We start from the raw sequence: 56,139 nt of genomic DNA on the forward strand, positions 1-56,139 counted from the left end.
TTCGATCTTCCACATCGATGCTATTTGCTTCTTCCGGTGTACTTATAATATGAACGAACATTGTCGCCTCGCATTCCGGGCAATCAAACTCTAAATAATCGGTCACACCCTCTAGATAGTCGCCTCCAACAGATTCACAAATGTTCTTTCCGCATCGAGGACAAAAGTTTATTTGTCCATACCTCCACTGAAATTCTGTGCAGATAGGAATCAAAACAAATGGCTGATAATTTCCATTTGGTGCGATGATATCTTTCTGGGCCAGTGCTTTAGCTTCCAACTCTGTCATATCCGTAGTTGTATCAGCAGTTATCATCGCAGCTTCAGTTTGCGTTAAAATCCTATATAATTTTGGTATTTCGGACATTATGAAACCTCCTCATGTATTTCGATTATTCAGTTTTGATACTTCATGCAATCCTTCTAATTCTTCATCCCATTCTACCAAAGCCTTAACCCCGTCATGCATACCCCAAGCATTTTTACATCTTCTACACCCAACTTTGCGAACTTCAGAACTGAATTACATGCTCGTTCTTGTCGGTTCGACGGATGCAATACAATTGCCTGAAATGAACACGTATATCCTTATGTCCCTTGTGTCCCGATAAAATGCCCATGCTTCAGAATCATTTCCCGTTACCATCTCCACCTTGCCGTTAATGACGCTTGTCAACACATAAACAATGTCGTGTTTTACCATTTGTTACGAACACCCCTATTCATCTAGATACTTCGCGAAGCTTCGCGGCAACTTCTTTGCCAAGCTCTGTAATCCTGTATTGATCGGCTCTGTAAGATGTCTTCCTGTCCTGGCTCCCCTGCCCACGGTGATCGGAAGCTTGTGCCATTCATCAAGTTCCAAAGCTCGCTACTAACTCGTCCATACGAACGCTCCCTGGAACAATTTTATTCATCGAATTACTTCGCCTAGTTTCAGACATCCATCTTCTTCCCACGTAACAATAACTACATCTTCGCCATTTTGACGTATGGACCCCGCATCAGCGTAATCGTCATAAATTAAGGCTTCTCCAAGATCAGGAGAATATGCGTCATCTGACGACTCACTTCGCAAAAATTCACCGGTTTTTTCAACCGAATTACGTATTTCATAGAGCGCCTTCCTTTGCGACAAATTTATTCAATATGTTGTACTGCCGTCGATGAATCTTCTTTGTATCGTTTTACTTGCCTATAAAATCAAGTTTTTATTGTCTGAATTCCTTGTTGACGATCTTTGCTATATCTTTATATATCTCCTCAACTGATCTTAATCCATCAACAATCGCTTTAGCCGGTGCAGAGTAATTTGTAGATACATTTTTATAATTGCTACGTACTCTCGTGAGTAAGCCCAAATCTGATTCATATCTGTCATTTTCACCATGCTTTCCTTTTCTTTTCATGCTCTCTTCTGCTGGAATGTCGATTATAATGTCTAGATCAGGCTTCCGCATATACTTCTGTAATTCCATGATCCAACGTCCATCTCGCCCGTTAGCAAGCCCATAAGCGACTTGACAGAGGCTATACCTATCCAGGATTAAGAATTCATATTTCTCATTCTCTAGCTCAGTAAACCAGTCCTGCTGAGCCTGCTTATCCGCAGCCATAATCAATTCAATCGTCTCTGCAGATACTTCCCATTCTTTACGTAACCACTTCATAATCAGCTCACCAGTTGGTGTTTCGTAGCGGTGGAACTCGCTCGACATTACTTTAAATCCTTCGCTACGTAATCTCTCAGTAAGCAATTTTGATTGGGTGTGCTTTCCGCTTTTGTCTAATCCACCAATGCTGATGATCTTCATTTTATTATTGTTCAATTCTTCTTCTCACGCGCCTTCTTTAGTCTTAGTCCGGCCGCCTGCCGTTGTTCGTCGCTCATAGTCCTGGTGCTTTCATTCCGGAAAGAAACTCTGCCAAAATCAATTTCCTCATAATAATGGGCGCCGTCCTCATTGATTCTTACCGGTTCAATTCCAGCTTTTTTTAACTTTGATATTACTCTTGGCTGTAGGGTGTACAAGTTCCATTTCATTTTCTCGTCGTCACACTGAATTACGGTTTCTCTTTCATTAGCCACGTAACTCATACTCATTCACCTTTTTTCTCGATAATTTGGACTTCTAGCTTCCTTCGCCCGAACTTTACCGCCTTACTCTCGCTGCTCATAAACACATCTAATCTGCCCTCTTTGATTGCTCCTCCTCGGTCGGTACAAGTGTATGTATTATTAAAATAAGGTATGTAAATCTGCGTCCCAAACGGCATGCTTTTAGGACACGCTATGGTAACACCTTCCTTGGTTGTTTGACCACTTGCTGTAACACCGTAGTATTTGTCGCCAGGGCTCTTGCCCGTTGATTCTCGATTATTTGTATAAGCAGTAACTTCGAAATTCATATATTTGTCTTTATGTTTTACTTCTTTTGTTACTGTGTTCTTATCTTCAATCTCTATACTTTTAACATCAAATTCTGTAGCTGCGGGGATCGGTTCTAAAGATGGCGCCGGAGTGCTTTGAATCTCCAAATGCACTAGATTTCTTATTGGCTTTAGTGGCATTTCAATTGTCGGTTGAGTTGTCTCTTTCGGATCTTTGACATTTTCATTGGCCTCACATCCAGTTAAAAAAATTAGCACAGCCATGAAAATGAAAGACAGCGTCTTATTCTCGCTCATAACATTCCCTTCTTAATACTGTAATTTATCTATATAAAAATCGCTCCTCGCCTTACAGATTCAGTTTGGACAAGGAGCGATTCGACTAATGAAATGTTCGTTTTATTGATTTAAGGCATTCACAAAATCTAAAGCTTCTTTAAGTTTTTCTGTATCATCCGATTTTAGAAAATTAACCACTCCGAGCAGTTCTTTCATTTTAGGCGCCACGATATCACTCTTGACCTCGTTGGCAATATCCTTCAAGGCATTTTTCAGTTCATTATGATAGTCTTCAGCAGTTTTCTCATCTTCATCTTTCAAACTGTCGATCATGTCTTCGGAAAATCGCTTAGCTTTCTCTTCCAACACTTCAATTTCTTTCTTACGGATATCTTCAAAGGAATCACCTTCGTCAAGTTGTCCTTCAATTGCCTCTTTAAACACCCTTACATATGTATCAATTCCATACAACTCTTTTTCTGGCAACACTTTAAAGCGTCCACCGGCGATACCAATATAACTAGATTCTCTAAAGTACATATAAGTTTGTGATTCATGAAACTTCGTAGCAATCTCTTTGCCATTTTTGTTTTCTAGGTTTTTATTTAATTCATTTCCTTCTTTATCTAAAGCTGTAACTTCATTGTGTAGGCAACAAATTAGATCTGCTTGCGACTGGAATACTTTACGGCAAGTAGTATTCATCATTAGCTCGATTGAGTTATATTTCACGCCATTGACGAGTTCTGTTGTTTTTTCTTTTGTCCAAGCTAAAAAAATCAAACCGTAGCCTGCAGCCCTTAATGTATCAATTGGGCGTTTAAGCTCGTCATATAGATTATTCCATACATTATCTTTATAAATCTTCGATTCTGATAATTCTTGAATTGATGTGAAATTATTTCCGGGATACTTGTTATTCGCATTAACGATGATATAAGCAGAAGCGCAATCAATCATTCTGTCAACAGTGTCGAATCCTACCACTTTAGAAATACGAGAAACCTTTGATTCCTGTACTAGCCCAGTTACTATTTCTTGTTTGAAATAAATCCACCTGTCTGAATCCATCTCAATATCGGTCTTTATTTTTATCTTACCATTTTTAATTTTTTCTTCTTCTTTTTTATATTCCACCAAATCGATTTTCGATTTCAGTTTCCACGTTTTATACCCAGGTTCCCAAGCTACAAGCAGTCCTGCTTCTGGTTCGTTAGGGAAAAAGTATTCAATGATTTCCTTCCACCAACGAGTCTTGCCTGATTTATAATTTCCAGCCGTTAATAAGATATAGGATTGTAAGTCTACCTTTGGAATATTCGCCGTAACGAGATTTCGAAAAGACAATTAGTTATTCTCCTTTGTTTTTTCTATTTCTAGACTTTAGTTTAATGTTTTACTTCTAATCAGAATGGCAAATCATCATCTGAAAAATCAATGGGATGAGCGTTATCGTCGAATGGATCTTTCTTATTTTCCGTCTTAAGAGGATCTTCTTGGGTTGTCGAGACTGATTTTACAAGTTCTGCTTCTGTTAAATATTCACGAATTAATGACCCTGCAACATAACCTGTAATTTCCAGTCCCTTCTTTGCTCCATTCGTAACTTTTTCATAACTAACTTGCTTATTAGATTCATCTACATCCGCAAAGGGATCGTTGTCATCTAATTTTTCTTTAATTGGAAGCCAAGTAAATGTAGCTCGATTATTATCTTGACCTGTAACTTCAATAAAGTCGAACTCGTCAAGCGATTCAAACGCATCGGCGAGCGGTTTCTTGCCTTCTGAAGCCTCTTGTTGATATACAATCAAATGTACATTTTTGGGTTCAGAACTTGTTTTACCGTATGTAAGAAATACTCCATTTACATTTGTCATTCCTTTTTCTTTATCGGCGTATGTGCTTCTGATACCGATTTGCATTTTAAAATTATTTACTTCTACAAAATCGGGCGATTTTAAATCGCAGATGTATGGGATATCTACTTTATTTACCTGAATTGCTCGGAGCTCATCTCCAATTTTGACTTTTCCATCAATAATGGGATTAATATAGCTAGGGATTCTTGAAACTCCTTTAATTTCATTATCTCTTTCATCAGTGAACTCATATGGATTGTGTTTTCCTTTAACCTCGATCCAAGCATCTGTATAGATGAGCTCTTTAAATTTATCAATTTTATCCCACTCAGAATCAATGTAATGATATGTATCGTCAGGATACTTTGCTTTGTCAAACCGATCTTCCCACGAAAGTTTAACTGACTTCTTTTTTGAACTACTGTAAGGATAAACAAACGGCATTTCTCTACCCGATAACTTTACCTTGAGATCGTTACTCTCAGCAGTCTCAATAATGAATTCAAGAATTTTCTTAATCTTTCCATTATCATCAGTCTCTTCTCGATAATACGGAACATCAACCCAATTATCTGTACCGTTCTCTTGGTTTCTTACCGGCTTTACTTTTCCAACAAAGTGACAACTACTAGTAAATTCTTTACCTCCATGATCTTTATTAGTTTTTACTATCGATTTATCGGTCATTTAAAAATATCATTCTCCTTTTATATTAATTTCTTTTACTTTATATGTGCATTTCACTATAAAATTCTTCTTTTATTGCTGCTCTCTTCTCCTTTCTCAGAGTATCTATATAATCACCATATGGTGTTATTTTAGTGGGCCCTGGGGGACTCGAACCCCCGACCAATCGGTTATGAGCCGACCGCTCTAACCAACTGAGCTAAGGGCCCTTACAATTCCAATATTATATCCTTTTGTTTTTATTGTCAACATTTATTTTTATCTTCTTACCCGGGAGTTAATGAAACTCACATTTTATCCGCTCTTTGAGTTTTAAACCCTTCGTATCTAGGCAAATATAAGCAATGTAATATTGACTCAATTAAATTTAAAGTAAAGACGCCCAGTTTCGCATCTATTTCTATGTCAATTCGATCAACATTGTTTTTAATCCAATCTCCTACTGTTGAACTTGAAAGTGAGTAGAACTCCATTGCCGGATCTAAAATAATTGACTTCGCGAGATTACTCTGTGAACTCTCCGGATTATAGTGCTGACTATAAAATCTAGCCTTGCTATTGCTTCCTGCTTTCCCTATTTTTAAATAATCTCCATTAAAGCTAAAAGTATAAACATACATCTTGCCTTGTTTAAAGGTACATTTATGCGGTCTTCCTCTGTTTACTATAGCTATCTGTTCATCGGTTGGATATATATTGACCTCGTTCAACATCTTATATAAAAGCTGCTTAACATCTTTGTTCATATCCACGAACGATCACTTCCTATAAAAGATTCGTTTTATTAGATTTACTCAACCAAATGCCATTTCTGATTTATATATCCATATTTAAATTCATCAGTGGGATACCATGACTTTCCATCATCTATAGAATCAACAAGTTGATCCCCTTTCTTTTTAAATAAGATCCCGTAATCATCTCGTACTGTATGACCTATTTCCATCATTCTGAACGCCTCAAATATGCTCACTTCTTATCTCCCATTCCTCATAAAAGGCTAATTTTAACTAGATATGTTTTTAACACTGAAAGTACTGAAATATTTTAATTCCAAACCAACTACTTTCAATTCGTCGGCATATACTTCAGATTTATTACCTTCAACAACAATACTAAATTCTATGTTTGAACCATCGAATTCTAAGCGTGTGACTTTATATTTTTTCTCAAGTATCTTTCTGATTTTTGGCTTTAATACACACCCTAAACAATGCGTTTCCCCTTTTACGGTTTTCCACCCGCTTTTTTTTGCCCATTTCAGACAGGATTTCTTATTATAAAATTGTGAAACGCCCCAATCCGTACTTGCCCAACAACCACACGAATCGCAATTCATGTCATATAAAGCTACTACTTTCATTGTCACCGCCCTTTCTCATAAAAGACTCATTTTATTTGCTCAATAATTGCTTCCATTTCATTAATGTTATGTTCTAAAATACTTTTCAGTTTATCTAATGATTCATTCTTTGCTTCATTAATATCCTTACTCTTTAGCTCTATTTTATCTAAATCGAGATATCTCGAACTTAGCAGCCACATGTCAGAACCATAATGAATATGTCTGTGAACCATAATATCAGCCTTATTAATAACTGCGGTCCAAGATCTAGGCTCTGTGTCCTTTCTTTTTCTTTGACTATAAGATGTAGTGTCTTTCCATGTAATCATATGTTTCTCCTCCTTATCCGATAAAAGAATTGTTTTATCGTGTTTCTCCTGTATAAGGTTATTACTGCTCAGCTTAACATAATTTAGGAGATCTAGTTAGCACAGAGTTTAATTGTTTGTTTTTAGTAATAACGATTGGTAATACACATTCTTCTACTAAATCAACCATAAACCTATTTGTTTCTGAATCACTCTCCAAACTTTTATTTGTAATGATAAAATTGTTAAGCTCATCTTCTAATCTCTTTCCCCAATTGATACAATTATGCAAATGCGTTTTCCCATTGCTACCATATTCATTATTATCAATTGACGTAATCGTTTTATCGTTCCAGTATCCATAAGGTGTGATATATGGGAAAAGCCATCCGTCATTTTTATTTTTTTCATACCAATTGTTGAGATATTTTAATAAAAGGACAACATCAATCCCTAACTCTTTTTTCGTTATCAATGTTAATCTTTTTAACTTTAAATTATCTAAACTAATTTCAAGTACGTTCTCATACTCCCTCATAAAAGAATGGTAGTCTGACTCATACGTAGAAATAAAATCATCAATTTCGAAAATTAATTCTTCTACCTGTTCTTCGGCATCATCATATGAAAGGCTGTTTATTCTATCAACAATTTCATTTCGATCTTCTTCTTGATCATTTATTATTTTGTCCCAGAAGGTCATTGAACGTTTATTTACACTTTTCTTCCTCATCTTCACATTTTTCATTAGCTAATCACTTCCCATAAAAGTATTATTTCATCTAAATTAACTTATAGAAAGATCTCTAAATAACATTTTAATCAACTCATAATATAATGCGAAAGCAGCCGAAAGAACAGCAAATCCCAATCCCCAAAATAATACTATTGCAACAAAATACCAATATGACAACTTCAAGTTCATGCGTTTGGGCGAAGCTACATATACCATTCCACCAATAATCAATAGTGTTATGGTGATCAAAAAAGTAGATAATAATAATAGCGCAGCAACGCCCCACAATTCTAATTTCAACAATTTACCAATGGCGAAGTTGGAGTAAAAATAAACTCCAGAGACACCAAAAATGGTAAAGATCCCACTAATGATCCCTAGTTTTGTGCTTGCGGGACCATCTTTAAATTCTTTCCAAAGTTCAGTCGCAAAGTTAATCTTTCCTTCACTCACTCTTAGCGCCATCCATTTCCCATAAAATATTTGTTTTATTGTCTTTTGTACATTAAGACGCTCGAAGCCTTATTATCATAATAGAACTTCATATTTCGAGAGTCATCTTTAGACAGCGGTATAAGATGTATTTCAGCCCTGTGTTCATAATCTTTCTTTTTTAGAGTCCAATCTAGATTGTAATTCACAAAATCATAACCATCGCAGAGTACACATACATCTATGTCACTATCAATATGTGCGCGCCCTGTCACTTGAGATCCAATAATTAAGACTTCGTCTACAAAATCAAAACTTGCAAGATAATCCGTAAACTTCTTCAAATTGAACCCCTCAGTTGTATTCACTGTCTGTATCTCCTTCCGGAAAGTATCATTACTATTTGTAATCCCATAGCCTAACAGAATCCTGGTCAAACTCCTCAACTACACCGTTGTACAATTTAATTTTAACCTTTGAAATAACATCTTTCGAAAATCCTTGGTATGAACCGGGGTGCTCCAGATAAACAACGCCGTTTCTTCCTTTTCCTGATACAATCACTTTATCATTAATTTTCATAAGTCATCCTCCTAATGAAATTGTTGTTTTATCGGCCGCCTATTTTCTAAAAGTTCTTTCGTAGTCTTCAAAACGAATCTTACGAATCTGTTTTCTGTCTGCAGAGCGAGCAATTATACCTTCCGACTCTCCAATAGCATCAATGCCTACCTTTGTTTGCTCAAAGTTTCTCAAATATCGATAGGTCTCCTCTAAGGTAACTGGGAACTCTGATCCATACACTTCGTCCAGAAGTGGAGCCCATTCCAACCCATTCGCCTGAACAAATTTCCCCCTCTCTTCCTCGTTATAAAAAGGTTGATTTCCATGTTCGCGCCATTCAGCGATTTTTTCACTGGATAAAGATAGAAGGTTTTCAAGTTCATTCACGGTTAAGGAGAATACATCAAACACCTTATATGATTGCGTTTTACTGTCCGTATAATTCTTCGCTGCCTTTGTCTTACCGCCGTAAGATTCCTGATATACGACTGTCAATGCCCAATCCCCACTAGGAAAGTTATCTTCGACAAATCTTTCTGCCATTGGCTTAAGGAAATTTGCTATATTCCCATATGGATTTCCAATACGATCTCCCTTGGCATAAAGCAGTTCTTCTCTTGAGCCAATTAAATAGTCAATTTCATCAAATTGATTCCTAAAGAAAATAATACGTGAGTTCTCGCCATCTACTTTCTCATACACAAAAATTTTATCTGAATCAGTTAGATACCCTCTTTCTTCTACTGCTTCTTCAGTTAGTTTTCCTCTTTCACCTAGTTTATGATATGTAAGGATGCTTGGATATTTCGTAATCGAATTAATTTTTTTAAGATCCACTTATTAATTCCTCCAATGAAATTATCTTTTTATTAGATGGCACAATATAAATCGTATTGATATCATCTAATCGTAATTTTTCGAAATCAAATTGTTCGTTCAAATTTTGCCATACATACTAATTCATCAGAGATCCAGAAAATTCCTTTCCCTTTTGATGTTCAAACCTCAGTTCCTGCAGGAATTTCTCTTTTTAACCTCCGAAATATAGACGACTTATGTATTGATCTTTGTGTTAAATATAATACTTCAAATGATTTTTGTCAATAACTTATATACTTTTATTTTATAAATTTGTGAAGCTGCTCACCAGCTTCTAATTGTACTTATACATGAAAAATTGAGGACTCCGGCTTCTCAGAGCGGTAATATTCTAATTGAAGCAACATCTTATCTTCGGTTCGATAAAATTTAGCGTACGGCCTAGAACCGGCTAGGTTAGCTGCTGTTAGAACATTCATCACTTTGGTTTTTAAGCCAAAATAGATGTCGCAACCTTTATCGCTATAAACAAGACCAATCGTGTAATCGTTCATTATGAGCTCCCCTTTTGGTTATCCCGGTTGTCGTATTTAGGCTTATCATGCAGAAAAATATAAGAACATGAGTTCGCTTTTTTTCTCATTATACCATGAGCAATAAACAAAGAATACAATAATTAGCCTTTAATTAGGGAAATATAATTTGCATTTTAACTTCCTCTTCTAAACTGTAAGATATATAACAATATGTCCGTTTGTCCATTCAATATCATTATATCTGTTAATAATGGTAACACCTTACATATTATATTGCATCATTAAAATATGGTCGTTTTTCTTCGAATTTTAATATTTACTTTTTTAAAATTACCATTTTATGTATCGAATAATGTCGAAATAGCTGTAGACAACCTTTTGCTTAACAAAAAATACCGCATTACTTCATGCGGTATTTAATCTAATGAAAGGTTGTCTTTTTAATGCCAATAGGCGAGTATTCAAACCTATCATTACAAACATCCATGTCTTTACTTAGGTGAGTTTTTAAAAAGTCTCTAATAACTCTATCCTGGATGCCTGCGACGAAAGGATGTTTAGTGTAATCGGCCTCAGTAAAATATATATTCCTCAACTTTGAGTCAAATTTTTTGATTTTCGGTATATTGATAGCTAGTCGCTTGTCTACAAACAGAAATCCCTCTTCTTCCGAAATCATACCTATCAAATCTAAATGCTTATCGTGATATTTATAAGTCTTAGTTATAGTATGAACCATTGTTTCCTTACCCGGTTTATCAACAAACAAAATATCATTGATATCTATCCATATCAGAGCATTATCCTCAACAGTCATAATCGTTCTGGGCTTATACTCACTATTCACTTTCTCCGCTATCTCCAATACATCTGACTCGCAGAGCAAAGATCCAACTTTATTAAACAATGCCTCCCTAACGAATTTGATAATGGACATATTAATCACCTTTACTTTTTTAGTCCCCTTGATATTAGATACCAAGGGGCCAATTGGTTTTATAGCTTTTTCACTTTCTAACTTTTGGTTCATGGAACCAGATGTTAACTTTATCTACAGTATTTTGCTCATTCTTTTTACCAATTTTCATGATTGCTTTCCCAAACCCTACGATAATTTTATTCATTTATAGGTCCTCCTTTCAAATTTTTCGATTCGAATTTACTAATATGGTAGCTAGTTTCATCCGAATTTCTTCTATATGAAAAATACAGGAATAAGCAAAAGAGTGTAAAGATTGCTATAGAGTACATGTAATAGCTGCCGTACTTTACAGGGGTGTCTACTAAAGTATAACCTGCAGAAAGGATTAGAATAATGAACAACGATACATGAAAATAAATTGTGGTTTTTTTATCAATAGATCTAAAACCAAAAGCAAATCCTTGTTTCATAATCATAATGTATACGGAAATTGTATAGGCAATAAGTGAACAAATTACTTGAGATATATCTGATTTATAGTTCATCGGTAGTGTAGCCTCTTCAAATGTTGAGAAGAACCCAGAGCGAACACTTAGGTGAACATAAACGGTTTGTATTAAGACGTAAAACACATTTCCTGCGATAACAACCCAGGTTGAATAAAGCCAGTTTTTTTCTTTGAAAACGTTCCTAATTAGAAGTATCAATGCTCCTATTTGAACAATCGTCATCACTGCTAATAGATCATACTCATAAAGTAAGAATGAAAGCACGGACATTAGTAAGCTGGTGAATAAAATCTCTCTCTTGTAGTACTGTAATTTGAAACCAAAAATAGTCAGTGATAATACGATTAACGCACTGAACTCCAAAAAGGAAAGGAATATGTACCTAGCCGCAATCAACATGATTGTCATGCACGCCCTTTGTAAAATAGATAAGGTGAATCGCCTGTATAAATATAGCGGCGCTAATGATAGCTGATCGATATATATATATATTGCCTGTTACTATAATGAGGCCGATTATCTTATAGAGTAAAAAGTTTTTGTTAAATGACATTCCCTTTCTAAAAGGTCCAAATAAAATAATAAGAAAGAACGATAAGCTGTCCATGAGCAACTTGTAATCATCAACCGCATGCCCTATGTATGGTATTACAATAATAAGAGTAACAGTATATAGAACGCATAAGTCACTTGAAGGAAGGTGATGTCCTCCCAAAATAGCGCGCATTACACCCAAAAGAACCATTCCGAGCAAAGTTTCAATTACCCTATTGGTGACTACTGATAAAATCAATACCAACAAAATTATCAACCCAAAATTTATTATCTTTTTTAAGCCTCGTTCTAATTCATCTTTTTTTAATTTATTTAAAGTATCCTTGTTTAGAATCCAATCAGTAAGTGTTTCTGCGAGGTAATAAACCAGTCGTCCACCACTCCTTCCATTATCCACCTTTAATATAGTTGTTCTCAGTAAATCGCACAAGAATTATTTTCCTATTACTAATATATCATTATAATATTTTATTGTAAAGTTTTATTATTATGTTAAAAATAACCCGACAGGGTTATTGTTCATACACTTTTATGATCGTTTCAACATTCAAAAAATCCTCTTTAAGTCGGTGGTAGTTATATACCTCATAACCATTATTCATAACTTTTGATATACCAAACTTCTCACTTATTTCTTCATAATGATCTTTTTTAATTTCTCCATGCTTATCATAAAAGCTTTTGGCCATATAGAGCATTCCAGAATTTCTTATTATATATGGCGACAAAACTCTTACCCAATCATCGTTATAACTTTTAACTGCCGCGATTCTCCGTTGAATCAAAAATTTATCTGCCTTACCATTAGTCTGACTGCGAGTAATAACATTCCTCAATACATAATCGCTCTGTTCTAAGTTAGCCTCTGCTGACGATCTCATAGTGGGCTTTAGAATACCATTTTTTTTAATATAGGTCTTTTGATCAAGAGCTTTATACATTAAATTCATAAAATCTGAAGACACGTTGATAACTCTCTCGTGTTCGCCGTCTGTTAAAGAAATCAGATTCTCACTCACGATGCTTTGACGCTTCAGATTTAGCAATTCATCGTAGCCACTTTTACCAAAAACGCCTTCAAAGATTGCGATTATCGGAAATGCATCTTGAGCATTTACACACACACTAATCATACTATCAATTTCATCTTTTGTATAAAGCGACTTTTTAGATATATCTATAAACTTTTTAAAATAATTATTTTCTGCCAGCACATCTAATGGATTAATATTTGTATCTCTCAGGTCCTGTTCTATTCCCCATCTTATATAGTTCTGGACCATATAAAAGTTCGAGCGGCTGGCATTCAGAGTTGATGGATTTAGGTAATGAAGTAAATTTTCAATCTGATCCAGCGTAAAATTATACAAATCTTGCCCATATGTTTCTTCTATTGATTTGGCCCTTGAAAGAATTCTACGCGCTTGGAGTGAAGTAGTCTCTGGCAGAGAGTTTACGTATCTCATTTTTTGATACTCGTTAAAATACCCGCCTTCATAAATTTTGTTTGACATTAGCGATTACTCCCTCTAATTCAAGATATCCAACTCTTAATATCAATTTTTTCGAAGTGATCTTTTACTAACTTTTGCAGACGAGACGAAGCTCCTTTGTTGTAAGTAACCACTTTATCTAGCTCTTTAACTTCTTCAATAATTGTCTCAATGACATTCTTTATTTTACTAAACGACACATCGTTTTCTTTAAATATTTTTGCAATAACAATGTACCCAATAAACATGCGCGGCTGCCTTAGAAGACTTGTTTTTGTATTGAACTCATCATCAAAAACCCCTAGCAAATTGTTGAAGAAGTCTGTTAAATATACCCCAACTTCCTTTGCTTCGAAAGCAGTTTTTGGCTCAAATACCTGGTCGATTGCATTTGCTAAAATATCTGTAGTCGTGTAATGGCCTGCCAATTCGCTAATCTTTGAACCTGAGGCAATCTTTCCTTTGAGATCGGAATTGATCTGTAATTGTTTAACGGCAACATAAGAAACTTTCTCTTGTTTGAGTTGCTCAAGTCGTTCAGTTTTAACTACGTTGATAGTGTTAATTTGACCAAAATACTTTTTAGCGGTATCTGTGTCATAAACTCGTATACTCAATATTATATCTTGCTGCAGATCCGGATTAACAGATAAAGCCCTTACTGCTCCTTGAAGTCGGTGAAATCCATCAAGAATAGAGATGGTAGCTCCTTCCTTAATAGTCAAGACTTTAGATTTTGGATTGTATGTTATCGGATCGAAATCCTCAGAATAGACGTTTAGAGTAATCATATCAGGCAGATATGTTTCATTTAACATATGTTCTGCAATATCTTTTACGCTTTGCAAATTAACATCTGGTACAGGGACAACCCCATCTCTTCCCTTTTTATATTTGGCGCTTCTCTGTGTTTCGAAATCGTAAACAATAATCTTGTTATGGTACCATTTTACTGGCTCCGAAATTTTAATTGTAGTAACAAAATTTTCATGATCAATTTGTAGCACACTGTTAATCGATATAGGAAGATTAACATCTTTAACTTCCTTGCCTGTATACTTCCTTGCTTCTGATATCTCACCTTCAGTAAAATAATTTTCTGCTCTCACTTCGTCAGACCCATCAATTTTAAATACGGCCATTGAGATAAGACAGAGAACAGCGGTATCAATTTCTCCAAGTAAATTTTCGTTTTTAATAATTTCGTTAAAAAATCCAGAAGGTATGTCATATTCGGATAAATTTTTATTTACTTCCTCAATATTTTTTCTTTTATATTTTATTCTTTCTATTGCATTAGTCAGATTGCTTTCAAGTTCGCTACGGTCACGCAACATAATAAAAACTCCTTCCTTCATACCACATACTATAGTCATTATATCACAGATTGTTGACTATAAATAATAAAAATATACACAGAAATACATCTCATGAAAAGCCTTATTGCTTTGAGATATATCCCTATGTATATTTTCAATTTAATTAACGTATTATTTTACAATAAAATCTTGTTTTTATAGGTTAATGCTATGAAAGAAGCTCCACGCTCTAACTCAATTCGTCAGGAGTGTTTATAAATTGAATAAATTGCTTGCCTAACGCAGATGTTCTAGAGGCGACCATTCCGCTACCACCCATTATAGTATGCAAATCGCTTGAGTCTTTACTAATAAGTCCTCTATTGTACAAATCGCTCATTATCAGTTTCGTAAATTCTAGTTCGCCTGATAACTGCGGATAATACTGAAAAATAACTAGCCCAATACTTCCCTTATCTAAATCTATTGAGTGCCCAGCCTTTTGCAAATTTTGTTTTGGATCATTGAGAAAGAATAAAATTTTTAAATGCCATTCATTAAATGAATCAATAAAAGATAAAAACATTTGTTGTCGATTTTCATCAATTGAATTAGTAAGCGCTGAATTGCTGACCGCGTTAAGTAGTGCTGCACGTTTTTCAATTTGATGAGTCCTGATTGATATATTTATAGCTTGTAAAACAACGCTCAAGAAAGCTTCATTGTTAGATAAGGAATAGATGTCAAATGTCTCGATTTTATTATTTAGTTCATTCAGTCTTTGGTCCAACATAACCAATATATTCTCTTTTCTTTTTTCTGCCGGGGACGTAACAACTAAACCGAAGTATTCCGATAAAAATCCCCCAACTGCAGGGATAGCCGAAATTGTGCTTTTGATTGTTGCGTGAACAATATCGCCTTTAGTGTTTTTAAAATTATCATCAATACTCACTTAATTCACCCTCGTAATAAATAAGATTATACAAACTATGTTCTTGCTGAATTTCCTCTCCATTCAAGAGCAGTTTTCATTACACTGTTCCTGTCATCCCATAATGCTATAATAAATCTACGTAGTAAATCATTTTCTCTCATGAGTCCGTATATTTCATCCATCTCTTCAGTGGTAAATCTGTTTTCGGGTTTAATTTCCGTGAACATAAATGAACTCCTCAATAAAACCGCTATTTTCAACTTATTGACCGGTAATTAATTTAAGCAATTTTCTTTGTTGTTCTAAGGATAAATTTTGAAACATGCATGTGCTAATTTTCTGTAACAAAATGGGTTCAATTGTGCAGACGATATTTTTATACTCTTCTTGATAATCTGACCTACTTTTTAAACAAGGAATAAGTGAATTGATATGATAATGGTTAACAATTGCATTTAGTAAAACAGTTATAGATACTTTGCCCATGTTACGCAATCTATAGATATATGAGAACTTGACGTTCATCACGTTTTCAAGGTTGCAAATTCCACCTCTACGTAACGCGTTAATAACTCTTGTTTCTCTATTTGCCCCTGGATTCACAAATAGATCTTCTACAGGCGTCTCGTTTCTAAAGTCATCCTTTATATCTAGAAGATTCATTAAAGGTTGATCAATATTTTTTATTAAATAATCAAGAGTGATTGGAGTAGACATGTTCTCTTCCCCTATTCAAAAATTTAGCCGCGGATATCTCTAATACTACTGTTCAATTGGAATAATAAAACTACCCTGATCTCTAAACATCTGATCAATCTCATAAACAATTTTAGTGTTTCTCGATACTCGGCTCCAGTTTTGAACAAGTAACTCATTAATACCTTGGTTTTTCATTTCATCAAGAATATTCTCAAACCGATCACTCCGCTGGTTTGCCGAGATTACATCTTTGAATACGGCAATGACCCGTTTGTCATTGTCCTCGGCAAACTGTTTGCATCCCACAATCTGTTTACCTAGTTTCTCTTCTGCTTGTTCTTGTGTTCCAACTCTTACATATATCATAACAGAATTACTCACTATACACCTCTCCTTGTCCGATGAAATTGACCTTTTATCTCTATATCATAATGCTGCTTCAATCCACGCACTCTTGTAGAGTGCGGCATCAAATGAAGACTTTTCTGAATCTAAATGGAGATTTCAATCCACGCACCCGTAAGGGGTGCGACATTATATGATGCATATGAGCCTAAAATGTATGAACGTATTTCAATCCACGCACCCGTAAGGGGTGCGACGTAACCAACACATTGTTTAAAAAACCAATACAGAGTATTTCAATCCACGCACCCGTAAGGGGTGCGACTCCGTTTCCCAACCAATATAGGGTCTAAAACGGCATTCTACTAATATTAATAAAGAGTTTAATTTTTATAATCCCTAGTTAAATTACCGTATAATGTTTAAACACCCATATATCTAGATGAAATTTGGTGCGAATCCCCCAGGGATATCATGCTCGCTTCCCATTCGCACTTCCTTCCGTTATTTTTTAATATTAACCCTACTTACCGGCATACTTGCTGATTCTGACTTTGTGTGTATACTCATTATAAAGATAACCTCGTTCAGGAGATATACCAATTAGTTCTGGACGCTCTGTGTACACCTCATCTAATGTTCTATCTTCTCTACCAACAGCAGACATGCTCTCTATCTCGATAGGGTACTTGGAAAATAACGCTCTGACAATCTCTTCAGCGTGTTCTTTATTTTTTGCAAACACAATTCCTTCAAATTTTGATCCCGCTTTTCTACTATTAATTTTATGAAAATAACAGTGCACTGAATATATCATTAGTTTATAGTTCTCCTTTTGCCATTATCGAACAAGTAGATCATCTAATAAAAGTCAGTTTTCATCGACTGTACGATTCATATACAAGTCCATTCTAAGCATGTTGAAGATCGCCGAATCACACCTTTCTCCGCTGTATTTTCTGCAAAAACCAAGTAGCAGCGCTTCATCAAAAGTACTTCTCGACTCATTAAAGAACTTATTATCAACTACGGGGTAAAAAGCTGTTTCTTTACCTTTATTCAATCTCACTTCTGCTTCAACAATCGCTAAATCTTCACTAATAATTGTTGTGTTAACTACGCTCCTATAGTCTTTTACAATTAGCTTCTCTATGGATTCCTCTTTCTCCCTTTGTTCCAAAAATGATTTTGCCATACCGTATATACGAGATAACTGAAAGCGTCCAGTATCCTTCATTGCCAGCTCTTCAAAGAATTTAGGGATCTCTTCGAATGATAAGTCTTTTAACATTAAACTACCTCCTTGGATATTATTCTTATGAAATTCAAGTTTTATCAGTTTTTAATAACTCAGCAAGTTTATAAATGTCTTCCTTGAGGAGGACCAACTCGCATAATTTCTTCTCCTTTTTATCTGCACCAAGGGTCATGACATTCGCAATAAAGTCTTTTTCATGCGAAGTATTTACAATTTCCATCCATCTTGGGGATACTTCACAAATCAAAGCTTTTGCGCCCAGTTCATTCTTCTTTCTTTGATAAAAACCTACTGGAAATCTGATAATATTATCATCCATTTTAGGCCCTCCTAACTCCAAAAAAATAAAACTAGTATTTTATTGGTTACTACCGTCTCTGAATTTCTTGCATTTTAACCTTACCAATAATAATCATTTCCTGAAATGCTCTTCCCTTTACTTGGACATCATCTTGAAACTTTCCCTTATCCCAAAAGAGTGCAATTTTCGCAAGTTGATATAATACATAATACTTCTTACAAACTAAAAGACCAACGACTATTAATATATTGAAAAACAGTAGAACCGCTACCAATACTAAACTCGGAATACTTGTGGATATTGGAATATTTACAATAAACTGCTGTAAAAAGCCTAGAGAGAGCGCAACTGTACCAGCAACTCCCGAAGCTTTTTGATCAAGGAGGTTAAGAAACAAACTTGGATTATAATTAAAAAATGTTCCACTTTCTTTACGAAGATCATCGAAGCTTTTTGAGAAAAATGCAAATCCTAAAAAAATTACACCAACAAGATCCATAATTAGGCCAAAAATAGACCAAATATTTGCAACAGTAAAATGACTCAAATCAACATTCATTTTTTCCGATCCTTTTGATTTATTTTATTGTTGAAGCCAGTCTTTTATCCAATTTTTATGTAGGTACTCAGCGTCTCAGTAAGCCACCTTGTGCCACCAGTTAAAAGGCTGCTAAATACTCCTGGATTCTTGTAAAAGTACAAGCATGTTGTCAATCCAATAAATCCCAAGATAATCTTATTTCGATTAGGCATTCTGTCTCCTCCGCTTCTTATGGGATGCCCTACAACTTATAATTCTTCAGAATCATAACCAATCATGCCATCATTCCTCATAAAACCAATCCATTATTTATTTTCAACATACTCATCGACGCGTTTTCTAAACTCTTCATTGTCTCTATATTCAAAACACGAAGAGACAACCATTTGAATTATACTTTCCCTTGTCATCTCGCGAATCTTCTCGTCGGCCATAACTCCATCAGAAAAGGTTTTGGCATTGCTCAGCACTGAATCAAAGTCATATCTAACTCTACTCACAAAACAACCCTCCATCTAAAATCATAAAATCTCCATTTTATCTTCTTCTTTAGAGCTCTTTTTTAGCTTCCATCCACAAGTAAATTATTTTTATATTCCTATCTGTTTCCCATCACTTGCCACGCAGCACTAGATGGTGTGTAAATTTTTTTATTATCCCCATCTCTGCACCACACAACAAAATGCTCACAATTATTAAATACTAGATTATAGCCTGTTGTATACAATTTACTATATGCTTTTTGAATTGCCTCCTCCCGGCTGCAATTCAATGGGCTGTTTCTTATTTCAATTGCTTTCCCATTTTTAAAAGTCTCGATTGTATCCATTTGTATAATTCCTAAGCCATCTACCTTTGTGAAATGAATCACCATTCCATCACCTATATAGATTCCATGATGAATATATCCGCAAAAAACCGAAATGTGATCTCCTTTTACTATTTCAGGGTCCTTACCAAAGAATGCATGTATCGCTTTATATGGCGCAGCCTGAGAGCTTTCAACAGCATTGATTGTTGTTCTTGTCACTCTTTCAATTGCTTCGCTCAGTAAGGTTAAAGTATACTTCAAGCAAAACACCCCTTATAAAATCAGTTTTTTATTAGATTGTTTAGCACTGCGCTTCCGCGGTTATCAATATGTTAGTTTCTTATTTGTTTTTTATCCGGGAAATACTGATACTCTCCTTAATCTCTTTCCAAACCTGCTCCATGACTATCTGTGGATGAACTGAATTAATTTCTTTCTCTTCATCACTTAAAGTTTGCTTGAACCTTAACCACTGTTTACTGAGGTATGCCAATCTTAAGTCCCTGTTAGTGCATCCTCTAAATTCATCATCGTTTCGTAAATGTTCTATCCATTTTCCTTGAACTTTTTGCGTAATCTCTTCAGTATAAATTACTCTATTTTGTTCGAGTTTATTTATTTCTTCTATGCCAAACTTCTCTTCAATCAATTCGTCTAAAGAATAAAATAATTGAGAATCCCATATAGCACCCTCATCATTCAAGAAATGGTCAATGCTCATGTAATATGTACTTAATATGACAACCACTGAAACCTTATATGTTACATCCACAGGTATATCTTCAATAACTTTATTGTACTCATCTACTATATTAGTAATTTTCAACTTCACTTCATTACCGCTTGTTTTATACAAATGATTCTTAATCAAATCCTCGTATGAAATAAGTGAACTTTGAACTTCATCCATTGTGAGTTTTGATTCAGTGATAAATACTGGGTAGTTTCCCCTTTTTGCTAAAAGAAATAATTTAAGGAAATTTTCCTTAGAGCTACTAATAGAAATATTAACTCTTTCGATTTCATCAGGGTCTAATTCATTGATAAAATATATTATCTCATTTTCATTTGCAAATTTAATAATATCTTCTAAAAACATATTCCCTCTCTCTTTCTTGATGAAATCAGACTTTTATTTGCTCGGCCAACTCTTTAAATTTCAGTAATAATTCTCTTGAATGCTCTAGTTGTTCTTCTAAAACGCCGTTGCTGCCTTCGATTTTAAAATGAAGTCCATTTATAATCCAATCAATCGACACACCATAGATAGAAGCAAGTTTAGATATGGTCAATAAATCGGGCTCACTAACATTGTTTTCATATCCGCTTATGGTTTTGTTATTTATACCTGAGAGCTGGGAAACCTCTCTTTGAGACAGTCCTTTAAGTTCTCTAGATTTTTTAAGTCTAAGTGATATTTCCTCTTTCTTAGGTGCCACTATTTTTTCTTCTTTTAATTGACGGCCAAACAAATAATCTAGCGTAACATTGTAGAAATCAGCTACTTTAATTATAAATTTAAAATCAGGCTCTCTAATATCGTTTTCGTATCCTTAATACGTAGTACGAGCGATATTCAAAGTTTTTGCAAGATCGCCCTGTGATAAACGTATTGATTCTCTTAAATATCGAAGTCTTTCGCCAATCGACATGTATTCACCTAATCTAAAAGAATATTATTTTATTCACTCATCAACTTCAATCAACAACCCTACAGTTACACTGATCGTTTCACCGGCATCAAATTCTACGTAGGCTGCGTCAGTTTCTGAAGTGAATCCATCAAATTCGTACTGAAGGAAAAAGCCAGTTCCTAATCCAATATGTCTCACTCGATCTCCACGATGAAATATCAAAAAGACCAGCCCCTATGTAGTTTGAAAACTGTTATATACATTATAATACGTTTCCAATATCTAGTATATCATATAATAATAAATTATATTCTTATACTTTTATTTTAATTATTTTCCCAAACTACCTCTTTAGTTACATTGTCAATTATCCTGTAACCGACTGGACAAAATAGTTTGAGTGCTTCGAGATCTTCGCTATCTTTTATTCGCTGCCAGTATTCGATTCCTGCTTTATCATCCCGTCCGTCATAGCGTTGCAGACAGTATCTCTTCACTTCGTTTTCCATCTCCTTATCAAGCAGTTTGGAGCGCTAGATACTTTTGCATAGATAATTCGGTTACCTGGTCTAAGAACCATTTCTCTTCAACAGGATTCAACTCTCGTGGTGTTATATAGGTGTCGCTGTTATTGCAATAAATATCCGTGCGCCATCCGTTACCCTGTTGCTTAAAAGTAAAGGTGAGATCTCCCCATATTAAGTCTTTCTCATTTAGGACTTTAACTGCTTCCTCTTCCGTCAAACCATCGTTTTGCTTCACGAGAAGGTTTTTAAAATATTCATACTCTAAAAATCTTCTTTTTATCATTATTAACACCATCCTATATATTTTTGTTTTTAAGAATTGTCTTCTTCAAGTACTTGATTGCACACTTCTACGCATTCATTACAAATAACAACTCGTCTGGCAGCAATCATTTTATTTAATTCGCTTTGAAACTTACCACAAAAATCGCATTGCAACTCATTCTCGATACTTGGGAAAACAAGAAGTTCATCATACTTTTTAGCTTTTCTCATAATCTCATGCATCGCCTTAACACCTATATTCGATTCGCTCATACCCAATCTCTCCCTTATATAATTCACTTTTTATCGTCCATTTGCTCTTGTTTCAAATATTCGGCTGCAGGCGTCCCATTGCTCCAATCATAATTCTCAAGAAAATCAAATTGCGATTTACAGTGCCATCCATTCTCAAACATTTGTCTGTGATGCCTTTCTCTTTCTTCTACATCATCATATTTATATAATTCCCGTTTGATTATAGACTCATGATATTTAATCATTATTTTGTAGTTCCCTCCTTATGAAATCTGCTTTTTTTGCTATTTAGGTTGAACAAGCATTCCACCACATTCAGGCTCTTCGCCTTCAAGCCATCCTATAATGCGCTCAAACATCGATCTATAACTACCCCTAAAATCAAAAAGTACATCATCAAATCCAATACTAAAACAACGGCCATCTCTCAAATCCCAATTCGGACAAACATATTTGATATGCCTACAAATTCTGTTTCGATTTTTACTAAGTCTACCGAACCTGTGACTGTCCCATATTTTACTCATAATTATTTTGTATTCATCAACTGTTAGCGATTCGCTACAGATTACTTCTGGAATATTACCCATGATTATTGATCGTCCTTTCGTTTTTGTGAATGAAATTGCTTTTTCATTTCTCGTTGCTTCTTCTAGTCTATTCTATTTGTTTGTAACCTTAATAATGATTTGCTGCGACTCAAGGATGATACTTAGTTCTGTCTTGCCATAACCCGAACTAATGGACACTCTCTTGTCACTCTCATCTAATCCAAAGTATTCAGTTATTTTATTTTTACTATTATTGATTGACTCAAGATCGCTTGTTAAGTTAGGGAATGTTAATGATACAGTCATTGCTGAATCGCTGCCACATGAGACAAATGACCAAACTGAGCCGGTTCCTTTATTGATCTCGTCTAGTAGATTTGAAAGTTTGCCAAGCTGGAATATTGATGGAGTTTGCATTTATATGTCTCCTTTCGGTTCGCCGATTATTTAAAAGCTCCGTAACAATTAGGTTGGGCTGTTATATCAATTTATAGTTCACTACCATCCCACGGATAACAATTGGTATTATTTATGATTTGAGGCTTTACCCCAAAGTAATGGTACTCTGGCTCCAACTCTTCGTCTTCATAAGCTGCGGCCCACTCCGAAGCGATATTACTTGGATTGCTCGTTTCGACCAACTTAATTTCAACGGTTCCTACATCTAACAGATGATCGCCACTACTGCACTTAGGACATTTAATACCATTTCCATTTGAATCAACTATGTTACATGAAAAATGTAAACTACATTCAATACAGTACTGCAGTTCATCGTAGAATATGTGACCAATGATCTTCTCATCATAGTGCTGGATAATTCGTATAGGCATTAGTTTCCCCATATAATCCCCCCTGTTGAATTTACTTTTTAATATTTATTTATGCTCACCCAGTCGCAATCTTTGTTCTAAACATTTGCTCTGTTTTGAGTCAAAATCCTCAGCGCGCGCGCGATCTAAAATGATTTCTAGAGAATCCATCGCAGCCGAGAAGCCCTTCTTTTCTTTAGGTAAATTGCATTGCAGCTTATTGATTGCCATTCTTTGCAATTCAGACTCTAGAGTACTCGGTAAACATGATACCCATACCTTACATTGAAAGTCTTCCCCTAGATTGAGAGTTACCCATTTACCATACATTTCAGTTCATCCTCCCTCCTATAAAATCGCTCTTTTATTGTTAAGTCAGGCAAGCCATAGACTTAGCGATAATCCTCTTGTCTGATTCTATTTGCTTCATCACTAGTTCCTGTTCTTCAAATTCAATTTTGATTTCAGCCATTCTTTGTTCGATTTCCTTCTTAACTTTAATAGATCTTGTTTTATATAATTTAAGATTTAAATTAGCTAACTCTATATCATTGTATAATTTTGTTTCTTTTATTTTCTTATACAATGTATTTTCTAGCTTTGTTAACCTTCTTATTTCAGATTGATAGAGTTTCACTAATTTATCATGGAGAGGATTCTTTTTATCTAAATCTGGAATATGTCCTCTTTTATATTCTATTACCGTTATTACTGTAGTAAGGTCTTGTGAAAGAATAATTCCCTTTTTCCCAGAAGCGAACAGATGACTTCTGTTACCTTTATCGCAAGTAATTTCTCCTATGTATGTACCCGCCCTAATAATTGACTTACACATATTAATAATGTCGGCTTCATTCAACATCTTAAATCTTTCTTTTGCTCGTTGTATTGCATGAGGAGTAAAATCCAAAGCTTTTAAATTCACTTTGATCATTCTTTCCCCTCCGGGACCAATTGATATTTATTTATAATTTCAATAGCTTTATTTTTAAAATTCTCACCTATATAAACTGTTTGCCAGCTATTACTTAACCCGATTAGATTTTCTTTTTTCAATTTTCTTAGAACGTCAGTATCGTAACCCCTCCAGCTTTCATTTCCACTTGCTGTTAAATGAATAAGTACAACAGTTAGATCTTCAATTAATTGATCCATTTTTCACCTCATAAAAGACTTATTTCATCGTAATTGCTTCGACAATTAACCGACATGAATTATCATAATGTGCTTGGGCTAATTCCTTGCTTTTCTCTAAAGTGTGAACGTCTCTTCCAATATCTTTACCATCGAACCAGATCATATAAGTGTCATTATTTCCTTTAGAAATGAGATAATGACTTTTCTTAATTCCGAAGTCAACCCATGACTCGTGTTTATGAATCGAAGTTGATTTAAATTCCAATTTTTTAAACATAATAATTCGTCTCCTATTCATATTCTGAATGAAATACTTCTTTCATTTGGCTATATTACTTTCCGATATTGATATCCTGTAGGTGAATTGCCCACATATTCAAAACAAAACTTTCGGTTAGCCAAATTAATCTCTGTTACTGCACCTTTTTGGAATCCAGATGATTTAAGTTGTTCTATGAAATTTGGATTATGAATTATATCTGGATCGCTCTTATCATCAATAACAATTTCAAAACGTTTCAGTTGATCTGGAAGTTCATTTACTTCTTCCCAATAGTCAAGTGCAATCAATGCTCCATTTCCAATTCCTGCTTCATTGCAAGCATTCGCAATATTTGTGCCGATTACATACTCTTCCTTGTCAAATCTCCAGACTAACTTATATATTTTCATTTACTACTCCTCCTCTGAATAAGCCGATAAAAGAATCCTTTCATCGTATTACATTAATTCCAAAATCATTTATCCATTCCAAATATCCAGAAGATGCTTCTTGTGCATAGATTAAGTTACATTTTGTTCCCTTCACATCTAAGTAAGTCTTAGCCTTGTTTTCGGCCTCTTGCTTTGTTAAAGCTTCCACAGGCATTGCAGCTCCATCATATCCAACATGCCAAATCACATTGAAACATCTCCCCATGAAATAATCTTTTCATCGTATTAAATTCTGATTTTGCTCTTGAGTCCTAGCGAAACGTAATATAGGTGTATGCTCTTACATTTTTAAAGAAATCATTTGATTATTAAACGATCAAGTAAGCCCAAACGACGTATAACAAATACACAAATAAAGGATGTGCCAGTATTGTAATTACCTGAGCTAACCTGTTTTCCTTTATTAGCTTCTCAATTCTTAACACTTCGTGATGCAATCCTGTCTTTCTGCAATATTCAATTGCATAGTTATTTGCATCCATCTCTTTTCTATTGAATGAGTAATAGATTAAATATAAAGCGCGCGCTAGTTTTTTTAATATCCATGGCTTATTACTGCTACTACGAAATGTGTAATTCTCTTTATTTCTATTCTTATACTGCCAGCTATGTCGCATCTCATGAGCAAGAATTCCAATGTTATTTGTGTCTGCAACAGCTACAAACTCGGGGTTTTCTTCCCAAACATGTGCCCCTAAAAATAACGAACCATATTTTTTAGTTTTTTCTTTTGCCTCTTCTCCAAAGAAGACTAAGGGATCGACATTCAGTTCTCGTTTTAGGTTTTCAGTATGAGCGTAAAAAAGCGTTTTCTCATCTACCATGTAACTATCTCCCTATGTATAATCGTTTATTTTTACAGAACAGACATTGCTCTTCACCAAGTACTTAAAGCATATTTCTTCTTCTTTATACAAGTCAATTCTTGTATAAAATATTCATTTCATTTTTTAATGTCTATTAATACCATACTCATTAACCAACCGGCAAATGTGAGATTTTTTAATTGCAATGATTTCATCTTCAGATAGTTCTTTAAAAAAATCTTCGTATGTAAATTCGGGAAACATCTTTTTCAATTGAGAAATCCGTTTTTCCGGAATAACCCCTGTCTTTAGCCAAATAGATATATTCGCCCTGTTAATTCCTATACTATTAGCAATATCTGAATAAGTTTTTCCATAAAGATTACAAGCCAATCTTAAACCGTTCAATAATTTTCACGCTCCTATAAGTTGAGCAATTTGATAAAAGGATCATTTTATTGCTTAAAACACTCTAATTATTTGTTCGGTTTTCTTTTTTAAATACTCAATCTCTTTTGACTGCGATTTAATCAGTGCTAACATTCCAGTAATTACTGGATCATTTCTATAGTGTCTATCATCGATTAGTTTTTCAAGTTCTTTTATTTTCAACGTCGCCCACTCCTTCTAACTCATCGAGTATATATTGATAAGCTGCTACTTTACCCTCCCAATAACCTAAACTATAGCCCCCAAAATAATTATGAGTTTGTTCTGGATTTTCTCCATGTTCATTTTTATAGGTGAAAGCTCTTCGTTTAGCATAAGTTATCCTCTTTGCTAAAAAATCTCTAATGTCTTGCATTTATCCGAATTCCTCCTAGATAAATAAAATATAGTTTTATCGTATATCATACATATATATTATATTCTTTTATTATATTAACGTCAATCCTTTTTCACTTAAAAAGCCTAATTAGTTTTTACACTAATTAGGCCTATGTACCGGTAGACATTCTGGATCAAATCCTTTACATTCACAATTGCAATCCATAATGTATTATTTTATTATCAAAGAACGTTAATTAAACATGTCAGCACAACTTATTTTATGAGCCTGCGTAACTTTCTGCATTACATCGCTACTCAACTCGGCTACTTTGTTTATTAGCCTTGATTTGTCAACCGTTCTGACCTGCTCTAACATAACAACAGAATCCAAGAGTACTCCATCTACACCCCCTTCTAAGACAACATGTGTAGGCAGTTTTGCTTTTTGGATTTGAGACGAAATAGCTGCTACAATTACAGTAGTTCCAAACTTGTTACCCTTTTGATTACTGATGATTACGCAAGGTCTAATGCCTCCTTGCTCAGATCCCACGTTTCCATCAAGCCTAACAGTCCAAACTTCTCCCCTATTCACTTCTACTTTCTGTGTCATTCTATTCACATCGCTATACTTCCGTTCTAATACTGCAGCCATCAATCGATCTCTCCTTTTTGATTTTTCGCTATATTTTCATTTTTTATTCACAATAGTATTATACCCCCTATTATAAAGAACAAAACTATAAAATACAATAGTTATTTGTCAAATGGAAAATCGCTCAAAAAACAAAGTATTTTATCCTTTACATAAATGGATAGGCATGGTAATGGAATAAATTCCCTCCAAACTGGATAGATTTAATATTATACGGAGGTGGCACATTTGAGGAAAGATAATTGGACAAGCCAGGAAGATAAGATTCTGGCAGATACTATTCTCGCACATATTGCAAGCGGAAGCACTCAACTACAAGCTTTTGAAGAGGTGTCAGCAAAAGTCGATAGATCTTCAGCAGCGTGTGGATTTAGATGGAATAGCGAATTAAGAAAGATCTATACTGAAGAGATTAAGAAGGCTAAAACTGCGCGCGCCGAATCCAAAATGAAAAGATCAAATAATGATTACTCAGAACAGGTTGAGCAAGACTACGAAGATACCTTTGGCGGTTTACTCGAAAAGTTGAAATCAAAAATAAGCTTACTTGAAAAAGAGTTAGATCGAGTAAAGAATGAAAACACCAGATTGAAAATTACTTTACAGGATAGCAGGCCGGATGTGGTTTTGAGCGAGGATTTTAAAAACATGATAAAAATAATTGAACGCGCCAGATCACTAGGCGTCTTAGAGAAGACAAGTTAACCCCCACCATAAGGTAGGGGTTTTTTATTTATAAAACATATTCAACAAACACTGGCGATCTCAATAGTCCTTTTTTAGTCCAATTTCTTGTTTTAATCCGAGCCTTTATTAGCGGCTCAAGATAGACAGTACTTTTGTCTTCTTTGTAAGTGATCGATCTTTTTATGACATTGAATGCTTTTTTTGCTTCTGGATTCACACCCAATTCAATAACACCGGCAGCTCTCATTTTGCCTGTCTCATCTATAACTGATGTGAGCCATCCAAATTCGTTCTTTTTATAACCTGTAATAAACACTTCGGCATATGTCCAATTTATTACCTTCTGCCAATTCCAAGATCTCTTGCCTATTTCGTATCTTGACTCTGCCATCTTTTGAACTAAGCCCTCTAATGCATTTGCCTCTACAAGCTCATAAAGGGCACTAGCTGAGCCGAGAGACCATTTAACCTGTTTATATGACTCCGTCTCACTAAAAGATTCCGAAAGCAATTCTTTTCGTTTTAACAGTGGCAATCCTGATGTATCAATTCCTTTATATCTTATAATATCAAATGCAAAGAATGTGACTAAGGTTTTATCGGTTTTGGACTTGAATCTTTTAGATAATGCTTCGAAATCAGGTTTTCCTTGGGCGTCAATTATGACTACCTCTCCATCAATAATTGTTCCTTCTGGTAATGGACAATCTAGCAACTCTGAAAATATAGACGTTACCTCGTTATTGTGCCGAGTGTATAATTTCACACCATTTATAGTACTGATTATCAGTCTAAATCCATCAAACTTCAATTCATTTATATAAGCAGCTTCATCACTTGGATTATTTGCCGTTTGTAAAAGCATAGGAGAAACAAACATTTTTCATCACCCAATTACATTGTAACTCTTTTTCAAAAGATATTTATCTAGTAAGTATTGGGTTAATGAAGATCTCCAACAATAGTTACGTACCATGCTATAGCACCAGATATTAAAAATCCTAACATTAAAGTTAACCAGAATATTCTAAGGATTTTCTTGACTACATTGAATATACGAATCATCTCACTAACTCCATTTCAATTTTTACACTTATTGGAATTATATCACCTCTGACCCCATAATGTAAATTTTATCTGAAAATATCTTATAGGATATGTTTGGGATATGAACAATTGTCTACACTTACCATTAGGAGTGTGGACAGATGAATCGATTTAAAAATGAAGAATCCTATCTACTTTTGCTCGGTGCAAGGATCAAGCAAATTAGAAATGATAAAGGTATAACTCAAGAGGAATTGGCTGAAAGAATGAATACTTCGAGTCCTTATATTGGCAATGTTGAACGTGGTCAAAAAAACATTACATTATCGTCGTTATTCAGGTTTGCTGACGCTCTAAATGTCCGCGTAATGGATTTATTTGCTTTCGAAGCATTCTCTGATACCGGCATTGTGAAACCCTCAGAATTAGCAATTACAGAAGATAAGATGTTGCCACTTATTGAATTACTTTCGCAGTGTAATACAGCGGATAGAGATAAAATATACCGCATGCTTATTGAATTTCTAAAGTAAAAGCCATATGAAATACAAATTTTATCGTGGAATAAAAAGTGGCCGCTGTTATACGGCCACACGGTTTCCTTTAGTTACATAAAAAATATTGTCATCCTTACACATTTGAGTAAACAAGTTGAATTTTTCAAAATCGTCAAATGTGTAATTGTTTATGGCTAACTCATTTCTCCACTTTTCAATTGTTGTAACTGTATACATGAACATTCTCCTCCGTATTAAGCTCATAAGTTGTATTGTTCTATTCCGAGCTCTCAGATACAAAGTGGTTGTAAAGAGCCTGGAGTCCATTTACACGCCCCCAAACCTGATCCTTCTTTGTAGTCCCCCCAACGCAGTAGCGACGATAAGAATCCCCCTTTTTGTTATTCTGTGAGTACCATTGTAAAAACGCCGATACTTTTTCTTGATCGCTGTTATTCAAGAATAAGGCGACCATCGAAGGAATATTTACCTTCGTTACGAACTTGGATTTGTCCTGGAATGTTTTCTCAATGTTGTTATATGCAGAATCGAGTAATTGTAGTGTCTCATCTTCAATTTCGTTTTGTTTAAAGATAGCTTCAACATCCTTTGTTGAAAAAGAGGGGAAATCTAATTTACCCGCGATAATTATGGATTGAAGTATGCACATTTGACGATCCGATTTCTTAATACTTCCCTCCGGGAAATGTGCAACGTTTAGAAACAGGCCGCTTTTATTAATTCTTTCATGTCCATAGTTTTGAACTTTTTTCGAAGCAGATACAAAAGCAAGATGCTCTTTTGAAACAGGTTTTCCGTTATTCAGTCTATAAAAGACAGTGTCTATGATACTTTCTTCATCATCGTTCTCATCGAATTCCAAAACCCTGAAGGTTATCATAAAACTGTTTATTGAATCTTGCACCTCTTCAGGAAGCTCTGAAAATCTTAATCCGGATATGTCGTAGGTTTCACCATTAGACTCAAGCGTCACCGGTTCCAGCTTCGTCAAAGCAAATTCATCTTTTCTGTAAGAATAAAAGATGGTAAGCCTTTGTTGACCATCGATGACATCATAGACGTTTACCTGTTTTTCATTAATAATTTTAGGAGTCTGAACAGCATACACATCAGGAACGAACAAAGTTAGAGACGAATGAATAAGCAACGAATTGTCTTCAATCTTCCATTGCCCTGATGGACGTTGAATAGGGTGATCAAAAGTAATAGTCCCCCCGCTCGATCATGCTGCAAATTTGTTTAACGTTCCAGGATAAAGGTTTTCTAATCATATATTAGTGCCTCCTGAAGAATTCGATATGGTAATATTGTACAACGAGTCATTTGTTGCTGTTACCAATTTTGCTAGCTAGATGATAAAATCAATGTTTTATTACCTATATGTACTTAAAATGCTTATGCGAATGATACAACCATTTCATGATACAACTTGATATAGTGTTCATCGATTATTTCATATGCGCGCGGAGAAAAATATACACTGTTCATCTTATCAGCGGCCGCGGTTCTTTCATTGATAAATTCAATTAAATCGTCTGCATCATCGAATATTTTCGTTTGAGATTTTCTAGTATCGATCTTAGTAGCATCTCTCAAGCTAATGACAACACTCCTGCTCTCATCAATAACATCAAGATTGCCGTATTTGTTTATAGCAGTGTGATAACTACTCATAATAAAAACTCCTTAATAAATTTAATTAGTATACTTTTATTTTATAATTCATCATTCATTAATTTTATTGAAATGATCCCTTTAGATAGAAAACTGTCGGATAAAGCGAACTCGCCATCTTTGTCAAAAAAGAAGTTGTATTCTCCTTCCTTCCGACTAAAAGTTGCAAGTTTAATGACGACACCATAATCTAACGAGTATATGTTTCCTGGTGTAAAATCCATATTCGCTTCACCCCTTCTATGTATTTCCTACTCCTTTATTATAACACAAACTAGATTAATAGTATAGTTTTATTTTATTAATCAAACGATGAAAACAGTTTTTCATCGTTCTATAACTTCATACCTCTCTATATTTCCCCTTGAACATCAAACCATTTACCATCACCATATTCTACTCACTTCGTCATTCGTTTGAGATAAAACAATTTCATTTCTTTTTGTAATATTTTTATCTTTCATAAGTCTTCCTATTTCAAATAATGCCGCGAACTCAACTGATAATGCCTTTGCGATTATCGTGTTACCGTTGGTTCTGTAAAAATTTATTCCATCAGTATATACATGCTCATATATAGGACTAATATCATAAACATATGCAGGTTTAAGATCTCCAACACCATTTAATATTCCTGCTGAAATAGAGTGATTACCTCCATTTACAAAGCCTATCCTCATTGGCAACCAAAATTCAATGTTATGATTGTTGCTTTTCTCCTCCCATTCACCCCAAAACCGACCTTTGCCAATGTTAACCATCGAGTTTAATTGTCTCCCTTTATTCCAAGGCCAAGGTAGTACAAGATCCTCTTTCAAAACTACTCGTTCATTTTCTGCAGGTAAATCCATGAAGAAATCATACATCTTTTTGCCGTTACTTTTGTCGATCACCTCGGATATACTAAACAAGACATGCCATGCATCAATATTCGGTAACCTCTCAAATTCCTTGCCTTGATATAAAAGGTTTGTAATGTACTTAGTTTGCAGCCGTAATCCTATAAGTTTAATAGTATCAAATATTGGATGACGTTCTGGCATTTCGATCTGATCGCATTTTATTTGCCTTTGCTCGTGATTTTCAATCACGATCTTTGCATAGCTCATTAAATTATCGAACAATATCTTCTTTTGACCAAAGGATGCTTTGACATCTGAGTTATAAACACTAGTTTTTTCGTCCGCTTCTTCCTTTGATAATTTACTCATTATATGCTTGAAAAAATCTATTAGTTTCTCCCCCTTATATAGAATAAACATACAGGAAGTTTATACCACATTTTGAATTATGACTTCTTACTATGAGCAAGCAAACTTGTTTATTGGTATGACGCTCAGCCAAATGAATTTGTGAGATTTAATATATCTCGTTCTATACAAATTTGTGTTCACCATATTTATTTATGTAATGAAATAGCCATTTCATAAAATTTCCTCATTGTTAATTACCATCTAAACATATCATTGCTATCACTATTTGTACTGTTGGCATTCGAAAACCCGTCCAAATCAGGAAATAAGGTTTCATTTCTAATGTCAAAACAATCAATTAAAATTTTTCGGCACTCCAATTTTAATTTAGCTGTGATTGCAATACTTAAATTGGCGTTATTTTCCTTAGGTAATTTTAAACTGCCACTTTTTATTCCGCTTACATCGCTGTATAAAAATACTCCATGTTGAGCTGCAATTCTCTTCGATACGACGGGAGTTTCAATGAACATAGGATGATCGTATTTACTTAGATCCTTTGTTAAATCACTATAATCACGATCATCAAGAACACCTTCAATACCACCCCCTACAAAATTTGTATGTACACCTAACAATAGTCCTGTTTTGTCTTGATTCGCTTGAACACAAAACCATAAACCAACTAGTGAGTTTTTAGAAAAATCAACAAGCCTTGTCGCTGCTCCGTGATGTTGCAATTTGGCAAGAAGTTCTGAATCACTAATCTCATTCCCATACAGCTTTCCGTAGCCTTTGTGTCTCGCTTGTTTTATCAGAGATTCTTCATAGTTAATGATATCGTTCTCTAAAATATTGGGCTTCGAATTAATCAGTTTTCGATAGGCGCCACTATGTATAGGCCAATCAATATTACTTTGACCCCGCCATAACCTAACATTATTGTATCTTCCAGAATTATTAATAATGACCAACTCAGTTAATTCTAAAAAAGATTCTGGTGCAAATACTTCGCCAAATAATTCAGTTTGTAAGAACTTCATAATATCCACCTCGTGACTCGTTCAGTTAATGTAAATTAATTTAGAATAAAACAGTCATTTCATTTCAAATTCATAAATATCGAATTCGTCCCAGATTTGCCACTTTACATTTGATAGTTTTTCAAGGTCAATATTTCTCATTCCATGACTTAAATATGCTTTATCACGTGTTCCATTTATTACATCTAGTATTCTATTATTGATTCCCTCAACGGACTGATCAACCAGAATATAAGATGCCCCACCATCTAAAGTATCTTCAAATTGAAACTTGGAGCCTCGCGATTCCTGAATTAATCCCTTTAATTTGCGTTTATAAAACTTTGGCTTATAATCAATTTCAAGCATTTCTCTTTTCCTCTCTTTCCTCATAAAATAACCCTTATATCGCCCATTTGCATTATATATTCTTATTATACTGATTTAACCAAAACAATCATAGGTAGGGTAACATTTGTTCCATTAAACTTTGATTATGTATTCCTTGATCCTTTTGATCGACGCCGCTGTTATATAGCTTCTGCCGCGTCATCCTCCATCTTATCAATAATAACTAGGACAGTATTAACTGAGGTTCCCGATTCTTTAAAAGATCCTTCGGGTAACATATCGTAGTATCCACGCTCATTTAACCATTCGCGGAATTCTACACTTTTAAAATCGTTCGCAAAGGTGAAATGAGGAGACATGATAGCAACAATACGTCCACCATTCTTTAGGCACTTATAGGCATGCTGCACATGGGCTATGTCTTTGTTGCGTTCGAATGGAGGATTCATAATGATTTTGTCGAAATGGTTATATCTAACATGTTCAAGGAAATCATATCCAACAATATTGTATTGTTTAAGTTCTAAAATCTCACGAAGTGAACTGTTCCACTCTATCCCCTCTAGATCCGCAGCTATGCCGTTTTGCTGACAATGTGCTGTTATACTGTCTAGAATGTTCCCATTACCCGCAGACGGTTCGAGGACTGTCTCTCCGTCTTTAATATCTGCATAGCTCAGCATGTGTTCAACAATGGTTTTAGGTGTAGGATAGTAGCCGTCTATTTTCTTGAATTTAACCTCAGCTTCAAGTTTCTTGATTTTCTTTATTATTGGGTTTACCGGCTTCTCAATTTCCGCGATGATTGTTTCATATTCATCTAATGCACTGTTGTATTGATATGTATTGCATATATTCGCTCTATTAAGCATCTTTTGTTTTTTGGGAACTTGAAGATTCCACATGCCATCAAGAGGTAAACTATAATCAATTTCAGGATATTTAGTCTCCCGTTTAAACTTTGTTCTTGAGATAAATCGATTATGAATGTCATCTCTAAACGTACCAACTAAAAGAGCTTGTTCTAATTGTGTCATGCTGTTATGGATTGCTTTATCTTTTAGATATTGAAGCAAAGCAATTTCAAGTCGTAGCCTTTCCCGCTTATTTTCTCTATTTTCCTCCTCATTTTGACGCTTCCATGTGTTAGTAAGATAGTTTCTGCTTATTGCATTAAGTTTCTTTTGTGCCGATTCAATTTGCTTCTCAATCTTGCCAATATTTTGTTCCTGATTGGATGAAATTGGGTTTTTATCGGTTTTCTCTCCATTTTGCTGTTTCATCTTTGAGCTGCTGATATTCATTACTTTTAGCGATTCCAGAGCCTCCACAATGAGGGAAGAGCCTTGCCCATAGGAACGGAATAGTCCAATCAAGATCTCGGATACGAAGAAGCCTCTTTCTTTTACATAGTCCGATATCTTTGCTTTATATTCTGTTTTCTCTTCCTCAGTTTCTGGACGCTTAATATTGCCATACTGATCCGACATAATAGATGTGGAATAGTCCATAATCCAATCTGCAGCATCTTCTATGGTAATGCTGGTATCATGAGCGCCGGCTGTTATAGGTGATTCTTGAGCCTCTGCAAAGCCTAATAGCGCTTTTAACTCTGCTGTGATATCGTGACCATTCTTCGATTTGGTAATAAGTTGTGATGCTTTGTCTTTAGTAATGACAAGGTTTGTCGTATTGAGTTTTGTAGCACAATGGAGAGCCCACAATTGACGCTTAGTTGCCTGTTTTTCATCAGTTACAGTTTCATTTTTCGTGTAAGTTTGCTTCTTCTCTGTTGACGCCTCTTCGGTGTCTCCGGACAATGCTGGTGCGTCCATATTTGCTTTAGGTTGTTTACGCGACGTCTTCTTAAATACAATTTTCTCTTCATATTCTGTTGCTTCTTGCAATTCAACGATAGAAATGTGTCCTTTCTGAAGGAGATCGTTTATTTTGTCCGTAGACACAAACATTGTTTTTCCTTTAGCCTTAGAAGGCTTGCCATTCTTGCCAAGTTTGGAAAAAGATCCGCTTTTCTTGTCATCATAAACATACACACATTGCCACTTAGTACCCTTCCAATTGCCGTTAGTGTAGTCGCACTTCATAATGAACGTAGTTCCAGTTTTAAAATCTTCTGCTGTTATAAAGGTTTTTTCAACTTCTACAAATTTAACGATCGTTCTAGGAACAAGTATAATTTCTGATTCAAGTGTATCGGAATTGCGCAGAACCTTTTCGAAACGGTTCACAATAGCAATTACTCTTTCTTGTTTCTGTTGTTCAGCCGTTTTTGTTTTATCTTTATAATCATAATCATTGCAAGCGAATACGCCGGTTCCCTTGCCTATAATTTGACCGTCCTTTTCAATATGCCAAGAACAATTACCTGGATTTTCATAAGTGAATGAAGGGTAAGTTTCAACAACTGTAAATTGCGGTTCCGTATCCCTGCATCTCAGACGTTCGATACCTGCTAGAGCCGCCGCGCGCTCCCCTTCGGTAGCACCAGAGTTAGCGGCCGCAAGTTTGTGTAATTTTTCTAATTTACGATTAATATCCTGATTGGTTTTAACACTGCTATAAAGTACTTGCTTCTTTTCATATCCCGAATAGTATGTATTAGAATGATCGATAACGAGAACATAACCATTTTTTTCAGCGAGACCATCCCAAGAAGCTGGGTCAAAATAATCAGTCATTGAGTCGCTGCAATCTTCTTTATACCCATAAGTCTTCCAGCCACGTTTAACGAGTTCCCGCATAATTAATACTTTAGCTTCTCTCTTATCTCCATACCACATAATATTACATCTCCTTGCTATGTATTATTTTATTTTTAAATTCAAGATTTAGTTGCTGTTATATGATCAATGCAAGGGATAATAGTAACATTTTATTTGGTATTAAAAGAATCGGCTGCAACGTATGAAGCTAAAGTCATTTTTAATAATTCCTTTGTTTTTTTGTCTGTCTCTTCTTTTATTAATTGTTCAAACTGTTTAATAATTTCATCTTCTTTTGTTTTCATCTAATCGCTCCTTATCGTATAACTGTATAACCGTTTTCTTCTGCCCATTCTTTAGCATTTTTTCTACTATTCAATACATTTATTACCCATCCACCAGCCTCGCACAAAGAGCCAGTTAGAGGATAAAATCTTAAAGCTTTTATTTCCCATTTTCTATTCTTATTATTTAATGCAACTCGCCCATCGAACCTAATAGGTATATTTAATTCTTGATTCATCGTTTTATCCTCCTATGAAATTAAAATTTCATTGCCTGATTAAATACAAGCACAGTATTCTAATTAGCGGGTGTATCTATACAAATAACAGTTACCATGGCTAACAGCGCTTATGCCGTCGCGGGTCTTTTTAACTAAACGCCTTTGTTGTTTCTCGCTGATAAATTCGTCTGCGATTGGTTTTAGATCCTCAATCTTGATTTCTTGAGTTAAGACACTTTTATCCGTAGTCTTAACGATTTGGAAAGCTGCTCGTATATTATCGCTTGTACTCCATTTTAAAACTAAAATCTCACCAACATTAAACGGATTGGGTTCAGTTTCTTTCTTATCTGTCCATCCTTCGGGAATTTTCATTTCTTCGATTTCGGCATATGGATAGTAGCAGTAGCACCCTTTTAAATGCTGGTCAATGTAATCGCCGCTAACCTTCTTAGGATTTACCTTTAAAACAGTTGCCCAGAGTCCTCTTACTTTTATCAAATAACCTACCTTTACAGTATCTTTGCTATATTCAAAGCCTCCAATTTCATCCATGCGGTTTTGTAAATAAGCAAGTTTATCGACTTCGTATTCCATCCGATCTAGCAATTTTTGCAGCCATTCTTCATCATTTCTTTCTTCTGCCTTGACAATATACCTTTCAAGGCTACGAATTTCCTTTTGGCACTCCTCTATCCTGTTATTCAAATAAGGCTTACTATTGAGTTTTGTTTGGTCTGCTGTTGCATGCGCAGTTTCTGCTCGTTCCTTGAAATATTCGCTTTTTCGATACTCATCGAATCCTTTATGGTAACGGTTTAAAACCCTGTTTCTTTGATTTGTGAAAGCTCTACCTGCGCTGCTGTTTATATTCGGTTGCGTCAGCCATGACCAGTCTTTGCGCAATTCATCAAACTCCTGTTGCAATCCTTTCGCTCTATTGGCTGCATTATCTGCGTATTCTTCATAGCGTTCCGCCCTACGTTCTGCTTTCTCCGCTTTCCGTTCTAGCTGTTCAGCATATGACAAACGCTCGCCTTCCTGTCCTCCGTTTGTAAAGCCCAACTGTTCAGCAACCCGAAGGGCCGAATAATGATTATTCGTTGATTTCGACACCCAAGCTCCTGCATAGCTTGACCATGTAAAAAACCGCCTCAATTCTTTTTTCTGCACTTCTGGCATTGATTTGTATTCGTCTTTTGTAAAACGCAATTCAATTTTCTGTGTTTCACGATTTAAAATGTATTGGTTTGACATATTTATTCCTCCTATAAAATCGAAATTTCATTGCCTGATTAAAACGTTTTTTGTTACTCTTTCCATCCCTTTTTAATCGTTGCAAAATCGCCAACTTTAATTATGTGAGCTTTTGTTTTACTCTTGTATATCCTAATAGTAACCGAGTTGTCATCTGCAAAATGAACAGTTCCTTTGCCGCTCATCTCACCAAATATTGTATCAACCGTGTAACGGACCTTATCTCCTTGATTTAAAGACTGGATAACTTCTCTTTGCATAATTGTTTGAATGAGATCCACTGTCAAATCATACTTTTCGGCATACTCAAGTGCTTTTTCATATGGCAGACCAACCATACAATAATTCCCCCAATAAGGAGCTACAAAACCGCTGTCACGCCTATACGATTTAATATTATTTTCTTTTATATCTAAATCAATCAATTGCTGGAGCGTCTTATACTCCTCTTCTGTTCGGTTGTATATGTTAATTCGAGCCACCTTATTTATTCCATTCACATTGAGCACCCCATTATTGTTTTTAGGCTTTGCAACTTTCTCATTACATTAAATCAAATAAAATCAAACTTTTATCGTTCATTAAAATACAAAACCTTTATTAAATATGATTTCGATCATTCTTTCATATTCCGATTGTGGCTGGTTAATTCTATCCGATTCAAATGTAAATCCTCTACCGCATACACCAATTAGTCCATTTTCAATGAGAATATAAAATAAATGTTTATTTCTGGGCTCATATTCCTCTATGTATTCAATTACTAAGTTTTGTTTGTAGATGTTTTCTTGATTTACTGGTCCTCCACCAAAGAAATGTGACACAAGAGAATTATAGAGATTATATATATTTGCATTTATTAATAAGATTACGTCTTCCGTATTTAACACCTTATTCTTTACTGCTTGAATCGCTTTTTTAAATTGAGTTTTTGATTCAAATACTTTTTCGGTAACTGCAAAATTAAACATTTTCACTACCTCCATTATCCCATCTGAAAAAATACTTGCATACATTCTTTTATTTATACTGCTATGTATTTTGATTTAGGAGAATTTTTCTTATGATATTCAAGCTGCCATAACATTAATTCTTTAGTATTATAAGCTTTGCCGATTAGTCTGTTTTTACCTTTGACGCTAGTAGCTTTATCAATTACATGACTCCGCTCACCATAGTAATATTCTCGTGTATTCTTTTTGAATATGGAGAGAATCCAATACATGTTTTTTTCTTTGTTATTATTGATGTTAGTATAGATAAAACCTCTATTTCCCCAATGACTAGAAATTTCAGAAAGCCGGTTAATTATAGCTTTTTCATCTGGAAAGAATTCGTACGTTGCAAAAACTGAATCGAGTTTACTTACAATTGGATCAGTAGCTCCATAATATATTTCCGTTTTACCCTTACTGTTAGAAAACTTTGCAATAACGAAGGCATTAGACATTCTAAATCCTCCTTATATTATTTTCTTTTACTTTATTATAAGACTTCCAACAATGGTTAATTTTTGTTGTTCCTTTTTTAGCTGCCATTTACTCGCAAGGATTGCCAACGCTGTTTTACTCATTGTTTTCCACCTCATAATAGTTTTTGTTTTATCTCTTCTTCTTAACTTAATTATGCCACATTCAACTATTTAAATCAATTATTATATTCTTTTATTCTGTAATTGTAAAGCCCAAATTTTTGGGCTTCAATCTTTATGTACAATGTAGAATCGATTATCCTTTTCCACTACTCGATTAAATGTAAACAGATTCTCTATAGGTTCATCAATAACCTTTGATAATTTATACATTGTTTTAACGTCAAGGTTGTTATCTTTAAAAATTTGACTCACACGCTGTTTGGTTAAACCTCCAAGTAATTGTCCCAGTTGCTCCTGAGTTAACCCCTTCTCTTTTGTTACTTCCCTTAGTTTGTTCTCAAACCCTTCGGCCTTAAACACTTCAATTTGTTTATCAATATATTGCGATGCCTTAGATGAATGATAAATTTCTTTGCAGCTATCGCATTGAACAGCAGGAATGTTTTCAATAACTAAAGTTTTCCCCTCCACGGTTTGCTCAATGGTATCCATTATAGGTGACAATTGCTTAGATCCGCATTCGACACACACTTTTAATTCCATGATTCCACTCCCCCATTTTCCTTTTAAAGGGCGAAAGCTTCATTAGTTCGCCCTAACCTGGTTATCCATAACAGTTATAATAACGATTAATTCATCCGGATTATGTACAAACTTGATAGCTAACCTATGGTCGTGCTGTCCTCCTTTAATCTTATAAGATGTCACACCGTCAGGATTGTTTGTATCGGTTCTTAGGATCTGATTAGGATTCGTCAGGATATCTCGAACATCAGCATCTGTTAAACCCCGTTGAATCATTTGTATCCTTGCATGCTTAGTCATAAAGTAATTACCCTGAGTTGCAAGCGATTGAATTTTAGTAAGTACCGCTGAAACCATTATGTATCAACTCCTATCTATAAGTCAAGTATACACTTTACTTTTGACAAAGTCAATAAAATAATTGTATATTACATAGTTTAATTATATTAATTTTCAATCAAGAAAAACTGCCCGTCTGGTTTATTAGAACGGACAGTAAGTAGTTTTATATTACTCCATAAGCTTTTTTGCTTCATTTTCCTTTCTACGATAATCAGTAAATACAACCATTCTATCAGCCCCATCAGTCTTTAAAGCATACAATATTTCATATCCCATAAGTTCACCGACAATGTTTAATAGGTTAGTCTCATCACCTTCTTTAACTTTTTCTTTCCATTTAGCATGATAGGCGTCAACCTTCTTTTGTGTACTTTCTGTATCAGTTACATTGTGCATGACATCGTAAGCTATACTCTCCATTACCGCTTTAGTATCTTTAACAAACTCGCTGTTCATACCACAGGCAGACAAAGTTAAAACCGATAAACATAGTAAGACAGTTATAATTGTCTTAGATAGACGTTTAATCATAGTAAGTTACTCCCTCATATTGGTTAATTTATGCAAATACATTTATATACCGTTGGACCTATATTGGTCTAGCAAATTTTAGGTAGTTTAGGTAGAAAGGTATATATGTTAAGATTAGTTGTGTGAAAGGATATAAGTAATGGAGATACATAAGGATAAATGTTGGGTGGATTAGATTAGATAGAGTTGCGATTAATATAGATGGAAATATAAAGTGTAATCATATATTAGTGATCACAAAAAGCAAGCTAATGTAAACTTATGTAGTCTTAAAGTAGTAGTAAAATGTAATCATAAAGCAATCAAAAATGTAAAAGACTTTTGACATGTTACAATTGTTACTAGGCGATGATAGCACAAAGTAGATAGCCAATTAGATATAAATCAGCGCTCTCTTTTTGCTCATTCATTACAATTTTAAACAGAATTATTACACAAGTAAACAAATATAATACTCTATACTTCTCAACACTTCACTTTACCATACAACATATATTATATAGTAAATAAGGGGGGGTATTTTACATCAAAGAGCCGGTTCAATTTCAAAAAAGAGTCCGCAGCACTTCTACTCCTAGACTCAACTTATAAATTTTCTCATCCTCATTTTCTTCCTCATCTTAAATTTCACCTAAAATTCTATCGTAATCCCTATCGTAGGCCTATCGTAATATTGCCGTAACCATCGTAATATCCATCATTTAACGATACCCTTATTAGCCTAATTTTCTCACCAAATTCACCAATTCAACACAAAAAACCCTTGTACAATAAGGGTTTACGATATGATTCGTTACTAAACTATTTACTTTGACAATTTTATGCACAATAATCCTTATACCTACAACGATTCCAGATATCTAATTTGCCCAGTTTTAATCAACGCTCGATATATATCTATCGACAGATAATCAAATCATAATTTATTCAAAATACGAACCGTAAACGACTTGTGCTTATAATTTCATTTCTAAGTCAAAATTCAACACAATTATTAATAGATTTCCCAGGTCTAATACTTAATTAATGGTTTCATTCGTTTAACACAGTTGCATCAATAATTCATTGATTAATCTGTGGTATTTTCATGTTTACACTTTAGTCAGTTAAAAACATAGAAAATGGCATACACCTATAATAGAATAATTAATATATCTATTACTTATATTATATAATACATATTACTCTATTATAGGTGTATGCCAAAATCTATGTTTTTAAACATTTAACTTTTTCTCCCAGAAATTGAATAAACGTTTGCTTTTGTTGCTTCTCCCCTTCTATTGCTTTGATTGATAGTAATATAACCCTTGCTTTGAAGTAACTCTAAGTATCTGAAAATCGTCCTTTTAGGAATACTAATACTTTTTTCTAACTGGGTAATGCCTATATCAAAACCGTTTAAAAATAAATCGCACTTATGACTAATGTATTGATAAATGTAAAATCCATTTAGTCCTATCTCGTCTTGGAGTATTGTTTGAAAACACACGAAGTCGAATACATGAGTGTTGTCAATTACGAAATATGTACCATCTTTGATCCCAATCTGCTTACTCTCCTCTGTTCTGTAAAATGCTTTTAATGGCTGTTTTATAAAATAATTTTTGGACATATCGACTAATCTTCTGGTTTCTGCATCTAAACTAAAATATGTAGTAAAACTTAATTCTCCAGTCTCATACTTATATTGCAAAGGAAAATCCCTTGTTGAATGAGTTAAGCCAATCCGATCTGTAAGTCCATTTCTTTTTATAATTTTATTAATATTAGTGTAGCTTGATGAATACCCAAGCATTTGTTTAATTTTTTCAGCAGGTATTGGATACTTACAGTAGCGATATAGATAACACAAAAGACAATAATAACAATAAACAGTTGCAATGTTGCCAGTGTTGATTCCGTCAAAATTTTTTAAGTCATCAAATATCTCGTTATGGATATATACGAGTTCTCTTCTTCTCATTGCCATAATTTGAGTTTACCTCTAGGCCCTGTTAGCAATCATATTACGAGCTGCCGACCTAACTTGATACCCTAGGCCATTCTTGATTCCCTTTAGTAAGGAGATAAGTTCTTCGCGAGACAGTTCCTCAAATATATCTTCTTTGATGTCATTTTCCATTTGGATACCGGCCATATTCTCCATTCCTATTTCATTGTTCGCATAGATCATTGTTGTATTAACGTTTTTGTGATTCCCTTGTCTTTTAGCTCTATGGATATCACCTGTGGTCTCAAGTTCCCAATTAATCGCCACGGTTTTCAAACTGTGAAAAACGATATTTCTATGCTCCGGTATTCCGAGTTGATTCCTAATTTTTTTCATCATAGCAGAAATAGTCTTAGGGGTAATATGAAAAAATTTGTTATCTGTGTATCTCTTGCAATAGTGTTGCTGTCTAAGATCCATTAAAGCTTTATATAAGTCCGGACGAATAGGTTTTTTATCTTTTACTCCTCCTTTGTCAATTACCTCAACAATGTAATATTCACCACACTCAGACTGGCGAATATTATCCTCTTTTAATGACAGTAATGCGCCCTCCCTTATCGAAGTTGTATATGCCAGTCTGATTAATACGGATTTCTCAAGACCTTTATCCTGGCTTAAAGCAAGTTCAGCAAACAATCGAGCTTCATCCAAAGTTAGCTTTCCGTAACTTTGGCTATCTGCTGGCAAAAAATCTAACCTCAGTATGTTGCTCTTAATGGGATACTCGTTTCTTTCAAGATGTTCGAAGAGACTCAATACTGCGGCTATGTAAGCATTAACAGTAGTTTTTTTGTTGTATTGATCAATAAGATACTTCTGGTAACGAATCATATCAACATTCCTAAACTGCAGATCCTCACGCTTTAAATCTTCAATATTTTTATTTTTCATATACATGAAAAATTTTCTGATACCTCTTTCGTAATTTTGTGCTGTGCTGGCGCTTTGAATCTCATGCTTTGATAAAAAAGCTTGAATATCTTCATATACTGAATCATGATGCAGACTCACAATATTGTTTGTTGCTTTGTTCAACCTAATCATCTCCCCTTTTATTTACTAACAATTTATCATTATATAGTAAGGTACGTCAACAATATAAATATTTATTGCATTCTTTTGTTTTATATGCTACCTTTATTTTAAATAGTTTGCTAAGAGCAAATTATAAAATGATAATGGAGGTATGCAATTTAGTGCGTATGATTGGAGCTTCTTTTGCTAGTTGGCAAGATAATTATTATGATGGGGTTGAAAATGACGAGTTTGAATACCGTGGTTTAGAAAAAGAGATGTACGATGAATATATAAACGATACTTCAGACGATTATTTGTTGGCACTTAAAAGGCAAGGAGGTAAAAACAATCAGTCTAGATAAACAAATTTATCTATATAGTGTAGATACAAGCGCTTTTTATGACGAATTCGAATACAAAATACATAAAAAACTAAATAAATATTATATTCTAAAAAAGAGTATAAAAATCGCTCTCAATACTGCAAAAAAAGATCAAGCAAAGAGAGTACTAAGTAAAATCGGTATCAGAATTAAGAAATATAAACTTCTCCTCGAAGAGAAATTGAGCAAAAACACTAATGCTCGCAAATTACGCGAGGACCATCTTATTTCAAGTAAACTTGTCACCGCTTTTGAATCCACTCTTACCCGGACAATAAATGCTCAGATAAATTGTATCTGTGCCGATCTAATAATTGTGCGCACTTATTATCTTAAAGTGCTTGAAAATCTCATAACACAAGGATTTATATTTAAAAATGAAAAGTATGTATATTTAACAGCATCAGCTGGTCAGATACGCACTAAAAAGACAGTATTTATCAAGGAGAGTTTATTACAAAAACACCGTGATACATTGACATGCGGTTTAACAGTTGAAAAAATAAATAGTCTCGGTGGAGTAAACATAAATAAATACCTTGCCTATCTTGCGCTATGCTTTAGTGCTTCAGATCCTTGGAAGGACTTCAATATTGATCGAGCAATTGTAGTTGATGATATGGAAACCAATGTGCGAAGCGTTGTGGATTTTGTCGATGACAAGAGTTATGAGATTACGCGGCAACAGATGGATATACCAATTAATCATACCGATGGTTGCGGAATGGTTCTGCCGAGAAAAAATAAAAAAAGCATGATGGTTCGGCTTCCCTGGGTTAAGGGGCTACTTGTCCCTTTCCCTTTTGATAAATTCATTAGAGAAAAAAGTAAAAGCTCAAAAGTAAAAGACATTTACGGCAAGGAGTACGATATTATAAAAGACCGAATTGAGGTCATCTTTACAAAGAGTCAATTCAAGATGTGGAAATACTATTCTTCGTGGGATGAATACAGAGCGTTCTACAAACTTCATGGTTGTCACGCAAGTAAGTGCAACGAAGAAGATGACGTTTTTAGAAAAGCTAAACTTAATTATCAAATGTTACAGACGCTTACCGACTTTTCAGATAACGAATTAATGTCTGTAAGTGCAAAGACGATTGAGAAGATAAACAATATCGGCAGAGATCGCGATACCATGCTAAGTATTCTTGGGGTAAAAGAGAGCAATAACAAGGATTATTTCCAACAAGCGCTGGAGTTATATCCCGAATTACTTAACGATACATATAGCAGAGAAGTTCTAAAACAGGTCAAGAAAAGCATCGTCAAAGAAGCCAAATCAGGAAAAATTGACGTAGAAGGTTACTACACATTTGTATCTCCAGATCTTTATGCGTTCTGCGAGTATCTATTTCTAAATGACTTAACACCCGCGGGACTACTTGATAATGGCCAAGTTTACTGTAGTTTGTTTAAAGAATATTCAACTCTCGATTGTCTTAGGAGTCCTCATTTATATCGAGAGCACGCAGTGCGTCAGAATATTGTCGATAAAGAAAAAAGTCGATGGTTTGTTACTAAAGGAGTCTATACTAGTTGTCATGATCCTATAAGTAAACTTCTTCAGTTCGATGTGGATGGCGACAAGAGTCTTGTCTGTGCGGACAGCGTTATTATTGATGTAGCCAAGAGAAATATGAAAGAAATTGTTCCTTTGTATTACAATATGTCCAAAGCTGAGGCTCAAATGATAACCGATGCCGAAGTTTATAATGGCTTAGCTGCCGCTTACACCGGCGGCAACATCGGGCTCTATAGCAACAATATCACTAAGATTTGGAACAGTGAAAATCCTAATCTGGACGTAATTAAGCTACTCTGTTGTGAAAATAACTTTGTGATTGATTATGCTAAAACATTATATAAACCAACAAGACCTGACAGTATGGCAAAACTAATTAAAGGCTACACTAAGGCTAAAAATCCTAACTTCTTTATTTATGCAAAAGATAAATCTAAGGATAGTGTAGAAAATGCCAACGCTAGTGTAGTGAATAGATTGCAAAAATTGATTCCTAATCCACGACTGAATTTTCGAGCTGCAAACTTAGGACAATTTACTTACAAAACGCTTTTAAGCGACACAAACAAATACATAGATGTATCGAAAGAAAATAATTTAATTGAGAAATTTAAAGAGCTTGATTTGAAACGAAGATTCTTTTCTCTTGTTGATGAAGAAGACCTATACAGCAAATCTTATCGGTATAAGGAAATCAGAGATATTCTACTCGATTATAATACAAATATTAATTATATTGTGGACGTATTAGTTGAGTATTTGTATGTGTATAAAAAAAGTAGCTATAAAACAACACTTTGGAGCAGTTTTGGAGATGTCATTGTTGAAAACATCAAAAGAAACGTGACTCACCCTTTAAAAGGCGGCTATATTTTGTGTAATGTATGTGGGGATAGGATTTTAGAAACAAGTAACCGAAGAAAATATTGTGAACGCTGCTGGAAAGAGGAACAAAAAAGGATAAAAAGAGAAAGTTGGCACAAGCATAAAAGTAAATATAGAAAAACCTGCTAGAATTTTAGAAAGATGCTGTAACCCTTGCTACGCTTGGCTTTCTGTTGATTATAGTAGCATAAAATTAAAAATTACATACCTATATTGGCTTATTTAAAGCCTTTTTAGTCAAATCGCTTAATCGTATTAAAGGGAGATGTATATCAACAACCAGCGCAGAAAACTTGAGTGATGTTCACTCCTTCCTAATTCATTTAAACAATTGCTTTAACCGATATAAAAATATTGAAATTTATAAAGGAGAACGATGATTATGAATAAAGACCAATTAGTAAAACAGGTAGCAAATGATACCAACTTAAGCAATAAAGATGTCGATCTAACAATCAATCATGCCTTAGAAGTAATTAAGCAGGCACTGTCAAATGGAGACAAAGTTACACTTCATGGTTTCGGCAGCTTTGAAAATCGAACTCGTGCTGCACGCAAAGGTCGTAATCCTCAAACCGGCGAAGAGATGCTGATTCCGGAATCTAAGAGACCAGCATTTTCTGCAGGAAAAAAATTTAAAGACGCCCTTAATTGCAAATAATACTTTGATAATCCACCCCTCGTCATGTGCGAGGGGCTTTGTTCGTTATTCGTTAAGTAAATAAAATAATAATTTCATGGGAGTGAAAGCGCTAGATGTCAAAAAAGAATCATGATAAAAGCTCGTTCAATCGGACGGGTTTATTTGATTATGAAAAAATGACTATTAACTATGAAGATAAGAATGGAGTTTACACTTTTAACCTGAAATCCGCCCTCGAAAAGTTAGACGGTCAAAATATTTCCCTCAGTGTTGAAGCCGAGACTCCTGCAGCCATAGTTGACGAGGAATAAGATATGGATCAACCAGAAACATTTAGGAAGCCGGGCGAAGACTTAGACGATTATCTTGTCCGTCTCGGAGATAACTTTGATTTATACGGTTTGACATGGACTACCGCCTCTTCCCTGCTCAACTCAGAGGCAGAAGATGAATATAGTGAGTCAAAATGGAGAAAAGACTATAACTGTTATTTACGATGGAAAGATAAATTAACTCTTAAGTTATCCAATGACGGAGAGTATCTACAAGAAATTCATGATAAAACAACTGAATTACTTAAGGAAAAAATACGACTCCAAGACCAGAAGCGAGAATATACAACTACTGTTCGATACCAGGCTCGTTTTGAACATCTAAAAAATGAAATACATAAGTCAATTCTAGCATTGGCAAAAATTAAACCCTTAAACTTTCAATCACCTGCACCGGTATTTTCAGATGTCAGAGCAAACATTTTATGGTCGGATTGGCACTACGGCAGCGATTTTAAAAACAGTCTCAATGAATACAACCCGGATATTTTCAGAGCCAGGCTACAAAGATTAGTTTCCCAAACCATAAAATATATCAAACTGCACAAAGTTAATACTTTGACAGTTGGAGCTCTTGGCGATTTCCTTGCTGGCGCTATCCATATATCTAACCGTGTACAATCCAGCGAGACGATTATCGAACAAATCCAAGTCGTTTCCGAAGCTCTTGCAGAGTCATTAGCCGAGCTATCAAAACATGTGCAGCAGATTTGCTTTATCAATATCATTGGTAACCACGCTAGGCTAATACCGAACAAAACCGAATCTATTTTAAATGAAAACCTTGAAAACCTAATCCCTTGGTATCTGCATAGTCGCTTAAAAGATTTCAAGAATGTCGAGATATGCCAGGATACAGACGGCTATTATGTAGACAATTCCTTCTCGCCTAGCCATGTTTACGTTCATGGAGATTTAGACCATGTGTCAAGCGTAGCTAAAACAATCCCCCAGGTTATTGGTGTTGTACCGAGGTATATTTTCTGCGGGCACATCCATCATGACACAGTAAAGGAGCATGGCAGAACTAAGGTTATCTCGAATGGGTCGTTAATTGGTGTAGATGATTACGCTGTATCTAAACGCTTATACGCTGAACCAATGCAAAAAATGCACATATTTAATGGTGACAGAATTGAGTACACCATTGATATCCCACTGAATAGATGTGATGTGAATGAAAAATGATATTTCTCCAATTAACGTAATCGTTCTAAGTGATTTTGAAAAAGAATCCGATTGTATGATAGCTGCATGTTTGGATATCTTGGAAACTTGCAAGTCAAGAATTGATAATGAGTCGGTATTACGTATGGTTGCACAGGAAATACGGGAGATTACCTTGCGCGAAATCCTTACAAAAGAAATACAGATGAAAGCGGCAATTCTCGAACAAACAAAGAGTTGGTAAGCATATGAGCAAATATCAAGCACATCAGATCGAAATGATTTGGTGTGTTTTCATTTATTCATAAAAGAATGTGGGTAACTCTTTTTAAAGGGTTTATAAATAGGTTTCTCTCCCCCCTACTCACCTTCTTTATTATCTAGGGGGATATTTAAGGTGGTGAAATAATGCCAAAACTAAAAAACAATGCTCCAACTATTGAAGAATCAAAAGATAAAACATGTACTTCTTGCGGGAAAACTAAAAAAATGAGAATAGACTTTTATATGTCAAATTCAAAACATCATTCTGACAGGCGCTATCCTGTATGTAAGGTATGTATTAAGAAAGATTTGAATATTAACGAACAGAGTAGTATTCGATCTGTTCTACTAGAGATGAATAGACCCTTTCTTTTTAACGTTTGGTCTAATGCATTGATTGAAGCTGAAAAAAAGAACTCAGACCCTTTTGGACTCTACCTTAAAAGTATCCAATTATCATATAAAGAATTGACCTGGCCAGATTCAGATGTGGAGTATGTGGGGCCTCTAATCGAAAACAAAATAAATCCAACAGCTACTTCTGATCAAATAAATATCTTAATCAACACAAATGATAAAAGGAACGAAGAAGATGTAGTAACCATGCTTGGATACGATCCCTTTGTAGTTGAGACGGCAGCAGATAGAATATTTCTATTTGGAAGACTTGTCGATTTTCTAGATGAAAGTACGTTAGAAGACGGTTTTAAGCTGCCAGCAGTTGTTGAAATAGTTAAGACATTCCATCAAATAGATAAAATAAATGCTCAGCTATCCTCTATTATGACGGATTCGAAATCTGTTGCAAGTAATATTGGAGGCATTACATCTCTTGTCAATGCTAAAGAGAAAATGCTTAAATCTGTTTTAGCTCTAGCAAAAGATAATGGTATCTCTGTAAATCATAACAATAATAAAAGTAAAGGCTCTGGCACTCTTTCAGGTATTATCAAAACCCTCCATGAAAATGGATTTGACGAGGCGCAAGTTAACCTCTTCGATATTGAAACTTCCGAAGGAATGTTACAGGTTGCAGACATCAGCAATCGAAGTATCTTAAATCAGCTACAATTTGATGAAAATGATTATGTTTCAATGCTAACTGAACAAAGAGAATTGATTCAGGAACTAGATAAAAAAGTTTTGGCTCTTGAGGAAGAAAATAGATTATTAAAAAGAAATGAAAAGAAACAGGGCTTAGGCAATGATAAATAAAAATATGTCACAACGAAAAATTGATGGCTATTTAAAATTAGTAGAAGTTATTCAATGGGGCAGAAGATACCCCGTCCGATTTGTAGAACGTTTTTTTGGCATTGAGCTTCTCGACTATCAAAAATACATCTTTATGCAAAGCTGGTCTACCCCTTTTGTACTTTGGGTTATGAGCCGGAATGCTGGGAAAACTACTCTTGGCTCCCCTTTCATCATGGCAAAAAGTCTATTGGTTCCTAATTTGCAAGTATACATATTGGCAGGCGTGGGTAGTCAAAGCCAGGAAATGTTTATGAAAATTGAAAAAATTGCAAAAAGAGAAATTGCCTCATTTACCGGTTTAACAGATATATTTTATAACGAAACAATTAAAAGTGCCGCGAATACAGACGGCTTTACACACAATCCCGCCTCATTTCAGTACAAATTATATAATAACAGCGCTGTTAACTCTCTAAATGGAGCTTTTGATAATAACCGCTCTAAGCGTTCTAATCTAAACTTTTATGACGAAAGCGGATTTGCTCCCGATGATTTATTCTTAACCTCCGAACCTTTTACTGTGCAAAATAGCGATTTTAGACTTGGCGGCGAAGTTGATGTAACTATGTTGCCAAAACAATTTCCCAATCAATTAATTTATGCGTCTTCTGCATCATCGACTGATACATATTTTTTCAGTAAGTATCGTGATTTTGCGCAAAAAATGTTTCTCGGTGACAAAAGGTACTTTGTAGCAGATATTAGTTGTGATTTGGTGATTAATGCCACACATAACGGTAAGAAGTACCCTGTTTCACTCCTATCGCAAGAAACCGTTGACGCCGCGATGCGAGATAATAAAGAAAAAGCTATGCGCGAGTATAAAAATGTTTTCTCCACTGAAGGAGGAAATGATCAAATTGTTAAACGTGCAGCTATCATCAGAAACTCCGAATTACGCCCTCCCACCTTAGCAAATGAAGGGGGATCAAGGTATATAATTGCATATGATCCCGCTCGAAGTTATGATAATTCGGTTGCTATTGTTGGAGAAATTATATGTGATGAGCAAATTGGATATAAATTAAAAATATGCAATGCTGTTAGTTTTTCAGATATGGCAAAAAAGAAAAAGACACCTATGCGTACTCCGGAACAAACCGAATTCATTAAACAAATGATATTAGACTATAATGGTGCAGGTTTTGCTGATTACGAGAACATAGAAGCTTTATTAATTGATTCGGGCGCAGGTGGAGGCGGTACGATTATCTCCGACTACTTTATGGAACAATGGCTTGATAAGGGCGGCCGTCTTCATAAGGGATTAATCGATAAGATCGAATCGGCAGACTATATAAATAAGTTTCCTTCTGCTGTAGACAAAATAAAACTTCTTTCTCCAAAAAAATACAAAAAAGATATGTTTGAAGCACTAATTGAAATGATGAATCTGGACTTAATTTCATTTACGGATACTTATGATAATAAGGGCATTATCCTTACCAACAGACTCGATGATAAAGGCAATGTAACAGAAAGTAAATACAAGTTGTCCAATGATGAGATTACATCATTAATTCAATTAGATCTGGCAAAAGAAGAACTGGTTAGCATCTATCGATTTGAAAGCACAAACGGAAATTGCCGATATGATTTACCGCCCGACAAGCAAAGCAAAATGCATGACGACCGAGCATATTGTGTTGCAATGCTTGCCTGGTATCTTCAACAGCTTAGACGCGAAAGCATTACAAATAAGTCTCGACCCAAAAGCGACATTTCAAGGTATGTATTTTATAACTAGAAATTCAAGGAGGTGAGCCAATATCGGTCCACCAACAAGAGATGTAGTCCAATATGAAAAATTATCGCAAGGGATATATGCACTATCTTACAAAACAAATTCGACTAAGCTAAAGTTTACCAAAGACCAGGTATTCTCAATACTGGAGAGCAACGATGAAGAGAAGTTACGAAATGCATCTCACTACTTCTTCTCTATTTCAGGCCAATATAGAAATTTAATACAACACTATTCCACTATTCTAACTTACAGCTACCTCACAATACCCAGAGTAAAAGATAAATCATTATATAGTAATGTTAGGTTCCAAAACGACTTTCAAAAAGTTCTTGACTATACAGATAAAGCCTACATCGAGGAATCCTGTAGATTCATTGCGTTAGTGACTTTAATGGATGGAGTATTCTATGGTTATGAACGCCAGTTAGATGACGTTATTACTCTACAGCAGCTCCCTCCGCAATTTTGTCGATCTAAATATAAAATAAATGGTTCTTATGCTATTGAGTTTAATTTACGCTTTTTCGATACGTATAAAGATATCCAATTGAAGTTAAAGTTGTTTGAAATGTTCCCTGAAGATTTTTTGCAATTATACCTGGATTATAAAGATGGAAAATCGACCGAATGGGTTCAATTAAATCCGAGTTATGCAAGATGTCATAAATTTCAAGATGACGCCAGACCAATGTTGGCAGACATATTCCCTGAGTTAATAAACCTTAAGGAATACAAAGAATTAGATAAATCAAAAACAAAAATGGATTTATATAAATTGATCGTTCAGAAGCTTCCAGTAGATGACGATGGAGAACCTACGATTTTATTAGAAGAAGCTAAGGCGCTACATTCTAATGCCAAAAAAATGATTTCACAAGAAGGTATAGATGTACTAACAACTCCCCTCGAAGTTCAAGGTGTTAACCTGCAGGAACGAGGATCGACAATCAATGACAACATTAATAGAGCAAATAATATGGTTTTTGATGAAGCCGGTGCTTCACGAATTATATTCAATGGAGGTTCCGATGGTGGCAGTATTGGACTTTCATACTCCATTAATGTAGACGAAAACACGATGTTTCCATTACTTGACCAATTTAAAAGATGGTATGACAACAAGTTTAAATCGTTAGTTAATACAAAAAATTATTGGTTTGAAAATCTATTTCCTGAAGTCACAAGATTTAACTGGAAGGAAAAATACGATCAGTATAAAGATGCTGCTACGCTTGGTTATTCAAAGTTATTGCCCATTGTAACAATGGGTATAAAGCAAACCACATTCTTAAACCTGCTTCAATATGAGAATGATTTGCTAGGTTTGAATGATTTAATGTCCCCTCTTCGCTCTACTCATACGCAAAGTGGTGAACAAGGGCGACCAGAGCAAGGTGAAAAATCTTTAAGCGAAAAAGGAATAGAAACGAGAAATAAAAATGGGAATAAAAATAGATCTAAATAGGAAAGGAGGTGTTAAGAATGAATCTTACAGTCAGCACGAGTCTCCCTATCACCTTCGAGCAGATTGAGAAGTTACCTGATTCGCGCTTTACAAAAGTAAAAATATATCTTTGTCATACAGGAAAAAACTTAAATAACTCGTATTTTGAAAAGAGTGTAATTGAAGAAGCTATTCCATCATTGGCAAACATTCCTATCCTTGGTTTTATACAAGTAGATAATCTTAATGAAGCAGATTTTAAAGGTCACGAACAGCGACTTATGATTGATGAAAACGGAGTAACTGTTGAGTATTTAGGTAGGGCCTATGGTGTTATCCCAGAAGACAATAGAGCTTACTTTGAAAATAAGCTGTGCGATGATAATGTTACGAGAGAGTTTCTAGTTGTTGAAGGAGTCTTATGGAACAAATTTAAAGACGCAACCGAGATTATTATTAATAATGACTCTCGTCCACAATCTATGGAGCTAGCGCCATCTTCAATTGAAGGCAACTTCAAAAAAGATGGTGTTTTCTATTTTTCTAAATTTCAATTTGAAGGCGCATGCATTTTGGGATCTAATATTACTCCGGCAATGCGCGGATCTGTAATTGAAAATGTAGATTTTAGTCTTAATAGCGCTTCACTTCAATCCATGTTGAATGAATTTAACACAACATATTCAGAATTAAATCAACCCTCTAAGGAGGATGATAATAAATATAAAGGAGGAGTTAACTTGAACGAAAAATTGGAGCTGTTCAAGAAATTTCCGACTCTTAAAGATGAAGACATTGCTGAACTTAAAGCAAACATTGAGCAATACTCTCTTGAAGAATTAGAAACAAACTTGAATCAGATCGTTAAGTCACAAACAGATAGCAACACTTTCTCTCTTACTGCACAGCAACTCCAACAGGAAATTAGAGGAGCATTAACTCTAGAGCGAGTGATTGATAAATGGAATGACAGTGTTCGTGCTTACTGGTATATAGATCATGATGATAATAGAGTATATGCTGAAGACACTCAAGATGGTTATCTTCCAGTTGGTCTTAACTATACAAAAAGTGGCGACTCAGTAGTTATTGATTTTGAAAGTAAGAAAAGGATCAAATGGGTCCCCCAGGATCTAGAAGAAGGCATTGAAACTGCTGTTTCCTTTGTATCTATTGATCGCAGTGCCGCTGAATTGGAAATTACAAAGAAGACTGTTGAACAGGATTTTTTCACTAAGTTAGAGGAAATAAATACTGAGTTAGACGAATTAAAGCCTCAATTTGAAGCTACGAAAGCACAGAATGAAAAATTGCAAGCTGAAGTATCTGAATATTCTTCTAATGTTGACAATGAAAAATTAAAAGTGCAAATCAATGAACTCTCTGCTTACAAACTAGCAAGAGAAAAGCAGGATAAGCTCGATGTAATTAAGAACTTCAAAGATCTTACTGATGACGAGAAGAAACCATTTCAAGATGAAGTTGATAAATATGCTATAGAAGAACTTGAAGATAAGCTCTTCTCTTTTGTTGGACGCAAGGGTCTATCTAGCTTCTCTGCGAATCGTGGATCTAAGGAATATCTAACTACATCTCTAGCTAATTTTGAGGCTCAGACTAAATCTAACGAACCCACATGGGCAAGTTTAGTCGAAGATTTTAAAAATAAAAGTAATTGAAACTAGGAGGCAATATAAATCATGGCTATTGTTAAACAACCGAGTGTATATGGTGTGGTCGAATTAAATCACATTGC

Annotated in this window: 81 protein-coding genes and 1 tRNA gene (2 of these 82 running past the window's edge); 13 read left to right on the top strand and 69 right to left on the bottom strand. The window is 34.8% G+C overall.

The genetic code is table 11. The features are described from left to right. The 50 genes from PCH01S_RS29195 to PCH01S_RS05910 form a co-directional block, all read right to left on the bottom strand. Nucleotides 1–367, bottom strand: partial view of a hypothetical protein gene (locus tag PCH01S_RS29195; protein WP_053228653.1) — the 5' portion only. The gene continues 5 nt to the left of window position 1, outside the view; the window shows 367 of its 372 coding nt (coding positions 1–367); its start codon is at nt 365–367; the stop codon falls past the left edge of the window. Between the two features lie 844 nt (nt 368–1,211). Beyond that, complete coding sequence (locus PCH01S_RS05685) at nt 1,212–1,829, bottom strand: dTMP kinase (protein WP_042227603.1); 618 nt, start codon at nt 1,827–1,829, stop codon at nt 1,212–1,214. Then, on the bottom strand, nt 1,826–2,098 hold the full coding sequence (locus PCH01S_RS05690) for a hypothetical protein (RefSeq protein ID WP_042227604.1): 273 nt from the start codon (nt 2,096–2,098) through the stop codon (nt 1,826–1,828). Before PCH01S_RS05690 ends, PCH01S_RS05685 begins: the two co-directional genes overlap by 4 nt. Before the next feature lie 2 nt (nt 2,099–2,100). Next, a complete protein-coding gene (locus tag PCH01S_RS05695) occupies nt 2,101–2,688 on the bottom strand; it encodes a 3D domain-containing protein (RefSeq protein ID WP_042227606.1) in 588 nt (195 codons plus the stop codon). 102 nt (nt 2,689–2,790) lie between these two features. Continuing rightward, nucleotides 2,791–4,017, bottom strand: coding sequence for an AAA family ATPase (locus tag PCH01S_RS05700; RefSeq protein WP_042227608.1), 1,227 nt, complete (start codon nt 4,015–4,017; stop codon nt 2,791–2,793). 59 nt (nt 4,018–4,076) lie between these two features. Continuing rightward, the gene (locus tag PCH01S_RS05705) at nt 4,077–5,219 is read right to left on the bottom strand and encodes a hypothetical protein (RefSeq protein WP_042227610.1); all 1,143 of its coding nucleotides are present in this window, start codon (nt 5,217–5,219) and stop codon (nt 4,077–4,079) included. A gap of 135 nt (nt 5,220–5,354) precedes the next feature. Beyond that, a tRNA-Ile gene (locus tag PCH01S_RS05710) sits at nt 5,355–5,428 on the bottom strand. 78 nt (nt 5,429–5,506) lie between these two features. Then, complete coding sequence (locus tag PCH01S_RS05715) at nt 5,507–5,971, bottom strand: hypothetical protein (RefSeq protein WP_053228654.1); 465 nt, start codon at nt 5,969–5,971, stop codon at nt 5,507–5,509. A gap of 38 nt (nt 5,972–6,009) precedes the next feature. After that, the gene (locus PCH01S_RS05720) at nt 6,010–6,192 is read right to left on the bottom strand and encodes a hypothetical protein (protein ID WP_042227611.1); all 183 of its coding nucleotides are present in this window, start codon (nt 6,190–6,192) and stop codon (nt 6,010–6,012) included. Between the two features lie 33 nt (nt 6,193–6,225). Beyond that, nucleotides 6,226–6,582 (bottom strand): hypothetical protein, encoded by a 357-nt coding sequence (locus tag PCH01S_RS30255; RefSeq protein ID WP_129112491.1) that lies wholly within the window; start codon nt 6,580–6,582, stop codon nt 6,226–6,228. A 26-nt stretch (nt 6,583–6,608) separates the two neighbouring features. After that, nucleotides 6,609–6,893: a hypothetical protein gene (locus PCH01S_RS05725; protein ID WP_042227613.1), complete on the bottom strand. Its 285-nt coding sequence runs from the start codon at nt 6,891–6,893 to the stop codon at nt 6,609–6,611. A gap of 73 nt (nt 6,894–6,966) precedes the next feature. Further along, nucleotides 6,967–7,620 carry a hypothetical protein gene (locus PCH01S_RS05730; RefSeq protein ID WP_042227615.1) on the bottom strand — a complete coding sequence of 218 codons (654 nt, stop codon included), beginning with the start codon at nt 7,618–7,620 and terminating at the stop codon, nt 6,967–6,969. Between the two features lie 39 nt (nt 7,621–7,659). After that, nucleotides 7,660–8,061 carry a hypothetical protein gene (locus tag PCH01S_RS05735; RefSeq protein ID WP_042227617.1) on the bottom strand — a complete coding sequence of 134 codons (402 nt, stop codon included), beginning with the start codon at nt 8,059–8,061 and terminating at the stop codon, nt 7,660–7,662. Between the two features lie 35 nt (nt 8,062–8,096). Then, nucleotides 8,097–8,408, bottom strand: coding sequence for a nucleotidyltransferase domain-containing protein (locus PCH01S_RS05740; RefSeq protein WP_042227618.1), 312 nt, complete (start codon nt 8,406–8,408; stop codon nt 8,097–8,099). A gap of 31 nt (nt 8,409–8,439) precedes the next feature. Continuing rightward, nucleotides 8,440–8,622: a hypothetical protein gene (locus PCH01S_RS30260; protein WP_042227620.1), complete on the bottom strand. Its 183-nt coding sequence runs from the start codon at nt 8,620–8,622 to the stop codon at nt 8,440–8,442. 39 nt (nt 8,623–8,661) lie between these two features. After that, nucleotides 8,662–9,441 carry an RNA ligase family protein gene (locus PCH01S_RS05750; RefSeq protein ID WP_042227622.1) on the bottom strand — a complete coding sequence of 260 codons (780 nt, stop codon included), beginning with the start codon at nt 9,439–9,441 and terminating at the stop codon, nt 8,662–8,664. 326 nt (nt 9,442–9,767) lie between these two features. Then, a complete protein-coding gene (locus PCH01S_RS05755; RefSeq protein WP_042227624.1) occupies nt 9,768–9,977 on the bottom strand; it encodes a hypothetical protein in 210 nt (69 codons plus the stop codon). A gap of 403 nt (nt 9,978–10,380) precedes the next feature. Continuing rightward, entirely contained in the window at nt 10,381–10,896 is a 516-nt protein-coding gene (locus PCH01S_RS05760; RefSeq protein WP_042227625.1) for a LytTR family transcriptional regulator DNA-binding domain-containing protein, read from the bottom strand. 876 nt (nt 10,897–11,772) lie between these two features. Next, nucleotides 11,773–12,375, bottom strand: coding sequence for an accessory gene regulator B family protein (locus PCH01S_RS05770; protein WP_042227628.1), 603 nt, complete (start codon nt 12,373–12,375; stop codon nt 11,773–11,775). Between the two features lie 82 nt (nt 12,376–12,457). After that, nucleotides 12,458–13,459: a phage lytic cycle repressor MrpR family protein gene (locus PCH01S_RS05775; RefSeq protein ID WP_042227629.1), complete on the bottom strand. Its 1,002-nt coding sequence runs from the start codon at nt 13,457–13,459 to the stop codon at nt 12,458–12,460. Nucleotides 13,460–13,479: 20 nt separating this feature from the next. After that, entirely contained in the window at nt 13,480–14,775 is a 1,296-nt protein-coding gene (locus tag PCH01S_RS05780) for a DNA sulfur modification protein DndB (protein ID WP_042227630.1), read from the bottom strand. Nucleotides 14,776–14,986: 211 nt separating this feature from the next. Further along, nucleotides 14,987–15,691 carry a hypothetical protein gene (locus tag PCH01S_RS05785; protein WP_053228655.1) on the bottom strand — a complete coding sequence of 235 codons (705 nt, stop codon included), beginning with the start codon at nt 15,689–15,691 and terminating at the stop codon, nt 14,987–14,989. Nucleotides 15,692–15,726: 35 nt separating this feature from the next. After that, complete coding sequence (locus PCH01S_RS30265; protein ID WP_156972794.1) at nt 15,727–15,900, bottom strand: hypothetical protein; 174 nt, start codon at nt 15,898–15,900, stop codon at nt 15,727–15,729. Between the two features lie 34 nt (nt 15,901–15,934). After that, nucleotides 15,935–16,390 (bottom strand): hypothetical protein, encoded by a 456-nt coding sequence (locus PCH01S_RS05790; RefSeq protein ID WP_042227632.1) that lies wholly within the window; start codon nt 16,388–16,390, stop codon nt 15,935–15,937. A gap of 45 nt (nt 16,391–16,435) precedes the next feature. Further along, entirely contained in the window at nt 16,436–16,753 is a 318-nt protein-coding gene (locus PCH01S_RS05795; protein WP_042227633.1) for a recombinase family protein, read from the bottom strand. 487 nt (nt 16,754–17,240) lie between these two features. Next, nucleotides 17,241–17,534, bottom strand: coding sequence for a hypothetical protein (locus tag PCH01S_RS05800; protein ID WP_042227634.1), 294 nt, complete (start codon nt 17,532–17,534; stop codon nt 17,241–17,243). A gap of 54 nt (nt 17,535–17,588) precedes the next feature. Continuing rightward, nucleotides 17,589–18,008, bottom strand: coding sequence for a hypothetical protein (locus tag PCH01S_RS05805; protein WP_042227635.1), 420 nt, complete (start codon nt 18,006–18,008; stop codon nt 17,589–17,591). Nucleotides 18,009–18,042: 34 nt separating this feature from the next. Beyond that, the gene (locus PCH01S_RS05810; RefSeq protein WP_042227637.1) at nt 18,043–18,294 is read right to left on the bottom strand and encodes a hypothetical protein; all 252 of its coding nucleotides are present in this window, start codon (nt 18,292–18,294) and stop codon (nt 18,043–18,045) included. 49 nt (nt 18,295–18,343) lie between these two features. Next, nucleotides 18,344–18,835: a hypothetical protein gene (locus PCH01S_RS05815; protein WP_042227638.1), complete on the bottom strand. Its 492-nt coding sequence runs from the start codon at nt 18,833–18,835 to the stop codon at nt 18,344–18,346. A gap of 287 nt (nt 18,836–19,122) precedes the next feature. Next, nucleotides 19,123–19,317 (bottom strand): hypothetical protein, encoded by a 195-nt coding sequence (locus PCH01S_RS05820; RefSeq protein WP_042227639.1) that lies wholly within the window; start codon nt 19,315–19,317, stop codon nt 19,123–19,125. Between the two features lie 98 nt (nt 19,318–19,415). Then, nucleotides 19,416–19,889: a lecithin retinol acyltransferase family protein gene (locus PCH01S_RS05825; RefSeq protein ID WP_053228656.1), complete on the bottom strand. Its 474-nt coding sequence runs from the start codon at nt 19,887–19,889 to the stop codon at nt 19,416–19,418. Nucleotides 19,890–19,968: 79 nt separating this feature from the next. Continuing rightward, nucleotides 19,969–20,727 carry a hypothetical protein gene (locus PCH01S_RS05830; RefSeq protein WP_042227640.1) on the bottom strand — a complete coding sequence of 253 codons (759 nt, stop codon included), beginning with the start codon at nt 20,725–20,727 and terminating at the stop codon, nt 19,969–19,971. A 25-nt stretch (nt 20,728–20,752) separates the two neighbouring features. Beyond that, on the bottom strand, nt 20,753–21,067 hold the full coding sequence (locus tag PCH01S_RS31250) for a helix-turn-helix domain-containing protein (RefSeq protein WP_241688870.1): 315 nt from the start codon (nt 21,065–21,067) through the stop codon (nt 20,753–20,755). Between the two features lie 711 nt (nt 21,068–21,778). After that, nucleotides 21,779–22,072, bottom strand: coding sequence for a hypothetical protein (locus tag PCH01S_RS05845; RefSeq protein ID WP_042227642.1), 294 nt, complete (start codon nt 22,070–22,072; stop codon nt 21,779–21,781). Nucleotides 22,073–22,101: 29 nt separating this feature from the next. Further along, on the bottom strand, nt 22,102–22,326 hold the full coding sequence (locus PCH01S_RS05850) for a ClpX C4-type zinc finger protein (RefSeq protein WP_042227644.1): 225 nt from the start codon (nt 22,324–22,326) through the stop codon (nt 22,102–22,104). Nucleotides 22,327–22,349: 23 nt separating this feature from the next. Continuing rightward, a complete protein-coding gene (locus PCH01S_RS05855; RefSeq protein WP_042227645.1) occupies nt 22,350–22,553 on the bottom strand; it encodes a hypothetical protein in 204 nt (67 codons plus the stop codon). Between the two features lie 39 nt (nt 22,554–22,592). Beyond that, entirely contained in the window at nt 22,593–22,898 is a 306-nt protein-coding gene (locus tag PCH01S_RS30275) for a hypothetical protein (RefSeq protein ID WP_129112489.1), read from the bottom strand. 72 nt (nt 22,899–22,970) lie between these two features. Next, a complete protein-coding gene (locus PCH01S_RS05860) occupies nt 22,971–23,276 on the bottom strand; it encodes a hypothetical protein (RefSeq protein ID WP_042227646.1) in 306 nt (101 codons plus the stop codon). 71 nt (nt 23,277–23,347) lie between these two features. Next, nucleotides 23,348–23,704, bottom strand: coding sequence for a hypothetical protein (locus PCH01S_RS05865; protein ID WP_042227647.1), 357 nt, complete (start codon nt 23,702–23,704; stop codon nt 23,348–23,350). 33 nt (nt 23,705–23,737) lie between these two features. After that, the gene (locus PCH01S_RS05870; protein WP_042227648.1) at nt 23,738–24,001 is read right to left on the bottom strand and encodes a hypothetical protein; all 264 of its coding nucleotides are present in this window, start codon (nt 23,999–24,001) and stop codon (nt 23,738–23,740) included. A gap of 40 nt (nt 24,002–24,041) precedes the next feature. Next, entirely contained in the window at nt 24,042–24,605 is a 564-nt protein-coding gene (locus PCH01S_RS05875; protein WP_042227650.1) for a hypothetical protein, read from the bottom strand. Continuing rightward, the gene (locus PCH01S_RS05880; protein WP_042227651.1) at nt 24,602–24,826 is read right to left on the bottom strand and encodes a DUF6429 family protein; all 225 of its coding nucleotides are present in this window, start codon (nt 24,824–24,826) and stop codon (nt 24,602–24,604) included. The genes PCH01S_RS05875 and PCH01S_RS05880 overlap by 4 nt, the downstream gene beginning before the upstream one ends. Nucleotides 24,827–24,845: 19 nt before the next feature. Continuing rightward, nucleotides 24,846–25,085 (bottom strand): hypothetical protein, encoded by a 240-nt coding sequence (locus tag PCH01S_RS05885; protein WP_042227653.1) that lies wholly within the window; start codon nt 25,083–25,085, stop codon nt 24,846–24,848. A gap of 50 nt (nt 25,086–25,135) precedes the next feature. After that, nucleotides 25,136–25,480 (bottom strand): hypothetical protein, encoded by a 345-nt coding sequence (locus PCH01S_RS05890; protein ID WP_042227656.1) that lies wholly within the window; start codon nt 25,478–25,480, stop codon nt 25,136–25,138. Between the two features lie 40 nt (nt 25,481–25,520). Then, the gene (locus tag PCH01S_RS05895) at nt 25,521–25,709 is read right to left on the bottom strand and encodes a hypothetical protein (protein ID WP_042227657.1); all 189 of its coding nucleotides are present in this window, start codon (nt 25,707–25,709) and stop codon (nt 25,521–25,523) included. Between the two features lie 121 nt (nt 25,710–25,830). Next, nucleotides 25,831–26,346: a hypothetical protein gene (locus PCH01S_RS05900; protein WP_042227659.1), complete on the bottom strand. Its 516-nt coding sequence runs from the start codon at nt 26,344–26,346 to the stop codon at nt 25,831–25,833. 126 nt (nt 26,347–26,472) lie between these two features. Next, entirely contained in the window at nt 26,473–26,736 is a 264-nt protein-coding gene (locus tag PCH01S_RS05905; RefSeq protein ID WP_042227661.1) for a hypothetical protein, read from the bottom strand. Nucleotides 26,737–26,790: 54 nt separating this feature from the next. Continuing rightward, entirely contained in the window at nt 26,791–26,940 is a 150-nt protein-coding gene (locus tag PCH01S_RS30280) for a hypothetical protein (RefSeq protein WP_156972796.1), read from the bottom strand. Further along, nucleotides 26,921–27,133, bottom strand: a complete 213-nt coding sequence (locus PCH01S_RS30285) for a hypothetical protein (protein ID WP_129112488.1) — start codon at nt 27,131–27,133, stop codon at nt 26,921–26,923. The genes PCH01S_RS30280 and PCH01S_RS30285 overlap by 20 nt, the downstream gene beginning before the upstream one ends. A 216-nt stretch (nt 27,134–27,349) precedes the next feature. After that, nucleotides 27,350–27,712: a type II toxin-antitoxin system PemK/MazF family toxin gene (locus PCH01S_RS05910; RefSeq protein WP_042228817.1), complete on the bottom strand. Its 363-nt coding sequence runs from the start codon at nt 27,710–27,712 to the stop codon at nt 27,350–27,352. Between the two features lie 270 nt (nt 27,713–27,982). Between PCH01S_RS05910 and PCH01S_RS05915 the strand changes: the two genes are divergently transcribed. Then, entirely contained in the window at nt 27,983–28,459 is a 477-nt protein-coding gene (locus PCH01S_RS05915) for a hypothetical protein (protein ID WP_042227663.1), read from the top strand. Between the two features lie 28 nt (nt 28,460–28,487). On the opposite strand, the gene PCH01S_RS05920 is transcribed toward PCH01S_RS05915, so the two are convergent. Beyond that, nucleotides 28,488–29,321 carry an ATP-dependent DNA ligase gene (locus tag PCH01S_RS05920; protein ID WP_042227666.1) on the bottom strand — a complete coding sequence of 278 codons (834 nt, stop codon included), beginning with the start codon at nt 29,319–29,321 and terminating at the stop codon, nt 28,488–28,490. 328 nt (nt 29,322–29,649) lie between these two features. On the opposite strand from PCH01S_RS05920, the gene PCH01S_RS29205 reads away from it, so the two are divergent. After that, nucleotides 29,650–30,021 carry a helix-turn-helix domain-containing protein gene (locus tag PCH01S_RS29205; protein ID WP_053228657.1) on the top strand — a complete coding sequence of 124 codons (372 nt, stop codon included), beginning with the start codon at nt 29,650–29,652 and terminating at the stop codon, nt 30,019–30,021. Nucleotides 30,022–30,262: 241 nt separating this feature from the next. On the opposite strand, the gene PCH01S_RS31255 is transcribed toward PCH01S_RS29205, so the two are convergent. The 18 genes from PCH01S_RS31255 to PCH01S_RS06010 form a co-directional block, all read right to left on the bottom strand. After that, nucleotides 30,263–31,213 carry a DUF262 domain-containing protein gene (locus PCH01S_RS31255; RefSeq protein WP_327195277.1) on the bottom strand — a complete coding sequence of 317 codons (951 nt, stop codon included), beginning with the start codon at nt 31,211–31,213 and terminating at the stop codon, nt 30,263–30,265. A 188-nt stretch (nt 31,214–31,401) separates the two neighbouring features. Continuing rightward, nucleotides 31,402–31,680: a hypothetical protein gene (locus tag PCH01S_RS05935; protein ID WP_042227668.1), complete on the bottom strand. Its 279-nt coding sequence runs from the start codon at nt 31,678–31,680 to the stop codon at nt 31,402–31,404. A 41-nt stretch (nt 31,681–31,721) separates the two neighbouring features. Beyond that, nucleotides 31,722–31,904 carry a hypothetical protein gene (locus PCH01S_RS05940; protein WP_042227669.1) on the bottom strand — a complete coding sequence of 61 codons (183 nt, stop codon included), beginning with the start codon at nt 31,902–31,904 and terminating at the stop codon, nt 31,722–31,724. Nucleotides 31,905–32,066: 162 nt separating this feature from the next. Beyond that, nucleotides 32,067–32,891, bottom strand: coding sequence for a DUF6710 family protein (locus PCH01S_RS29210; protein WP_129112486.1), 825 nt, complete (start codon nt 32,889–32,891; stop codon nt 32,067–32,069). A gap of 236 nt (nt 32,892–33,127) precedes the next feature. Then, entirely contained in the window at nt 33,128–33,916 is a 789-nt protein-coding gene (locus PCH01S_RS05950; protein WP_042227670.1) for an FRG domain-containing protein, read from the bottom strand. Between the two features lie 54 nt (nt 33,917–33,970). Further along, nucleotides 33,971–34,264 carry a hypothetical protein gene (locus tag PCH01S_RS05955; protein ID WP_042227672.1) on the bottom strand — a complete coding sequence of 98 codons (294 nt, stop codon included), beginning with the start codon at nt 34,262–34,264 and terminating at the stop codon, nt 33,971–33,973. Nucleotides 34,265–34,425: 161 nt separating this feature from the next. Next, complete coding sequence (locus PCH01S_RS29215) at nt 34,426–37,047, bottom strand: methyltransferase (protein ID WP_053228659.1); 2,622 nt, start codon at nt 37,045–37,047, stop codon at nt 34,426–34,428. A gap of 92 nt (nt 37,048–37,139) precedes the next feature. Further along, entirely contained in the window at nt 37,140–37,274 is a 135-nt protein-coding gene (locus PCH01S_RS31260; RefSeq protein ID WP_255246829.1) for a hypothetical protein, read from the bottom strand. Between the two features lie 11 nt (nt 37,275–37,285). Next, the gene (locus PCH01S_RS05965) at nt 37,286–37,492 is read right to left on the bottom strand and encodes a hypothetical protein (RefSeq protein ID WP_042227673.1); all 207 of its coding nucleotides are present in this window, start codon (nt 37,490–37,492) and stop codon (nt 37,286–37,288) included. A gap of 63 nt (nt 37,493–37,555) precedes the next feature. After that, a complete protein-coding gene (locus PCH01S_RS05970; protein ID WP_042227674.1) occupies nt 37,556–38,731 on the bottom strand; it encodes a DUF3560 domain-containing protein in 1,176 nt (391 codons plus the stop codon). A gap of 53 nt (nt 38,732–38,784) precedes the next feature. Beyond that, the gene (locus PCH01S_RS05975; protein WP_042227677.1) at nt 38,785–39,231 is read right to left on the bottom strand and encodes a hypothetical protein; all 447 of its coding nucleotides are present in this window, start codon (nt 39,229–39,231) and stop codon (nt 38,785–38,787) included. Nucleotides 39,232–39,312: 81 nt separating this feature from the next. Beyond that, entirely contained in the window at nt 39,313–39,702 is a 390-nt protein-coding gene (locus tag PCH01S_RS05980; protein ID WP_042227679.1) for a hypothetical protein, read from the bottom strand. A gap of 53 nt (nt 39,703–39,755) precedes the next feature. Continuing rightward, complete coding sequence (locus tag PCH01S_RS05985; protein WP_042227680.1) at nt 39,756–40,181, bottom strand: hypothetical protein; 426 nt, start codon at nt 40,179–40,181, stop codon at nt 39,756–39,758. A 249-nt stretch (nt 40,182–40,430) separates the two neighbouring features. Next, complete coding sequence (locus PCH01S_RS05990) at nt 40,431–40,868, bottom strand: helix-turn-helix domain-containing protein (RefSeq protein WP_042227682.1); 438 nt, start codon at nt 40,866–40,868, stop codon at nt 40,431–40,433. A 42-nt stretch (nt 40,869–40,910) separates the two neighbouring features. Continuing rightward, nucleotides 40,911–41,207 (bottom strand): DUF4258 domain-containing protein, encoded by a 297-nt coding sequence (locus PCH01S_RS05995; RefSeq protein WP_042227683.1) that lies wholly within the window; start codon nt 41,205–41,207, stop codon nt 40,911–40,913. Nucleotides 41,208–41,360: 153 nt separating this feature from the next. Continuing rightward, a complete protein-coding gene (locus PCH01S_RS06000; RefSeq protein WP_042227684.1) occupies nt 41,361–41,723 on the bottom strand; it encodes a hypothetical protein in 363 nt (120 codons plus the stop codon). A gap of 1,225 nt (nt 41,724–42,948) precedes the next feature. Further along, nucleotides 42,949–43,695, bottom strand: coding sequence for a hypothetical protein (locus PCH01S_RS30290; RefSeq protein ID WP_129112485.1), 747 nt, complete (start codon nt 43,693–43,695; stop codon nt 42,949–42,951). Between the two features lie 15 nt (nt 43,696–43,710). Continuing rightward, entirely contained in the window at nt 43,711–44,754 is a 1,044-nt protein-coding gene (locus tag PCH01S_RS06010) for a tyrosine-type recombinase/integrase (RefSeq protein ID WP_042227687.1), read from the bottom strand. A 161-nt stretch (nt 44,755–44,915) separates the two neighbouring features. Between PCH01S_RS06010 and PCH01S_RS06015 the strand changes: the two genes are divergently transcribed. The 11 genes from PCH01S_RS06015 to PCH01S_RS06065 all read left to right on the top strand — a co-directional run. After that, on the top strand, nt 44,916–45,098 hold the full coding sequence (locus PCH01S_RS06015) for a hypothetical protein (RefSeq protein WP_129112484.1): 183 nt from the start codon (nt 44,916–44,918) through the stop codon (nt 45,096–45,098). Between the two features lie 202 nt (nt 45,099–45,300). Next, complete coding sequence (locus PCH01S_RS06020; protein WP_241688868.1) at nt 45,301–47,658, top strand: RNA dependent RNA polymerase; 2,358 nt, start codon at nt 45,301–45,303, stop codon at nt 47,656–47,658. Between the two features lie 253 nt (nt 47,659–47,911). Further along, nucleotides 47,912–48,190 carry an HU family DNA-binding protein gene (locus tag PCH01S_RS06025; RefSeq protein ID WP_042227691.1) on the top strand — a complete coding sequence of 93 codons (279 nt, stop codon included), beginning with the start codon at nt 47,912–47,914 and terminating at the stop codon, nt 48,188–48,190. A 95-nt stretch (nt 48,191–48,285) separates the two neighbouring features. After that, nucleotides 48,286–48,483, top strand: a complete 198-nt coding sequence (locus PCH01S_RS06030) for a YonK family protein (RefSeq protein ID WP_042227693.1) — start codon at nt 48,286–48,288, stop codon at nt 48,481–48,483. A 3-nt stretch (nt 48,484–48,486) separates the two neighbouring features. Further along, nucleotides 48,487–49,692, top strand: a complete 1,206-nt coding sequence (locus tag PCH01S_RS06035) for a hypothetical protein (protein WP_042227694.1) — start codon at nt 48,487–48,489, stop codon at nt 49,690–49,692. Beyond that, the gene (locus PCH01S_RS06040) at nt 49,682–49,915 is read left to right on the top strand and encodes a hypothetical protein (RefSeq protein WP_042227696.1); all 234 of its coding nucleotides are present in this window, start codon (nt 49,682–49,684) and stop codon (nt 49,913–49,915) included. Before PCH01S_RS06035 ends, PCH01S_RS06040 begins: the two co-directional genes overlap by 11 nt. Nucleotides 49,916–50,079: 164 nt before the next feature. Next, nucleotides 50,080–51,150, top strand: a complete 1,071-nt coding sequence (locus PCH01S_RS06045) for a hypothetical protein (protein ID WP_042227697.1) — start codon at nt 50,080–50,082, stop codon at nt 51,148–51,150. Further along, a complete protein-coding gene (locus PCH01S_RS29220; RefSeq protein ID WP_053228661.1) occupies nt 51,140–52,939 on the top strand; it encodes a hypothetical protein in 1,800 nt (599 codons plus the stop codon). Before PCH01S_RS06045 ends, PCH01S_RS29220 begins: the two co-directional genes overlap by 11 nt. Nucleotides 52,940–53,330: 391 nt before the next feature. Next, nucleotides 53,331–54,404 carry a hypothetical protein gene (locus PCH01S_RS06055; RefSeq protein WP_042227700.1) on the top strand — a complete coding sequence of 358 codons (1,074 nt, stop codon included), beginning with the start codon at nt 53,331–53,333 and terminating at the stop codon, nt 54,402–54,404. A gap of 17 nt (nt 54,405–54,421) precedes the next feature. Then, a complete protein-coding gene (locus PCH01S_RS29225; RefSeq protein ID WP_053228662.1) occupies nt 54,422–56,062 on the top strand; it encodes a hypothetical protein in 1,641 nt (546 codons plus the stop codon). Nucleotides 56,063–56,083: 21 nt separating this feature from the next. Continuing rightward, nucleotides 56,084–56,139, top strand: partial view of a hypothetical protein gene (locus PCH01S_RS06065; protein ID WP_042227702.1) — the beginning only. 481 nt of this gene lie beyond the right edge of the window; 56 of the gene's 537 nt are visible here — the first part of the coding sequence; its start codon is at nt 56,084–56,086; its stop codon lies off the right edge, out of view.

The organism is Paenibacillus chitinolyticus NBRC 15660, assembly GCF_000739915.1.
In the GTDB taxonomy this organism is placed as follows: domain Bacteria; phylum Bacillota; class Bacilli; order Paenibacillales; family NBRC-103111; genus Paenibacillus_F; species Paenibacillus_F chitinolyticus.

Excerpts from the sequence above, each read along its gene's own strand:
- PCH01S_RS05690 (WP_042227604.1), bottom strand. The coding sequence starts at position 2,098 with ATGAGTTACGTGGCTAATGAAAGAGAAACCGTAATTCAGTGTGACGAC.
- PCH01S_RS05695 (WP_042227606.1), bottom strand. The coding sequence starts at position 2,688 with ATGAGCGAGAATAAGACGCTGTCTTTCATTTTCATGGCTGTGCTAATT.
- PCH01S_RS05705 (WP_042227610.1), bottom strand. The coding sequence starts at position 5,219 with ATGACCGATAAATCGATAGTAAAAACTAATAAAGATCATGGAGGTAAA.
- PCH01S_RS30255 (WP_129112491.1), bottom strand. The coding sequence starts at position 6,582 with ATGAAAGTAGTAGCTTTATATGACATGAATTGCGATTCGTGTGGTTGT.
- PCH01S_RS05725 (WP_042227613.1), bottom strand. The coding sequence starts at position 6,893 with ATGATTACATGGAAAGACACTACATCTTATAGTCAAAGAAAAAGAAAG.
- PCH01S_RS05730 (WP_042227615.1), bottom strand. The coding sequence starts at position 7,620 with ATGAAAAATGTGAAGATGAGGAAGAAAAGTGTAAATAAACGTTCAATG.
- PCH01S_RS30260 (WP_042227620.1), bottom strand. The coding sequence starts at position 8,622 with ATGAAAATTAATGATAAAGTGATTGTATCAGGAAAAGGAAGAAACGGC.
- PCH01S_RS05755 (WP_042227624.1), bottom strand. The coding sequence starts at position 9,977 with ATGAACGATTACACGATTGGTCTTGTTTATAGCGATAAAGGTTGCGAC.
- PCH01S_RS05760 (WP_042227625.1), bottom strand. The coding sequence starts at position 10,896 with ATGTCCATTATCAAATTCGTTAGGGAGGCATTGTTTAATAAAGTTGGA.
- PCH01S_RS05775 (WP_042227629.1), bottom strand. The coding sequence starts at position 13,459 with ATGTCAAACAAAATTTATGAAGGCGGGTATTTTAACGAGTATCAAAAA.
- PCH01S_RS05780 (WP_042227630.1), bottom strand. The coding sequence starts at position 14,775 with ATGTTGCGTGACCGTAGCGAACTTGAAAGCAATCTGACTAATGCAATA.
- PCH01S_RS30265 (WP_156972794.1), bottom strand. The coding sequence starts at position 15,900 with ATGTTCACGGAAATTAAACCCGAAAACAGATTTACCACTGAAGAGATG.
- PCH01S_RS05790 (WP_042227632.1), bottom strand. The coding sequence starts at position 16,390 with ATGTCTACTCCAATCACTCTTGATTATTTAATAAAAAATATTGATCAA.
- PCH01S_RS05800 (WP_042227634.1), bottom strand. The coding sequence starts at position 17,534 with ATGATATATTCAGTGCACTGTTATTTTCATAAAATTAATAGTAGAAAA.
- PCH01S_RS05805 (WP_042227635.1), bottom strand. The coding sequence starts at position 18,008 with ATGTTAAAAGACTTATCATTCGAAGAGATCCCTAAATTCTTTGAAGAG.
- PCH01S_RS05810 (WP_042227637.1), bottom strand. The coding sequence starts at position 18,294 with ATGGATGATAATATTATCAGATTTCCAGTAGGTTTTTATCAAAGAAAG.
- PCH01S_RS05815 (WP_042227638.1), bottom strand. The coding sequence starts at position 18,835 with ATGAATGTTGATTTGAGTCATTTTACTGTTGCAAATATTTGGTCTATT.
- PCH01S_RS05830 (WP_042227640.1), bottom strand. The coding sequence starts at position 20,727 with ATGTTTTTAGAAGATATTATTAAATTTGCAAATGAAAATGAGATAATA.
- PCH01S_RS05845 (WP_042227642.1), bottom strand. The coding sequence starts at position 22,072 with ATGATAAAAAGAAGATTTTTAGAGTATGAATATTTTAAAAACCTTCTC.
- PCH01S_RS05850 (WP_042227644.1), bottom strand. The coding sequence starts at position 22,326 with ATGAGCGAATCGAATATAGGTGTTAAGGCGATGCATGAGATTATGAGA.
- PCH01S_RS05855 (WP_042227645.1), bottom strand. The coding sequence starts at position 22,553 with ATGATTAAATATCATGAGTCTATAATCAAACGGGAATTATATAAATAT.
- PCH01S_RS30275 (WP_129112489.1), bottom strand. The coding sequence starts at position 22,898 with ATGGGTAATATTCCAGAAGTAATCTGTAGCGAATCGCTAACAGTTGAT.
- PCH01S_RS05860 (WP_042227646.1), bottom strand. The coding sequence starts at position 23,276 with ATGCAAACTCCATCAATATTCCAGCTTGGCAAACTTTCAAATCTACTA.
- PCH01S_RS05865 (WP_042227647.1), bottom strand. The coding sequence starts at position 23,704 with ATGGGGAAACTAATGCCTATACGAATTATCCAGCACTATGATGAGAAG.
- PCH01S_RS05870 (WP_042227648.1), bottom strand. The coding sequence starts at position 24,001 with ATGTATGGTAAATGGGTAACTCTCAATCTAGGGGAAGACTTTCAATGT.
- PCH01S_RS05875 (WP_042227650.1), bottom strand. The coding sequence starts at position 24,605 with ATGATCAAAGTGAATTTAAAAGCTTTGGATTTTACTCCTCATGCAATA.
- PCH01S_RS05880 (WP_042227651.1), bottom strand. The coding sequence starts at position 24,826 with ATGGATCAATTAATTGAAGATCTAACTGTTGTACTTATTCATTTAACA.
- PCH01S_RS05885 (WP_042227653.1), bottom strand. The coding sequence starts at position 25,085 with ATGTTTAAAAAATTGGAATTTAAATCAACTTCGATTCATAAACACGAG.
- PCH01S_RS05890 (WP_042227656.1), bottom strand. The coding sequence starts at position 25,480 with ATGAAAATATATAAGTTAGTCTGGAGATTTGACAAGGAAGAGTATGTA.
- PCH01S_RS05900 (WP_042227659.1), bottom strand. The coding sequence starts at position 26,346 with ATGGTAGATGAGAAAACGCTTTTTTACGCTCATACTGAAAACCTAAAA.
- PCH01S_RS30285 (WP_129112488.1), bottom strand. The coding sequence starts at position 27,133 with ATGCAAGACATTAGAGATTTTTTAGCAAAGAGGATAACTTATGCTAAA.
- PCH01S_RS05910 (WP_042228817.1), bottom strand. The coding sequence starts at position 27,712 with ATGACACAGAAAGTAGAAGTGAATAGGGGAGAAGTTTGGACTGTTAGG.
- PCH01S_RS05920 (WP_042227666.1), bottom strand. The coding sequence starts at position 29,321 with ATGTTTGTTTCTCCTATGCTTTTACAAACGGCAAATAATCCAAGTGAT.
- PCH01S_RS29205 (WP_053228657.1), top strand. The coding sequence starts at position 29,650 with ATGAATCGATTTAAAAATGAAGAATCCTATCTACTTTTGCTCGGTGCA.
- PCH01S_RS05935 (WP_042227668.1), bottom strand. The coding sequence starts at position 31,680 with ATGAGTAGTTATCACACTGCTATAAACAAATACGGCAATCTTGATGTT.
- PCH01S_RS05940 (WP_042227669.1), bottom strand. The coding sequence starts at position 31,904 with ATGGATTTTACACCAGGAAACATATACTCGTTAGATTATGGTGTCGTC.
- PCH01S_RS29210 (WP_129112486.1), bottom strand. The coding sequence starts at position 32,891 with ATGAGTAAATTATCAAAGGAAGAAGCGGACGAAAAAACTAGTGTTTAT.
- PCH01S_RS05950 (WP_042227670.1), bottom strand. The coding sequence starts at position 33,916 with ATGAAGTTCTTACAAACTGAATTATTTGGCGAAGTATTTGCACCAGAA.
- PCH01S_RS05955 (WP_042227672.1), bottom strand. The coding sequence starts at position 34,264 with ATGCTTGAAATTGATTATAAGCCAAAGTTTTATAAACGCAAATTAAAG.
- PCH01S_RS29215 (WP_053228659.1), bottom strand. The coding sequence starts at position 37,047 with ATGTGGTATGGAGATAAGAGAGAAGCTAAAGTATTAATTATGCGGGAA.
- PCH01S_RS31260 (WP_255246829.1), bottom strand. The coding sequence starts at position 37,274 with ATGAAAACAAAAGAAGATGAAATTATTAAACAGTTTGAACAATTAATA.
- PCH01S_RS05965 (WP_042227673.1), bottom strand. The coding sequence starts at position 37,492 with ATGAATCAAGAATTAAATATACCTATTAGGTTCGATGGGCGAGTTGCA.
- PCH01S_RS05970 (WP_042227674.1), bottom strand. The coding sequence starts at position 38,731 with ATGTCAAACCAATACATTTTAAATCGTGAAACACAGAAAATTGAATTG.
- PCH01S_RS05980 (WP_042227679.1), bottom strand. The coding sequence starts at position 39,702 with ATGTTTAATTTTGCAGTTACCGAAAAAGTATTTGAATCAAAAACTCAA.
- PCH01S_RS05985 (WP_042227680.1), bottom strand. The coding sequence starts at position 40,181 with ATGTCTAATGCCTTCGTTATTGCAAAGTTTTCTAACAGTAAGGGTAAA.
- PCH01S_RS05990 (WP_042227682.1), bottom strand. The coding sequence starts at position 40,868 with ATGGAATTAAAAGTGTGTGTCGAATGCGGATCTAAGCAATTGTCACCT.
- PCH01S_RS05995 (WP_042227683.1), bottom strand. The coding sequence starts at position 41,207 with ATGGTTTCAGCGGTACTTACTAAAATTCAATCGCTTGCAACTCAGGGT.
- PCH01S_RS06000 (WP_042227684.1), bottom strand. The coding sequence starts at position 41,723 with ATGATTAAACGTCTATCTAAGACAATTATAACTGTCTTACTATGTTTA.
- PCH01S_RS30290 (WP_129112485.1), bottom strand. The coding sequence starts at position 43,695 with ATGGCAATGAGAAGAAGAGAACTCGTATATATCCATAACGAGATATTT.
- PCH01S_RS06025 (WP_042227691.1), top strand. The coding sequence starts at position 47,912 with ATGAATAAAGACCAATTAGTAAAACAGGTAGCAAATGATACCAACTTA.
- PCH01S_RS06030 (WP_042227693.1), top strand. The coding sequence starts at position 48,286 with ATGTCAAAAAAGAATCATGATAAAAGCTCGTTCAATCGGACGGGTTTA.
- PCH01S_RS06035 (WP_042227694.1), top strand. The coding sequence starts at position 48,487 with ATGGATCAACCAGAAACATTTAGGAAGCCGGGCGAAGACTTAGACGAT.
- PCH01S_RS06040 (WP_042227696.1), top strand. The coding sequence starts at position 49,682 with ATGAAAAATGATATTTCTCCAATTAACGTAATCGTTCTAAGTGATTTT.
- PCH01S_RS06045 (WP_042227697.1), top strand. The coding sequence starts at position 50,080 with ATGCCAAAACTAAAAAACAATGCTCCAACTATTGAAGAATCAAAAGAT.
- PCH01S_RS29220 (WP_053228661.1), top strand. The coding sequence starts at position 51,140 with ATGATAAATAAAAATATGTCACAACGAAAAATTGATGGCTATTTAAAA.
- PCH01S_RS06055 (WP_042227700.1), top strand. The coding sequence starts at position 53,331 with ATGGATGGAGTATTCTATGGTTATGAACGCCAGTTAGATGACGTTATT.
- PCH01S_RS29225 (WP_053228662.1), top strand. The coding sequence starts at position 54,422 with ATGAATCTTACAGTCAGCACGAGTCTCCCTATCACCTTCGAGCAGATT.